The organism is Thermococcus alcaliphilus, from assembly GCF_024054535.1.
Taxonomy (GTDB): domain Archaea; phylum Methanobacteriota_B; class Thermococci; order Thermococcales; family Thermococcaceae; genus Thermococcus_A; species Thermococcus_A alcaliphilus.
In genome coordinates this window covers 55,453-113,123 of the sequence record NZ_JAMXLV010000019.1, presented here as the reverse complement: position 1 = coordinate 113,123, position 57,671 = coordinate 55,453, and the positions used below count along the sequence as shown (strand labels likewise).

Here is a 57,671-nt window from a genome sequence, read left to right as displayed (position 1 = left end):
AACTTCCTTTGAATATTTGATTCTTCATTAACTTTTTTAACCTTAGGTTTACAACCCTTCTTTGGTGATAAATATGAAAAAGACAGTTGTTATCATAGGTGGCGGAGCTGCTGGAATGAGCACTGCATCAAGAGTGAAGAGACTGAAACCTGAATGGGATGTAAAGGTGTTTGAAGCGACTGAATGGGTCAGTCATGCCCCCTGTGGAGTGCCTTATGTCGTTGAAGGAATTTCTCCAAAGGAGAAACTTATGCACTATCCACCCGAGTTTTTCATCAAAAAGAGAGGAATTGACCTGCACTTGAATGCAGAAGTGATAGAAGTTGAGCAAGGAAGTGTGAGAGTAAGGGAGAATGGTGAAGAGAAAACCTACGAGTGGGACTACTTGGTTTTTGCAAACGGCGCCTCCCCCCAAGTACCGCCAATAGAGGGTGTAGATTTGAGGGGAGTTTTTACAGCAGACCTGCCTCCAGATGCGGTTGCAATAAAAGAATATGTGGAGAAAAATGATGTAAGGAACGTTGTGGTGATTGGAACTGGCTATATAGCACTTGAGATGGCCGAAGCATTTGTGGTTCAGGGAAAGAATGTAACACTAATCGGCAGAAGCGAGAGGGTCTTAAGAAAAACCTTTGACAAGGAAATCACCGATATAGTAGAGGCAAAACTCAGAGAACACCTAAACCTCCGTCTGGAAGAAGTAACCCTTAGGATTGAAGGAGAAGAGAAGGTAGAGAAGGTAGTCACTGATGCAGGGGAGTATAAAGCCGATCTAGTCATCATAGCCACTGGAATCAAGCCAAACACAGAGCTTGCACGACAACTAGGGGTTAGGATAGGGGAAACTGGAGCAATATGGACAAACGAGAGAATGCAAACGAGCATTGAAAACGTCTATGCTGCTGGAGACGTTGCCGAGACAAAGCATTTGATCACTGGCAGAAGGGTATGGGTGCCATTGGCTCCACCGGGTAACAAGATGGGCTACGTAGCGGGAAGCAACATAGCGGGTGTTGACATAACATTTCCAGGAGTTCTTGGAACGGCCATAACCAAATTCATGGATCTCGAAATTGGGAAAACCGGGCTAACAGAAGGAGAAGCCCTAAAAGAAGGATATGATGTTAAGACGGCATTCATAGAGGCAAGAACAAAACCCCATTATTATCCGGGCGGAAAGAAGATATGGCTCAAAGCAATAGCGGACAAAGAGAACGGAAGGCTCTTAGGCTTACAGGCAGTTGGAGCAGAGATACTTCCAAGAGTGGATGCTTTTGCAGTAGCTTTACAAGCAGGATTTACAACAAAAGACCTCTTCTTTGCCGATTTAGCCTATGCACCACCGTTTGCCCCGGTTTGGGATCCACTGGTAGTTCTAGCAAGGGTCTTGAAGTTCTGATCCCCTCTTTAATTTTAAATTTCTCCAAAAAACCTTATTTAGGTTAAGTCTCAAGTAAAAACCATGAAAGCAATAAACAAAGCCCCCTGTTTATACCTGGCGTATCTCTCAATAGCGATACCCTTAATATCAATTGCAATAGCAATACTTCTCTCAGATTGGTTCAATATCACAAACAACGCCCTAAGCGATCTTGGACATGCCACAAGAAGCTCCGTTGCACCGATATTTAACTTTGGCTTGAGTCTCGGAGGGGCTCTTATCATATACGTTTCAGCACTGTGCATATACAAAACCAGCAAAGCTTTCTCTGCTGTGGGGTTCTTAGTCGGGTTTACGCTAATTCTGGTGGCTGTTTTTGATGAAATCTACAGGGGACTGCACTTCAAAGTCTCGGTGGCGTTCTTTCTCTCTCTTGCAGTATTCCTAGTTGCCTATGGGGTCTACTTTAGAAGTTATTTACCTATTCCTGCTCTAACAGTTGCGATACTAGCGTGGCTCATTCATTTTGCATACAATGTTCCAAAGGGAGTAGCAATCCCAGAGCTCGTCTCTGTATTTGCAACAGCCCCGTTTTACATTGATACGATAAAAAGGTTTCAAGTAAACTCATAATTTCGAATTTTGAGCTTGGTCTTTAAAGTGGCTTTTCTCCTTTTAGGATATTCTAAGAGAAAAGAGATAGAAAAAGAACTCACTCCACAAATATTGCAGGCTTCATCGGCATTGCCTGCTTCTTCTTTCCGCCCTTGTCCTCCTCTGGGTTTATGATGATTTCTAGCCCCGTTTCGCGTTCTATGAAGTCCTTTGCCTGTCTTAAGGCCTTCTCCTCATCGATGCGCTTGAGTTCAAAAGCTCTCTCCTTGACAAGCTTTTGAATCAGCTTTGAAACTTCCTTGCCACGCTTTCTCATCTCTGGATCTTTCATTACTTCACTCATAGCTGCCTTGAAGTCCTTCTTCTCCGCGACTATCTCCGCTACTCTCCACTTCCACTCTTCAGCTGTGTAGATGTAGGCTCTCTTTGCATTTTCGAGCTTTGCAACGGTGATAATTTCCTTTATATCATCGATTAGTGCTTTGATGTAGTCCTCTTCAAGTTCTATTGTTTCGTTCCACCACTCTTCAACAGGCTCTGGCCACTTGGCAAGGCTTACAAAGCCCTCTCCACCAAGCTTTGTCCAGAGTTCCTCAGCTATGTGTGGTGTAAACGGAGCCATCAAGCGAACCCAGATATCAGCAACTCTCCTCAAAGTAACCTTTTTCGCTTCATCGTCCCTTCCTTCTGTTCTCCTCATGTACCATCTTAGGTCGTTCAGTATGCTGTAGAAAGCCCATTGAACAGCCGTCCTTGTTCTAAATTCCTCCAGAGCCTCAGTGGCACCTTTTATGGCTTTGTTAACTCTGTGCAAGAGCCATTTGTCAATGTCCATTAGCTCAACGTCTTTGTCCTCATAAGCTGCAAATTCCATTATAAGCTCATAGAATCTCTCTATTTGCTTTCTTAATTTGCCCACTTCACTCCTCTTCCAGTCAAAGTCGCTGTCGTGCTCTGCTAGACTCATGATGTAAAGTCTAACCACATCTGCCCCGTTCTCTTCAATGGCATCGATAAAGTTGAGCACGTTCCCCTTGCTCTTGCTCATTTTCTGTCCTTCAAGAGTTCCAAAGCCGTTAACCGCTATTCCTTTCGGCCAGTGCTCTTTTCTGAATATGGCAACGTGATTGAAGATAAAGAACGTTAAGTGGTTTGGAATTAAGTCCTTAGCCGAGCATCTCCAGTCCAGCGGATACCAGTATTCAAATTCTTCCTTCATTTCTCTTATAACTTCTTTTGGAATGCCCGTTTTTTCGCTTAGCTGCTTTTCTTTCTCCTCGCTAAAGTCCTCAAGGAATATGTAGTCAAAAACTTCTGGGATTAGCTGTTCTCCTTTAATGCCATACTTATTTACGGCTCTGCTTATGGTGTAGTAAGCCATGTAAATTGTTGAGTCGCTCAGACTTTCGATCACCCACTCCGGATCCCACGGCAAAGGAGTTCCAAGGCCAACTTTTCTCGCACAGGCCTTCTTGTCGAGCCACTCTATTATGGCTTCAAACTGTGCCCTTCTTGACTCCGGCAGGATTTTCATTTCTGCTAAAGCTTCTCTCGCCTTTGCCTTCCATTCTGGGTTTCCGTAGTCGATAAACCATTGATCGTGGATTATTTTTATAACCGCTCTGTTTCCAAACCTTGAGATGACGTTTTTGTCCGAGAATTCATACATCCTGTCAGCTATTCCTTTTTCGAGCATCTCCTTAGCTACTAGCTCCTTTACCTCGTTAACGGGTTTTCCTTTGTAGGGCTCAATCTTGAAGACACCCTTGTGGTATTCAGCTTTGTAGATGTTTTTTGTGGCCTGTTCAAGTTTTTCCACATCTTTTTGGCTTTTTACTCCAAGCTTTTCACTCTCTTCAACAGCCGGGAATTCACCATAGCCCTCCAACTCAATCAGGGAGATGTAGCTTATGTTTTCAACGATCCTTGGATCAATATCATACCTCAACAGGATTTCTGTGTTCTTCTTTATGTCCTCCAAGGCGGCATGATCGAAGGGTGCATGTGCAGGAACGCTCATGACTACTCCGGTAGCGTTATCTGGATCAACGAACTCAGCAGGCAAAATAATTACCTCATCTCCAGTTACCGGGTTCTTGACCCACTTTCCAATTAACTTCTCTCCCTTGAACTCTTCCAGAACTTCAATATCCTTATCTTGGAAGCTCAACTTGTAAGCGGCTTCCTTGCTTATTATCCATTTCTCTTCCTTGTCTCCGCTCTTAACTCTGGCTTTCACGTAAGTTGCCTCGGGATTTAACCACATGTTGGTTACTCCGTAAACGGTTTCGGGCCTTAGGGTTGCCGCAGGTAGATAGTAAACTTCGCCTTTCTCTTCAAGAACGAACTTTATCAGAATGTAATCCAGTATCTGTACATCTTCTCCCTCAATTAGGTCGTGATCTCCCAAGGGGGTTCCAACAACTGGATCCCATCTGACGTAGTGGGTTCCCTTAACGATCAGCCCTTTTTCTTTTAATCTCAAGAACTGCCACTCGATAAACTTACTGAACGGCGGAAAGAGCGATGTCGTGTGGAATTCTCTGCTCCAGTCAACACTAAAACCCGCTCTGATAAAAGTCTCCCTTGCGGCCTTCATGAAGTACTTTACTATATTCACTGGATCTTCAAATGTCCACAAAATGTCCTCCGGAACTTTGTAGACATCCCTATAAACGTAGATTGTCTGGGGATCCCTGTGCTTTATTCTTTCCGCTATCCCGACTATTGGAGAGCCGGTTATATGCCACGCCATTGGGAACAAGACATTGTATCCCTGCATTCTCTTGAACCTTGCAATAACGTCCGGTATTGTATAGGTTCTAGCATGTCCCACGTGCAAGTGGCCTGACAAGTAGGGGAATGCAACCGTTATGTAGAACTTTGGCTTCTTTTCATCTATCTGAGGTTCGAATACCTTCTCTTCCAGCCACTTCTGCTGCCATTTTTCTTCAATAGCCTTGAAATCTACCATATCCTAACCTCCCTGATGTTGTTAAAAACGTCTTTTAAAAGAGTTTGCACCGAGGAAAAAGACTTGGATTTACGTCTAGGGGGATAGCTAAGTTGATCAGCATAAGAGGAATGCCAACTCGTGGAGAACTCGATCCCCCCTCATAAGCATCGCCCTTTATCTTGGCATTAGGATATTTAAATCTTTTGGATATGATGAAGAGTTAAAGCATTGCTTCCATTTCAGCTTCCTTCTTCCTACTTTCAAATTCTATAAAAACAGCTTTTGAGTATTTTGTCACAAATAGCAAAACTAAGAAAAGTACCAGTACTGCTAAACTAAGAGCAATTAAATGGGCAGGAGTCTTATCGAGGAGTATGCCAACGACACCATAGCCTATGGGAATTATTCCCTGACTCATAACTTCCAAAACCGAAAAACACCCTCGCCCTATATTCCGTTGGAACAAGTTGCTGGAATTCCACGTTTAGTGGAGTGTTCACGAAGGCATTTGAAACCCCCATTAAAACCGATACCAAAGCGATTGCACCAAACATTCTCCAGCTGGGTCCCAAAAAGAATGCAATGCTTTGTGGGAGCATTAAAACGGCAAAAATCAACAGTAGAATTGTTTCAACTATCAAACCTTTAACTAAAAGGTTCTCAGCCTTTTTCTTTGCAAACAGTGCACCGATTAAGATGTTTCCGAGAAGTATACCCCCCATAAACGAAGTCTCTAAAAGACCGTACTGCTCTGCAGTGAATTTAATAACTATCCTCATCACATAAGGGTAAAGAACCGCAAATATTGGAGCCGCAAAAAAGTTAATCACCAAAGCAAAGCCCATCAAAATTAATATTCCTCTTCGGACTCTTATGTAGTTTAAGCCATCTCTTAAACCCTCAAAAACTTCGCCAATGTTTTTTATCTTCTCTACTTTTTGTTCATATCTTATAAAAAGCTCACTAACACCTGAAGCTATAAACGACACACCATTGATAAGAAACGCTATCATTATTCCTCCCATCCCATAAATTATCCCACCAAGGGCTGGGCCTACTATATAAGCTGTGCTGTTGAGGCTCATCAAAATTGAATTTGCTCTCATTAACTCCTCTTTTTCTACTATATCCGGCAGCATAGCACTGGTTGCCGGCCCAAACAGGGCGTTCATGATCGACACAACGAACTGCGCCCCAAAGAGGATAGGTATTGTTATTAAATTTTTTGACGCCAAAAGAGCCAGAAGTAGAATAACTACTCCCCTCCCAAAGTCCATCCAGACCATTATCCACTTTCTGTTGATTCTATCTCCCAAAACGCCAGCTATTGGGTATAGGAGTAATCGAGGAAGCATTGAAATTATCATAAAAGTTCCCATTATCGTGCCAGAGCCTGTTAAATCTAGAATGAACAAGGGCAAAGCCACATCTTGTACTCCACTTCCCACGAGAGATACGAAACGTCCCATGGCAAAGAGCCAAAAATTTCGATTGTCTCTCATTTACTCTCCCTCAAAAGCTAATTTATGTGGTCAATTCAATAATACATTTTGCTCAAAAGTGATCACAATTAGGAAAAGCTTTAAATGTTTTTTAGCTATAAAAGGCTATGGTGATTGCTATGATTGAGGTTGGAGAATACAAGATTAAAGAAGGACTATACTACACCAAGGACCACGAATGGGCTCAAGTGCTTGAGGATGGCACGGTTTTAGTGGGAATAACCGACTATGCACAAAAGGAGCTTGGTGACCTCGCTTATGTAGAGCTTCCAGAGGTTGGGAAAGAGGTGGCAAAAGGAGATGTACTCTGCGAAGTAGAAAGCGTAAAAGCCGTAAGCGAAGTTTACGCACCAGTTAGCGGTGAGGTAATTGAAGTTAACGAAGAACTTGAAGACGCTCCAGAAAAAATCAACGAAGACCCATATGGAGCTTGGATTGCTAAGATAAAGCCAAGCAATCTTGAAGAGGAATTGAAAGAGCTTATGGATGCTAACGCTTATGCTGAATACTTGAAATCACTCTGATTTCTTCTTCTTTCAAATTAATTCTCCTGAAAGCAAAACATCTTCTACAGGCCTTGCTTCATATCCCAATCCTCTCAAAATCCTTGCAAATTCCCTATTATAGCCGTATCGTGTGTAAATTTTTTCAGGCTTAACCCTCTCAATTATTCTTATAAGCTCCCAGAAGTCTGCATGGTTGCTGAACTTTAGGTTCCCAAACCCAGAAACAAACAGCTCAGAAGGATGGATGCCGTTAATAGGCTTTTGAGTTCTAAAACCCCTAATAACAACCTCCCCATCATTTGAAATGTTGTTAAACTTAATTCCAAATTTTTCGTAGATCTTGGCGACTTTTCTTATATCACTTGGAACTCTCGCAGAATAGCCATGAACGTCCAGAATTTTAAGCAGTTCCTGAGCCTTTCCCATTTGATTTGCATAGAGCGTTGGAACCTTTTTTCTGTCTAATGCTTCCTCTACAAAGGCTATGAGCTTCTTTTCAGCTTCTCTGGGAGTCGGAAAGTTGTACATTGGAAGGCCGTAGGTGGCTTCAATAACCAAGATATCAGCCTTTCTGAATTTGCTTTTTTCGGCCGTTCTAAGCTTAAACCACTTTACATCCCCTGTGTAAAGGAGTGAAAACTCATCAAATTTGATGTATATTTGAGCAGAGCCCAGCATGTGACCTGCTGGATAGAGCTTTGCTTTATAATCACCTATGTAAAAGCTCTCTCCAAATCGGTAGGTCTTGTAGAATCCACCTTTTTTGAGATGGCTGAGGAACTTCGTGGGTTTTGTGGATATTATAAACTCTCCACTAACAAAATGATCAGTGTGAGCATGACTTTGAAAGGCAATTTTTGATGAAGAATCCAACCCAATACCTTTGATTATCATCATCCATAGTTTATGCCGGAAGTTTTTGAAGTTTATCTTGGCTAATGTTTATTAATTTTGAATGCATACCAACACTGGAGGTGATAAGCTATGAAGGAAAGCCTTAAAGATAGGATAAGATTGTGGAAAAGGCTGTATGTAAACGCCTTTGAGAATGCTCTAAACGCTATCCCAAACGTTAAGGGTGTTCTTCTGGCATATAACACCAACATTGATGCCATAAAATATTTAGACAAGGAAGATCTAGAAAAAAGAATAACCGAAATAGGGAGAGACAAGGTTTTTGAAATTATTGAAAATCCACCTGAAAAGATCTCCTCCATTGAAGAGCTTCTTGGTGGAATATTGAGGAGCATAAAACTTGGCAAGGCTATGGAGTGGTTTGTAGAGAGTGAGGAAGTGAGGAGATACTTAAGGGAATGGGGATGGGATGAGCTGAGAATAGGAGGGCAAGCCGGAATAATGGCGAACCTTCTTGGGGGAGTGTATAGGATTCCGACGATTGTTCATGTTCCTCAGAATCCAAAGCTTCAGGCGGAGTTGTTTGTAGATGGTCCTATTTATGTCCCCGTCTTTGAAGGAAATGAGTTGAAGCTAGTTCACCCTAAAGATGCCATTGCAGAGGAAGAAGAGTTAATCCACTACATATATGAATTTCCCAGAGGTTTTCAGGTTTTTGATGTTCAAGCACCAAGAGAGAATAGATTCATAGCCAATGCCGATGACTACAACGCGAGGGTCTACATGAGAAGGGAATTCAGAGAAGGCTTTGAGGAAATTACCAAAAATGTTGAGCTAGCGATAATAAGCGGGCTGCAGGTTTTAAAGGAATACTATCCCGACGGAACAACATACAGAGATGTTCTTGATAGAGTTGAAAGTCATTTGAATATCCTCAACCGCTACAACGTGAAGAGCCACTTTGAATTTGCATATACTGCAAACAGAAGGGTTAGAGAGGCACTTATAGAGCTTCTACCGAAGTTCACAAGTGTCGGCCTTAATGAAGTAGAACTTGCCTCAATAATGGAGATAATAGGAGATGAAGAACTGGCAAAAGAAGTTCTGGAGGGACATATCTTCTCAGTCATAGATGCGATGAATGTTTTAATGGACGAGACAGGAATTGAGAGAATTCACTTCCACACCTACGGCTACTACCTCGCCCTAACTCAATACAGAGGAGAAGAGGTAAGAGATGCTCTGCTCTTTGCATCCCTCGCTGCAGCTGCTAAAGCCATGAAAGGAAACCTTGAAAGAATAGAGCAGATTAGAGATGCCCTAAGTGTACCAACAAATGAAAGGGCAATAGTGCTTGAAGAAGAACTTGAAAAGGAGTTCACAGAATTTGAGAACGGCCTTATTGATATGGTGGACAGACAACTTGCTTTTGTGCCAACAAAGATTGTAGCATCTCCCAAGAGCACCGTTGGAATTGGAGATACCATTTCAAGCTCTGCTTTTGTCAGTGAATTTGGCATGAGGAAAAGGTAACCTTCTTTATTTTTTTAACCTAGGGTAAAATTTATATATAGGAAAAAATAAAAAGTATCTGGCAGAGTGTTTTCATTATTCTGCTTGCTCTAATCACTTGGGAGGTGATAATATGCTTTTAGAAGCTCCGGTTTATAAAGAAATCTTTGGAGCTGTGAAGATTTACGAACTACAAAAAGTCATCAAGATGGACACGGAAACTGAAGATGTTCCTATGTTCACTGTTCAAAATATTCCAAGGGAGGATATCTACAAAACCATTGGAGAAATGGCAATAGTCGTGCCGATGAAAAACGAAAAGCTACACTTAGTTGATGGAGTTCTTAAAGCAATACCCCACAAATCGCCAATCATAATAGTCTCTAACAGCAAAAGAAAGGGGCCCAACAGATTCAAGCAGGAGGTAGATTTAGTAAAACACTTCTGCAATTTGACACACTCGAAAGTTATTATGATCCACCAGAGAGATCCCGGGCTAGCGGAGGCGTTTAGAGAGACAGGGTACGAGGACATCTTAGACGAAAAAGGACTTGTGAGAAGTGGAAAAGGAGAGGGCATGCTCATAGGAATAATGCTTGCTAGGGCAATAGGAGCCAAATACGTAGGATTCGTTGATGCAGACAACTACATACCCGGAGCGGTTAATGAATATGTCAAGGACTATGCCGCTGGATTCTTGATGAGTGAAAGTGAATACACGATGGTAAGGCTCCACTGGAGGCACAAGCCTAAAGTTAGCAGAGGAACGCTTTATTTCAAGAAGTGGGGAAGGGTGAGTGAAATAACTAATCGCTATCTGAATCAGCTGATAAGTGAGAAGACTGCATTTGAAACCACGATAATGGTAACCGGCAATGCTGGAGAACACGCAATGACAATGAAGCTTGCAGAAATTCTACCGTTTTCAACGGGCTATTCAATAGAGCCCTATGAGATAGTGTATCTTCTTGAGCGCTTTGGTAGTTGGGAAAATGTGGAAGAGTTCCAAGATGTTTTTGATCAAGGGATAGAAATATTCCAGATAGAAACGTTAAATCCCCACTTCCACGAGGATAAGGGGCAGGAACATGTAAAGGAGATGGTGCTGCTGTCTTTAACCACAATATACCACTCCAAACTTGCATCAGAGCGGTTGAAAAGGCAGATTTTAGAAGACCTCAGAATGCATGGAATAATAAAAGAGGATGAAGAACCGCCAAAACCAAGGGTCATGAGACCAATAAAGAACATAGACATCAAAAAGTGGATGAAAACCCTCGAATCAAACCAAGAAACTCTCCTGAGGTTCGATTTATGAAGGTAATCTTCCTGGATCTGGATAAAACCCTTATTGGAGAGGATTACTCTCCAGAGCCAGCGAAGGAGATAGTGAGTTTCCTGAAGGAAAAAGGGTTCAAAATAGTCTTTAACTCTTCAAAGACAAAGGCAGAGCAGGAGTATTACAGAAAAGCACTCAAAGTCTCGGATCCCTTCATAGTTGAGAATGGGAGCGCAATTTACATTCCAAGAGGGTATTTCAGCTTTGAATTCCCATACAGCCGGGAAAATGAGGGTTACTATGTCATCGAACTCGGCACAAAGTATGATATCATAAAAAAAGCTTTAGATGAAATAAGCAGCCGCTTTGGGCTAAAATACTATGGGAATTCAACAATTGAAGAGATTATCGAATTTACTGGTCTCCCAAAGGAACTTGCAGAACTCGCTGTGAAGAGAGAATATTCAGAGACAATTTTCAAATGGGCAAAAGAGGGATTCCAAAAAGAGATAGAGCAGAGAGGGCTTAAGATCACCAGAGGCAGCAGATTTTACACTGTTACCGGAGACACTGATAAGGGGAAAGCCGCAAAAATGCTTATAGGTTTATACTCAAAGATTGGAAAAGTAGAAAGCTACGCCGTGGGGGATGGAGAAAACGATATTCCGATGCTTGAGGTTGTTGATCACCCATTTGCCTTAAACATTCCACACAAAAGAGCTAAGAACATAAGGACAATAAAAGAACTTATGGAGGTGATAGAATGAAAACACTTATCCTTGCTGGAGGAAAAGGGACTAGATTATGGCCATTGAGTAGAGAGTTAATGCCAAAGCAGTTTATAAGAATTTTCGACAGTGCATCCCTCTTCCAAAAGACCGTTGAAAGAGCGTTAAAATTCTCGAAACCCAAAGAGATATTCATCGTCACAAACAAGGAATACAAGTTTAGGGTTCTAGATGACTTGAAGGAGCTTGGTATAGAAGTTCCAGAGGAGAATATTCTTCTTGAACCTGTTGGAAAAAATACTTTGCCCGCAATTTTCTGGGGAATGAGGGTTATAGAAGAGAACTACGGGAAGTCAAAAGTTGCTGTTCTACCATCAGATCATCTAATAAGGGTTAACGAAGACTATGTAAGGGCGTTTGAAAATGCCGAAAAACTTGCAGATAACTATTTCATAACATTCGGCATTAAGCCAACAAAGCCCCACACCGGCTATGGCTACATAAAACCAGGAGAGAAACTTGAAGGGGGATACAAAGTTGAGGAGTTCAAAGAAAAGCCGGATTACGAAACCGCAAAGCGCTATGTGGAAGAGGGCTACTACTGGAACAGCGGTATGTTCCTTTTCGATAGCTCACTGTTCATTGAAGAGGTAAAGACTCTCGCTCCAGAGGTCTACAACGCCTTTGAAGAGGCGAAAAGCATAGAAGAAGCATATGAAAAGGTTCCGGAAATTTCCGTAGACTACGGCATCATGGAAAAGACTGACAAAGCAGCTGTAGTGCCACTAAACACTTACTGGAATGACTTAGGAAGCTTTGATGCAATATACGAGGCCTTTGAAAAAGATGAAAACGGAAATGCCATCAGAATAAGTGGATTTAAGGGGGACTATATAAACGTAGATTCAAAGGACAACCTAATAATAACGGAGAGGCTAACTGCAACAGTGGGAGTAGAAGACCTAGTGATAATAGACACCGGAGATGCCCTGCTCGTAGCTAAGAAGGGCGAAACCCAAAAGGTCAAAGAGGTCTACAAAAAGCTAGTAGAAAAAGGAGATGAGAGAGCCCTAGTACACAGGACTGCATACAGACCCTGGGGAGCCTATACAGTTCTTGAAGAGGGAGAGAGGTACAAAATAAAGCGCTTAACGGTCTTACCTGGCAAAAGACTATCCCTCCAAAGACATTATCATCGTTCAGAGCATTGGGTTGTTGTGAGGGGAACTGCAAAGGTAAAAATCGGAGAGAAGGAGCTACTGCTAAGGCCGGGAGAGAGCACATTCATTCCCGCAGGGGTTGTCCACAGGCTCGAAAATCCGGGAAAAGTGATCCTTGAGGTCATAGAGACTCAGATCGGGGAATATCTAGGGGAAGATGACATTGAAAGGTTCCAGGATGACTTCGGGAGAGACTAAAAATGGGGAAAGAAAGCTGCAAAGACAGATGGGAAAGACTCAGCGAAACGCTCTCCTCCCTTTCAATTAGCCTACTCGGCACTATACTCTTCGTACTTGTGATAAGCTACTTTACTCTAAAGGGACTTGGGAATGCTAAGATCACCGTCCCCATTCAAGGAGTTAATGTAGAGATAACCTACCCAGAGATGAAGCTTCCGATAGACTTCGACGCATTGTATAGGGTTATAATACTCCTCTTTGGTACAGTGTTAATTGGAATCCCTATACCCCTCCTACCTGAAAACATGAAGGCACTAAAGGGAGGAGTTGCACTAATTCAGGTTGCAGTCTTTACCTATGCATTCTATTCCTTCATAGCAATCATCCTTGAGCTTATAAAAGCACTTACGTGAGGTGATGATGATGGGCAAGATATTTGGGACGTTTGGAGTTAGAGGAATCGCAAATGAAAAGATAACCCCAGAATTTGCACTCAAAATGGGAATGGCATTTGGAACGCTCTTAAAAAGGGAACAGCCTGACAAGGAGCTCTGGGTTGTCGTAGGAAGGGACACAAGAGTTAGCGGAGAGATGCTCAAAAATGCCTTGATAAGCGGTCTTCTAAGCGTTGGAGTCAACGTCATAGATGTGGGCATAGCACCAACTCCAGCGATTCAGTTCGCATGCAAGTACTTCAAAGTCGATGGAGGGGCTGTAATAACTGCAAGCCACAATCCACCTGAATATAATGGGATAAAACTCCTTGAGCCAAATGGTCTAGGCCTCAAAAAAGAAAGAGAAGCAATTGTAGAGGAGTTATTCTTCAAAGAAGACTTTTACAGAGCTAAGTGGGACGAGATAGGTCAGCTGGTTGAGAGGGACATAATAAGGCCTTACATAGACGCAATAAAGGCGAGGGTGGATGTGGAGGCAATAAGAAAGAGAAGACCCTTTGTCGTGGTGGATACTTCGAATGGCGCAGGATCCTTAGTGCTCCCTTATCTCTTGAGAGAGCTCGGCTGTAAAGTTGTTAGCGTAAACGCCCATCCCGACGGACACTTCCCGGCAAGAAATCCAGAACCCAATGAAGAGAATCTCCAAGGATTTATGAAGATCGTGAAAGCACTTGGAGCGGACTTTGGAATAGCCCAAGATGGCGATGCAGACCGATCAGTCTTCATAGACGAGAACGGAAACTTCATACAAGGAGATAAAACCTTCGCATTAGTTGTGAAAGCAATGCTCGAAGAGAACAAGGGAGGTTTGGTCGTAACAACCGTGGCAACATCCCACATAATAGACGAGCTTGCCAAAATCTACGGAGGAAAAGTTCTGAAGACAAAAGTTGGAGATCTAATAGTTTCGAGGGCACTGCTTGAGCACAACGGTTTAGTGGGGGGAGAGGAAAACGGAGGAGTTATCTTTCCAGATCACGTTTTGGGCAGAGATGGAGCTATGACCGCTGCAAAGATAGTTGAAATCTTTGCAAAAAGCGGTAAAAAGTTCAGTGAGCTTATAGACGAGCTTCCAAAGTTCTACCAAGTAAAGACCAAAAGACACGTCGAGGGGGATAGAAAAGCAATAGTGGCAAAGGTTGCGGAGATTGCAGAGAAAGAAGGGCTAAAAATTGACACTACCGATGGAACAAAGGTTCTTTTCGAAGATGGATGGGTGCTCGTAAGGGCAAGCGGAACAGAGCCAATAATAAGAATCTTTGCAGAGGCAAGAAGTGAAGAAAAGGCAAGAGAATACCTCAACGTAGGACTAAAGCTGCTGGAGGAAGCCTTAAAGGCTTAACTTTTTAAACTTTAATATGCCCACCTTTGGTTTCTTCAATCTTTAAATACCCCTAGAGATTATTCCTAAGTCGATGAGAAGAGAAGAGTATGTAAAGAAGTGGTCAACTATTCTTTTCCTCTCTATACTCACAGGGGTAGTCGGTGGATTGGGGGCGGTTGTTTTCAGAAAGCTAATATTTCTCACGAGATTGCTGTTTTTTGAGATTTTACTCCCCCACATCTCCTTCTATTACCACGGTTACAACTTCGGATATATTTTGCTTCCAGCAATAGGGAGCCTCATAGTCGCACCAATAATCAAAAATTATCCCGAATTAAAGGGAAACGGCATACCCGAGGTTATAGAGGCGGTTATATTCAAAAGAGGAGAAATAAAGGGAATACTGGCAATTTTGAAGGCACTGGTAACTTCAATTACCATCGGAAGCGGAGGAAGTGTTGGTAGAGAAGGCCCCATAGGCTTCATCGGAGCTTCATTAGCCTCAGCCTTAACGCAGACTTTTAAACTCTCCTCGGAAATGAAAAAGCTCCTAACCACATGCGGTTTAGCTGCAGGAATAGCTGGGACTTTTAATACTCCATTTGCCGGAGCGATGTTCGCCCTTGAAGTCGTTTACATGGGGATATTTTCAATAAACCTCGTCCCGATATTCCTATCTGCCGTGGTCGGCAATACCGTGACGTTGCTGTTCTTAGGGGAGGCTTTTGAAGTCAATATTCCCATTCAGATTGCCCATGAACACATTGAACTTTTCTTTCTGTTCCTTATGGGTTTACTGTTTGGGATTTTAGCTGCATATTGGGCAAAGTTTCTGTTTTGGCTCACCGATAGATTTGAAGGTATTAAAACTCCACTGTGGACAAAGCTTTTTATCGGAGGGCTAAGTGTTGGCGTTATCGGAATGTTCTTCCCCCAATACGGAATACTTGGGGTTGGCTATGAAGGGATGGAGCTTGCCATTGCAGGATTGCTCCCCCTTGCAGTCCTTATCCTTTTAGGAATTGGAAAGATGGTGGCAACATCCGTGATGATATCCTCCGGGCACAGCGGCGGCATCTTCGCTCCCAGCCTTTATATTGGTGCTCTACTTGGAGCTGCGTATGGAACAATTTTAAAACTTCTTTTCCCCACCATTGGTATCAATCCAGCCGTTTATGCCCTAGCAGGCATGGCAGCGTTCTTTAGCGGACTAACTCAAGCACCAATAAACCAGATACTCATGGTGGCAGAGCTCACTAGAGGATACGCTCTTCTTCCAGGAGTTATAACCTCTGCAACAACGAGCTTTTTAACAGCCAGGTTTATTCTCAAAGGCTCTTCGGTATATACCCTAAAGCTTGAGCGGAGGGGAATTCGCATAAAAACAGGTCGCCCCGTTGTTTTAGAGACAATCCCCGTTAGAGAGATAATGACTGTAAAGCCCATCTTTGTTTACAAATGGAATACCCTAAGGGATGTGGAGGAGCTCGTTGCAAAGACCGGCCACGACTGCTTTCCGGTTGTTGATGAAAAAATGAACGTATTGGGAATAGTGGGTATAAAAGACTTCCTAAACCTCTCCCAAAGAATAAAAACGTTACCAATAGAGAGGTTTTTGCGCAAGGAATACGGTGTTGGATATTTAAATGAAACAGCTCAGGATGCCTTTGAAAAACTAATGAAATACGACCAAAACCTTCTTCCCATTGTTGAAAGTCCAGAAAACAGAAGGCTTATTGGTGTTGTAACAAAGAGGGACATTTACAAGGCATATTATAGGGCATTAAAAGAAATGTACATAGAAGAGTGAATCATTTTGAAAGCATTCCAATCATGTAAAAGAGGAGTTTTGCGGCAGTTAAGGCTGTAATATCTCCAAGCTCCATTCCCGCCACTTCCATTATATCAAAACCAATGACCTCTTTGTTCTTCACCAACCATTCCAGCGCCTCTAAAACCTCCCAAAACCTTAATCCACCAGCTTCTGGAGTCCCAGTTGAAGGAACCATTGAAAGATCAAAGACATCTATGTCCACAGATACATACACCGGCTCTGGGAGGTCTTTTACGACCTCTATGAACTTTTCAAGATTGTACTCCCTTGCATGAACCCAAGGTATGCCAGCCTTTTTGGCATATTCTACCTCTTCTTTTGTGCCACTTCTTATTCCAAACTCGGCAACCTTAACCCCCAATTCTGAAATCCTTCTGGCGACACATGCGTGATTCCAGGGGTTATCTTCATAGCTCTCTCTTAAATCAAGGTGGGCATCGAATACCACGTAGCTTTTCGGCTTCAATGCCTTCACTGGGGCAAAAGTCATTGAGTGTTCACCACCCAAGACTATAGGCACTGCCTTAGGGTTTATTTTTTTGATTTCTTCTATTGTCTCAATGCCTCTTTTTATTGTTTCAAGCGGATTACCTGCGACGATTGCTAAATCGCCAACGTCAGCTATCTTTACCTCTGCAAGGTCAATATCGTAATCTAAAATATAGCTCTCCAAATTAAGCGTGGCTTGTCTTATTAACGTAGGCCCGAACCTTGTTCCAGGTTTGTAGGAGGTTGTTCCGTCAAAGGGAATGCCGAGGATTACAAAGTCAGCCTCCTCAACATCGCTCATTGGGAACTCAAGCTTTAGCGTCTCATAAGTATAGAGGAGTTCCATCATCCTTCACCCGGAGAGGGTTTAGAATAGGGGTTAAAAAGTTTTGCAAGATTAAAAGCTAAAGAGGAACGACAATTTTCTCATTGGGTCTTAGAGAAACTTCTTTGCCAGCTATGCTAAGCTTAATGACCTCCTTGCCCTCGTCACTCTTCACAATGACTTCTTTTAGACTGACCCCTCCCCGGCCTGAAGGGCGAAGCTTTCGGAAAGGAAAAGTAATTGCACTTGATGAAAAAGAAAACATCATCTCAGTACCCGCCGAAAAACGAGAGTTGTAGAACTCACGGGTGCTGGAGACTCACTCTTCGGAACAATAATGGCAGGCATCTCCCAAAGAGATTCTTTAAAAGAAGCAATAGAGCGAGGAATTAAAACTGCAAGTAAAGTTGTTGGAAGCCCTAGGAATCCCATAAAAATTTAAGAAAAGAGTCACTCGCCTTCCCCTTTGAGCTTCATTATCTTTATTCTGCCAAGGGTCTCCCAGTATTCAACGTTAATGCCCTCTCTGAGCTTATCCTTGATTTCGTCATCAACGCCCGTTGCTATCGGGACATCAAAGATTTCGTATGTCTCCATGTCCATAAGTTGGACTGTGTCTGGTGTGAGGGCTATTATCTGACCCGTTCTCTTGTCGATAATTGGGACATCAACTTCAGCGCTTGTTGGCTTCACAATACTCCTAACCTTGCCGTCAAATATTCCAACAGCCTCAATTCTTGCCTTTGCTGAACCGTGCTTTCCTGGGGATGAAACCGCAATGTTAGCTATTTTGCACGGCTCGTCATCAATAAGGATGTATCTTCCGGGTTTGAGCTTACTAACCTGAACTTTGGTTTTGTCTCCCATCTTCCCTACCTCCCACAAACGTTCTTGATGTGGTTTATTTTAAGCATTTAAAAAATTTTTGAAGAAGATTCTACCAAAGTAAACTTCCCTCATAGTTTATCAAAACCTCATTGACAACACTCCATGCCATTAAAGGCTCCTTGTAAATGCTAATCCTTTCTCCCTTTACTTCACTCAAAAAGTCCCCATGGGGGAATCCGCCAACGATAACAGCCGGCGAGGCGTAATTAACCAATTTTTCTCCGAATTCCTTTGGAGTTAATAAATTCCCATTTTCGTGCATTATGAAAATCCCATCTGGGCCTATCTCCTCAAGGAGTTCTGAAAGCGTTCCCTTCCTCATTTTCAGAAGTTCAAGATCTTTGGGAACGGCTTTGTTTTTGAATAAGCTTTCCATCAGCCCCACAAAGCGATTGTAGTTTCGAGGAAGCCTGGTCTCGGGTTTAATATAAATAACTTCGTTGTTTCTTGTGTGTACATAAACCCTAAGCTCCCCCTCTTTGTTTAATATACTCTCAAGGGCGTTTATAAGGCACAGGTGGACTATATCCGGCCTTCCCCTCCTCTCTCCATCCTCCAGCAGTTTAAGGGCTGAATGATGATAGGTGGAATCAAGAAGCACTTCATCTGGCTTCTTTCCCCTCTTCCTTGCATAGTTGACAACCGAAGGGTGGTCTCTTATCTTCTCCGGCACAAGCTCAAGTTCACTATCGGCTATTACTAAATGGAGCATCTTCCACTACCTCCACATGGATGTCTCTCTCCCTTATCTCTTTCATTATTTTTGAATACGTGTCAGCCCTCATCCCTAAAATCTCTGGAGGAATTACTCCATATGCGCACTCTCCATTCATAACGATCCTAGAAACTATAGCGGCCGTGAATCCCGTCACCCTTGCCATAGAAGTAAAACCATCCTTTGCTTCATCATATAAGAAGTACCTGATTTCCCTCTCTTTTTCATTCTTAAAGCCCCTACCATAAACTTCCATTATCGAAAAGTCCTCGCTCTCATAGCTCATTAACGGGGCAATGACTTTGAGGGTAAATTCAACGTTTTCTTCTTCAAAAAATCCTAGCTCTTTCAGGACTTTCATTTTCTCCAGATGCCCCGGCCACCTAAGGGTTCTCTCCTCGAGGTGATTTGCGTTTATTGTTTCAATAAGGGTTCTCAGCCCATCACTTACAAACTCTTCAAATTCGAAGTCTTTGAGCTTTACTTTCCAAATTTTTTCCAGTGGATCCACTTCTCTAACTTCGCCATCTTTCACAATCCTTGCCTTCCTTGTGTATTCTTCTATCAGATCATACGGCGACCAAGTGATTTTGTAGTAAAGGGGTGGCTTTGGGATCTTCGGAAGCCCGCCCACACGGATTATTCCCTCTTCAAGAGGGCTCATTTCTTGATAAATTCTTCCTAAGAAGATATTGCTAAGCCCTGGGGCAAAACCCGCATCAACGATAGCCGTTATATTTGCTTTTATGGCCTCTTCCCTAAGCGCTAACGGATTTTCTGGCATAAAAGAAACATCCACAATATCCACCCCAGCTTCTACAGCCGCTTTTAGAGTTCTAAATCCAAACCTTCCGGGAAGAGCTCCCACAACAAGATCAAAGCCCTTCATCTTCTCCACTAAAGAACTAAAATCAGAGGCATCTACTTTTATCGGATTCGCATAATTCTTCACATCTTCCAATCGATTTAAGTCTCTATCTCCTGCCCACACTTCAAAATCCTTACTAAGATCATAAGCTATAGCCCTTCCAACGTTACCAGCCCCAAGTACTAAGATTCTCATACACTCCACCTCCTTAGAAGTAGAACCAAAGGTATATAAAATGTTGTTCTGGAATTATTGTGATGAGGTTAAACTTACCCAGCTTTTTAAGAAGAAGAGGGCTTCCAAAAGAATTACTGGAGAGTAAAGAGGCCAAGATAATGCACATAAGCGACACTCCGGACAATATATATCCTTTCATCTTAAACCTAATAGAAAAAAGCAGACCGGAGTATATTGTTCATACTGGAGACCTTGTGGACAACATAAAACTTGAAAGAAAGCCCGAATTAAAGGAAAGGTATGCAGAAAGGGTAAAAGAGCTATTAGATATACTTGAGAATTCCGGAGCTGAGGTATACATTGTTCCGGGAAATGAGGATAGTGAGGAAGTACTCAAAAAACTCGTCAGAAAAGCTCGAATAGTAAAGCCCGGAGAGGTCGTTAAGGTAGATGAAGTAAAGCTTGCCTTAGCACATGATCTCAGTCAGCTAAATCCTCCCAAAGATGTTGATTTCATTCTCTACGGACATAACTTCAGGAATATCAAGCATGGATTGAATGGACTTTTAAATGTGAACTTCATCCTTTTGGGGAGTAAGAAAGTTGTTAGGGTCAAATATCCCGATGGGACAAATTTTGAAAGGGGATATAAGTTAATGAGGGGATTGTGATGAGATTAATGCGTTTTGGTCCTTCAATGCTCTTTTTGAGGACATCAGATGTTGAAGGTGGCGAAAGTTTCCTAAAAAATCTTTTTGGAGTAGAAGAACTCTCAGTTGACGAGGCATGGAATCAAAGTGGAGAACTTGATACAATAATCTTTGTAACCCCTGCAGAAGAATGGAAGACAGTATTAAATCTAAAAAGGGGAGCTTTTTTGGTCAAAATGCGGAGTGACAGCGTTTTAAAGGAACTTCTAAATGCAAAAGCCCCTTTTGACAGAGCAAACCTTGGGCCCCAGATAATTCTTCTGAGAGTGCCAAAAGAAGCTGAAAAAACTTCCGAAATAATTCCCAAAAGATATGGAGGGATAGAGACAAGCTTCGCCAGGGGTATTAACGAGGGCGAAGAGAGAGACACCCTTCTCTTGGTGACGGACAAGAAATTAAGCGAGCCTTTGAGCATAAGAGATATAAAAGAAGCGTTTTTGATCAGAAAAAATTTCATAGAAGTCTACAGAACCTTAAGAACTGACTTGCCAATTATACTCTTTAAACTGCTCCCGGAAGGTTGGAAAGAGATCACTATAAGAATCTATGACACCGAAAAGAGATACGAAGAGAACATAGAAAGGGTACTTCTAGTTCTTGAAGATCTCGATCTCGGCTATGTCGTAAGTGAAGGGTGGGACTGGGATTACCCAAGACCATTCATGAGGATCAAGGTTTACAAAATAAAGCTAATAACGTGGGAAGACCCCCTTAGAATAAAGTTCCTTCTCAAAGGATTAGAGTACAGAGACTATCAGAGATTTGCAGATATAGATGTATTTGTCGAGGAAAAGAAAATTCCATGGGTAGAAGTGTCCAAGGAGTACGCATCTAAATTTGAACTCGCGAAGGCAGCAAGAGAAGAGCTCGAAAGCCTGTTAAGCGAGGATACGAAGAAAAGACTGCACGAGATTGAAGATAGACTCTTAGAAGGGAAAAACCCCAATGAATAATTTTAGCTTTTCTTCCTTATTTTTGCAACGAAAAATCCACTTGTATTATGCCTATCTGGATAGAACCTTCTCGCCTTGCTGAGCTCCTCACTAAGCTCTATCCCAAATGGTGCCGTTAAGGCAGGTTCGCCATGTCTAAGAGGGAGAAGCTCAATGTCAAAGTTGTCCAGAGCCCACTGAATAACAAATTCATTCTCTTCCGGCTCTAAAGAACAGGTGGAATAAACCAAAATGCCCCCTTCCTTGAGATTCTCCAAAGCAACTCTTACCATTTGCATTTGGAGATTCTGACAGAATTTTACATCTTCTAGCGTTCTGTTCGCCTTTCTCTCTGGATTTTTGTGAATTGTTCCTGAACCCGTGCAGGGAGCATCAAGGAGAATTTTATCAAACTTAATTCCCAATTCTCCCATATAAAGGGAGCTTTTGTGGAAGAGAATTGTGTTTGTAACTCCAAGCCGAGAGAGATTTAGCCTTGTTTCCTTGAGCCTCTCCTCTCCAACATCGAATGCATATATAATTCCTTCATTTTTCATGAGCTGGGCGAGGTAGGAGGTTTTACCACCCGGAGCAGCTGCCATATCCGCAACAACTTCTCCCGGTTTTGGGTCTAAGGCTATTGGAGGATACATAGAAGACGCCTCTTGGATATAAAGCAGACCACCAAGATATTCCGGAGTAGAAGTTATGGAAAAAGGCTCCCTTGTTAGGCAGAAGCCTTCTTTTGCCCAGGGAACACGCTTAAATTGAAAACCCTTCTTGTTCAGCATTTTGGTAAGTCTCGGAACCTCAATACGAAGGGTATTGACTCTAAAACATCTAGGCAGGGGTTTTTCCATGGCTTCAGCTATTTTTAAAGCCCTCTCACCCCATAATTCAAAATATCTCTCCGCAAACTCCTTTGAATATCCAAGGCTGAAAAGTCTCTCTATCATGGAGAAAAATTTAGAAGAGGGATTTATTAGATTTTCCCTACCGCTCAAAGGGGTTTTCTTTTATGCTTTCGTTAACAAACCGCACTATGTGCCTTACATCCTGCTCTATTGTCTCTATCTCTGGCTTCATGAAAACATAAAGTACGTTTGTCTTTGGAGTCAGTGAAATGTGCTTAACGTTTTCGACTTTTGAAAATCCTTGGAGAAATTCCTTCAGCATTTCAACGTCTCGTCTCTTTTCAAAAAGAGCTTCATACTGCTTTCCATTTACCTCTACTATTTCCCTCTGCAAAAGTTCTTCATCCTCAATCTTCGGCTTAAAGCGATAGTAGCCTTTTTGTATTAAATGAGCCTCACGCCTGATTGCTGCATAGGGCTTTACCACAAAGTATATCTTGTCATGTCTGTTTATCAGCTTCGAGATAGGGAAATATAAAATGCTCTGCCTTGGCAAAAGGGTTAATGTGTATTCAAACTTGTCAATATTGCCTTCATTTACTTTATAAAACGCCCTGAATCCAACGTATCCACCTATCCACACGTAGTCCTTGTCCTTGGGCTTTACAACTCTCTCTATAGTTCTTAGGTAGTAGTCCATTATAGTCAAATTGAGCTTCCTTCCCTTGTAAAACTGCAAAGTGGCGATGGCACCCAATGCCATTATCAAAAGCAACAATTCCGGTGTAACCTTCATGATTAAACCTCCTCTATTGGGTAATACCTTTGAAACGTCATGTCATCGATTATCTCAAAGTTTACTTTTCCCTCTAAAACCTTTACTATATCCTTAACTATCCTTGCATGAACTGCCCAATTAACCGCCATCTCAAACGGATGCCTAGGTGTTCTTCTCGCCAATCCAAGGAAGATTATTATTTTGTTGTCTTCTTTCCTTATCAGACTCACAATTCCCAGACTAACTATATCCTCCCCGCTTATAGGTTCCTTCACCTTCCTGAGCTCCTCATAAATTTCCTCAATCTCCAACTATTAACCCTCCAACTTTCTCAAGCCAGTTTAACCCTCTCGGCTCTTCTTCAAACATGGGTACTGTAACGATATCTATTCCCCTGAATTTTTCTCCTATTTCTCCAAGCACTTTTCTTTGAGCCTCCATCTTCACCCTTATCCTTGGAACTTCTTCCTCAAGCTCAATGACTTTGTTGACAACAACCAGATTAAAGGGAATTTTGAACTTTCTTAAAGCCTCGTAAGCCCTCTCCGTCTCATACAACGGTAGCATTTCGGGATTCATCACCGCTATAACACTGGTCTTTTTTGGATTTGTAACAACATTTCGAACAAAACTTATCTCAGCTTTATATTGCTTAAGCTCCTTCATCACGGGATCTTCTTCCTCCCTACTTGGAAGCTTATACTCTTCACCTTCAATCACGAACTTCCTCTCTCCCTGTATGTTCTCAATTGCCCTCCTCTTTTCTAAAATCTTTTTTCTTATCTCTATGAGCTTCTCTGTCCAGATGAGAGCAATTTCAGGAAGGGCTAACACCCTCAAAGTTAATCCAGTTGGAGGTGTATCAAATACTATGACATCCCATTCATTCCCTTTTTGCAGTATCTCTCTGATAGCCTCAAGGGTAGCGTATTCTTCTATACCCGGAGAAAAACTGAGCACCTCAAAATACTTCTCAAGGTTTATGACGGTAAGATACCTATACATATGCTTTAAATTCTCCTCAAGATGCTTTAAATAGGCTTTAATGAGCTTTTCCATGTCGAGTTCCATTGCATAAAGGTTCTCAGCTATTTCCTTCGGCTTGTCGTTTAGCTTTACCTCAAACACATCACCCAAGTTGTGGGCCGGGTCTATTGAGACTATCAGAGTTTTGTATCCTTTTTTTGCAAGGGCAAGCGATACTGCAGCTGAGCTGGTTGTTTTTCCAACCCCTCCCTTTCCAATGAAGAATAAGACCCTGAATCCTTCTTTTGGAATCAAATAGTCTCTCATCGTTATCACCTCACGTTATTTCAAACATTGCAGCGATTTCACCAAATATATCGTCCATTTCTCCCGCTCTTCTCTGCATTACGTAGATTTCCCTCACCATATGGGGCATTAACCTCATGACAAGTGTCGTCGGCGGGGAAGGGATGCCTACAAACGATCCCATGAGCACAAGTGCAAACACATTTTCAAGCTCCCTTTCCTCAAACTCAAGATATTCTGTAGAGCGTGCCTTAAATGCACTAAAAAATCCCCTAAAAAATGCCTTTAGATTTTCAAACATTTAACCACCCCGTTTTCATCGTTAATGGATTAAGGGATTTCTCCTGCATAACATACATCTCCCTGATCATGTGAGGAAGAAGCCTATAGCTAAGATCCACAGGAGGGTTTGGAAGCCCAATATAGCTTCCCAGAATGAGAAGGGCAAAAATATTCTCAAGTTCTTCTTCCTCCCACTGCAGCCCTCTAAGATAATAAAGCCTAAATCCCTTGTTGAATTCCCATAAAACCCGAATAGGCATAGAGATCCAGTAAAAGGCCCTTTTTAAGAAAGTTTTCATCAAATCACCTCAACAAAATTAAAATAATGTTAAAAAAGGAAAAAACTTTCACGCTGGAGCCGCCTCGTATTCTTCGGCTGGTCTCTTCCAGGCAAGGTAGAAGTCATACGCTAGGAGGAAGTTAAGCACTAGACCTACTAGAAGTGAACCCTTCACAGCTATTAAGGTGCTTCCTTTGAGTGGAACTACTGCTATGTACCATATAAGACCTGCCGTAACTGTTATCCATAAGAAGAGTGCTGGAATTAAGACGGCATAGCTCCAGCTTCCTGCTTTTTGTATCTTGTAAGCCCATAGAGCGGCTGTCATCATTGCAATTGAAGCTAATAGCTGGTTCATACCGGCAAATGCTGGCCAAAGCACCTTGTATCCAGCACCCCATGCCATCCAAGTTCCAAGTACCGCGATTACTATCGAAGCAACCCACTTGTTTGTGATGGTCTTCCATATTCCTTGGCTTGTATCGGTTACCATTCCAAAGACTTCTTGCCATGCAAACCTTCCAAGCCTTGTGGCAGTGTCAAGAGAGGTCAATGTGAACGCTGAAACCCAAAGGGTCGCAAATGTCTTTCCAAGTGTGACGTCTATTCCGTACATGTCGGCAAGTCCTTGAGCATAACCTCCGATGAAAGTGCCAAGTCCACCCTTGGCTATGTATTGGGTTCCCCATTCTACTGCATTTGCGCTTAGTCCGGTGAGCTTAACACCGTAAACAGCTATAGCTGTAATGACTATCGTTGAAAGGAATCCCTCAGTGAACATTCCACCGTAGCCAACGAGTAATCCATGAATCTCTTTGTCAAGCTGCTTCGATGATGTTCCAGAACCAACTATGGAGTGGAAACCGCTCAAAGCACCACATGCAATGACCAATGGAACCGTAGGCCAGAACGGTGATGGCTGTCCACCGACAACGTTCGCTGAGAACATTGTAAATCCTGGAGCTTCAAATGGCTTTGCAAGGGCTATGAATGCTATACCTCCGATTAGGAGTCCGAACCAGAGGATATAAGCGTTTAAGTAATCTCTGGGCTGGAGGAGCACCCATACCGGCAGTGAAGATGCCACAATGATGTAAATCATCAATATAATGTTCCAGTAGTGGTATGCTTGAGTGTAAGCAGCACTTGTTGCGTCTGTCTGTCCTGGGACGAGAATTAATGGGTTCTTAAAGCCAATCCATACTGCAACAACAAGGAGTATTAAGCCTATAACCGTCGCAACATAGAAGTTCACGTTCATCTTGTACATCATCCATCCTAGAATGATTGCCACTAGGAGGAACAACAGTGTTGCTGTTGCGGCTTGTGGAGTCAAGACCAACAGTCTTGCTGTAACAGCTACAAACGCTGCAACCACTAAGAGCAGGGCAAACCATATGTAAACTTCAAATGCGATTCCAGTTCTCTTGCTCATTATCTTTCCAGCAATCCACTGTATTGACTTACCATCGTATCTCACTGAAGCCATCAAAGCTAAGTAATCGTGCACTGCTCCAATGAAGACGTTTCCAAACCATACCCAAAGCAACGATGGTATCCATCCCCACGCCATTGCCACAGCTGGACCAACTATTGGCCCTGCTCCAGCAATACTTGCGAAGTGGTGCCCATAAAGAACTACTGGGTGTGCTGGAACGTAGTCGACACCGTCATAAAGCTTGTGTGCTGGTGTTGGCCTGTTTGGGTCTGCTTTGACAACTTTGCTTTGTAGGCTCTTTCCATAAGTAAAATACATGGCCACATATATAATTGCGGCCGCCAGTATAATAACTGCCGAGTTCATTTAAAGCACCTCCCAATGGAAATTCATCATGATTTTATAGTCATGTAATATATATGTCTTTCGGAAATTTGGGCATTTTTATGAACAAATTTTGATAAGTGTACCAAAAATTAGCAAAAACACTCAAATTCCCCACTGTTTAAAGTAAAAACTAAAAAATGGAGAGTAATTTAAGTGAGTTCTATTAGTGGTTGGCCGGTGTCGACGGTGTCTCCTTCCTTAACAAGAATTCTCTTCACAACACCATCCCTAGGCGAAGGAATCTCATTCTCCATCTTCATAGCCTCTAAAATAAGCAACCCCTGACCAACCCTAACCTGATCACCCTCCCTAACCAAAACCCTAAGAATCTTACCAGGCATAGGCGCAGAAACCACATTCTCACCAACGGCTGCTGGAGCTGAAGGAACCCCAACCGAAGCAGAAGGAGCCGATACCGGAGCAGAAGCTGTTGCTGGAGCTGGTGCTGAAGGAGCCTGAGCAAGAGTAGGAGCTTCAGAAGGGACATAAGCCGAAATAAACAACCCCTCAAGATTTACCCCTTCAACTCCAACTTCATATTCTCTTCCACCCACATAGACCTTTATCACTTTACCCTTGGGCTTCTCTTCTACTGGCTTGAGCTTCCCTTGCTTTCTAAGTTCAAAGAACTCCAAAGCTACCTGTGGGAAGAGGCAGTAAGTCACCACATCTTCTTCCTTCTCAAGGTAACCCTTTTCCTCAAGTTCTTTTCTCGCTTTCTCAAGCATCGGTTCAAGTAAATCGGCAGGTCTAACAGTTATCGGCTCTTCATCTCCAAGGATAAGCTTCTTAATTTCCTCTTTTATTGGAGCAGGGGGTCTGCCGTAGAGACCTTTTACGTAGTTCTTTGTTTCCTCGGTTATCATCTTATACCTTCCAAACAGAACGTTGAACACTGCCTGAGTGCCAACTATCTGAGAAGTTGGCGTTACTAAAGGTGGATAGCCGAGTTCCTCCCTAACTCTCGGTACTTCCTCTAGAACTTCATCAAGCTTATCGAGAGCCTTCATTTCTCTGAGCTGGGAGATAAGGTTTGAATACATACCGCCGGGAATTTGGTGAATTAGAACGTTTGGATCTCCATGGAGAGCCCTCTTGTTCATTAGGTGCTCATATTTTTCTTCAAGAATCCTCCGCAGATACTTAGAGATTTCAAAAATCAGCTTCATATCAACTTTAGGCTTGTCTTCGCTTTTTAAAGAGTAATAGATGCTCTGAATTGCAGGCTGAGCTGTACCATTCGCTAAAGGATAAATTGCCGTGTCTATAAAATCTGCTCCAGCCTCAACTGCTTTTAAGTAGGTTGCTGAGGCTAGACCGCTTGTTGCGTGAGTGTGAACATTGACCTTTACCCCATAGCGGTCTTTGATCTCCTTCACAAGTTCATAGGCCATTTGGGGATCCAAAAGAGCAGCCATATCCTTGATTGTGATATAATCAACATCCAGCTCAATTAGCTCATCAACTTTCTGGAGGTAATACTCTAAAGTGAATATCTTCCCGGTAGTGTAACTTATTGCTCCTTGAACTTCAGCCCCCACTTCCTTGGCCTTTTTGATTGCGGTTTTCATATTCCTAACGTCATTTAAGGCATCAAAGACCCTAAAGATGTCAATTCCATTTTTGTAAGCAAGTTCAACGAATTTTTCCACTACATCATCTGGATAATGCCTGTAGCCAACAACGTTTTGTCCTCTAAGCAGCATTTGAAGTTTTGTTCTCTTTATGTGCTCCCTTAAAAGCTTTAATCTCTCCCAAGGGTCTTCTCTTAGGAACCTTAGAGCTGCATCAAAAGTTGCTCCGCCCCATACTTCCATAGAGTAAAAGCCGACTTTGTCCATTTTTTCGGCTATTGGAAGCATATCCCTTGTTGATAGTCTTGTAGCAATAAGTGACTGGTGAGCATCCCTAAATGTGGTATCAATTATCTCAACCATTCCCACCACCCAATAGATGTTTAGAAAGGGGGTTTAAAAATCACACTGGACAAATTTGAATAAAAAAGGCAAGAAAAGTCAAATTAACCCTTCAGCCTTTGCGGCCTCTTCTGGATCTTCATTTCTGTGGATTACCCTCAACAGTGCTCTAATCATCGGCTCCGGATTTTCTCTCTGAAATATATTTCTTCCAACAACTGCTCCGCTTCCTCCAGCTTCAATAACTTCCCAGACGAGCTTTAAGAAATCCAGAGGATTATCTGTCTTCGCTCCACCACTTAAGAGAACCGGAACGCCTGAAGCGGCGTCAACAACTTTGGCAAATGTTTCCCTTGACCCAGTCCAGTAAGTTTTAATCATATCTGCTCCCATCTCTGCAGCAGCCCTTGCTCCATACATAACAACTCTATAGTCCTCTTTCTTGCCGTATTTTTCATTAATGTATGGTCCCCTAGGATAGGCAAACTGCACAACGGGGTAACCTAAATCGTGAGCGTAGCTTGCTATCTCCGCAAACTGTCTCATCATTGCTCCCTCATATGGACTTCCCCAGTAAACCGTTGCTGCTACGGCATCGGCTCCAAGTTTAATCGCATCTTCAACAAACCCGAGCTGATCTTGCATAAGCCACTCTTCCTTTGGTCTGAGCTCTGTTTTGCTGGTAAGTTTTACCATCAAACCGACATCCTTACCAACAAGCTCTTCTCCAGATATTCTCGCTATTCCTGGGAGCATCATTACTCCATCTATCCCAGCTCTGACAACTTTTCGAATTATGATTTTTGGATTGATGTGTTCCCAGTTTTCTTCAAAATCAGTTGGCCCATGTTCAAATCCATGATCCATTGCAAAAATCAAAGCCCTCCCATCCCTTCTAAAAAACCTCCTAAGTCTCCTCCTAATCCCAATGTTGTTGTATGCTTCCATACTATTCACCTCTGGTGATACATAGGGAAGAGGAAATTTAAACCTATCGTTAACTAAATAATCCCGCATGTCAAAATATATTATGGTGAAACAAATGCTCGGCCTTAACACTAAAAACATTGGAAAGAAAGTGATATACTTTCAGGAAATAGATTCAACCAACGAATATGCTAAGAGAATAGCCCTTGATGAAGAGGAAGGAACCATAATAGTGGCTGATACTCAAAAAAGTGGCTATGGTAGGAAGTTTAGGATGTGGGCATCTCCCAGGGGCGGGCTGTGGATGAGTGTGATATTAAAACCAAAAACTACCCCTGATCATATAGTTAAAATAGTTTTTCTTGGAGCAATAGCCGTTGTTGAAACCCTAGAAAGATTTGGAATAGATGCTAGGATAAAATGGCCCAATGATGTCCTTGTAAATGAAAAAAAGATATGTGGTATCTTAGCAGAGGGGAGTTTTTCAGAAAGGGAGGTTTACTACATAGTACTAGGCATTGGGCTAAACGTCAATAACCCAATTCCGGAAGAACTCTTAAGCACCTCAACATCAATAAGTAATGTTCTAGGAGTGCAAATTCCCACAGAGGAGATATTTAAAACCATTGTAGACCGGTTGGAGTACTGGTACGAGGAGTTTCTACGTGGGAATGACGAGAAAATACTGCAAAAGTGGAGAGAGAAAGCACTTCTAAACAGAGATGTCAAAGTAATAAGAGAAGAGGGCGAGATTAGGGGGAAAGCTTTAGACATTGATGATCTTGGCGCGTTAATCTTGGAGCTTGAGGACGGAAGAAAAGAAAAAATTCTTTATGGGGATGTCTCATTAAGGTTCGAATAACCCCCTATATTTTGTATTTTTTTGGAAAAAGTTATATACTACAAAGTACAAAATTCTCCCGCCATAGACTGCTATATAACACCAATGTTCGGAGGTGAGCCCAATGGGGCTCCTAAAAAGCTATCTTGAATACCCAATTTTGAGAAAAATATTTATCGGACTGATTTTAGGTGCAGTGTACGGGTTGATAGTAGGAGCCATTGGACACCCAGGAGCAGCAACTGCAATAAAACCTCTCGGAGACCTCTTTGTTAGGCTCTTAAAGATGTTAGTGATGCCAATAGTTCTAGCTTCACTGGTCGTCGGTGCAGCAAGCATAAGTCCAGCAAGACTCGGAAGAGTGGGTGTAAAGATAGTGGTCTACTACTTGGTAACATCAGCCTTTGCAGTGTTCATAGGACTTATAATGGCCAACCTCTTCAAGCCCGGCCTTGGACTACAACTCGGAGCAGGAGAAGGAAAGGCAATACAGGCACAGGCACCTTCTCTTGTGCAGACCCTCCTAAACATCGTGCCCACAAATCCCTTTGCATCCCTTGCAAGTGGTGCAGTCTTACCAACGATATTCTTCGCCATTGTCTTGGGAATAGCCCTTAGCTATCTCATGAACAGCGAAAATGAGAGAATTAAAAATTCAGCAACAACACTCTACAATGCTTTTGATGGATTAGCGGAAGCGATGTACAAGATCGTTAGAGGAGTTATGCAGTACGCCCCAATAGGTGTATTCGCCTTAATAGCCTACATCATGGCAACCCAAGGGGTAAAAGTCGTCGGACCTCTGGCAAAAGTTACAGTAGCAGTATACCTAGGCTTGACAATTCAGATAGTGGTTGTCTATGGACTCCTCCTTAAGATATTCGGCTTAGACTTAGTCAAGTTCCTCAGCAAGGCTAAGGACGCTATGGTAACAGCATTCGTCACAAGAAGCTCAAGCGGTACCTTACCGGTAACAATGCGTGTTGCAGAAGAGAACATGGGCGTGCCGAGAAGTATTTATTCATTTACCCTCCCACTAGGTGCTACAATTAACATGGACGGAACTGCTCTATACCAAGGTGTTTGTGCAATGTTCATTGCCTACGCAATTGGACAGCCCTTACCATTTAGCCAGCAGTTAGTGATAGTAATCACGGCAGTTCTGGCTTCAATTGGAACCGCTGGTGTGCCTGGAGCTGGAGCAATAATGCTCGCAATGGTCTTGGAGAGCGTCGGACTGCACCTAGAGCCAGGAACTCCCGTTGCCTTGGCTTACGCAATGATACTCGGAATTGATGCTATCCTCGACATGGGCAGAACAATGGTTAACGTTACCGGTGACCTAGCAGGAACAACAATAGTCGCAAAAACTGAGGGAGAACTTGACGAGAGTAAGTGGTGATTTCCTCTTCTTTTTCAATTTATGAGGGATAGAGTTAAATACTCCACCACCATTTGGTTTTTAGAAAAAGAAATTGGGGGATAAAAATGAAAAAGTTAGGAAGTTTTTTAATAATTCTCCTTCTAGGCCTTTCTTTTGTCCAAGCAGAGACTGTGGATTACTATAAAGAAGAATTTACGCTCAAAGTTAAGGTGCTTCAAAACGGGGATGCTCAAATAACTGTAATGACTTCTATCCTAGGGCCTAAGGACAAGATACAAGAAGAGATCGCAAGTATATTAAACCAAACAAACATGAGTGAAGAAGAAGCAATAGCAAAGTTCGAAAAAGAGCAGCTGGACAACTACATTGCCAGTTTAGCAAATGCAGGAATAAGGACTAAAAACCAAACGTTCAAACTGGTTAGCATTAAGGAGGACAACTTCACGGTAGTTTTTACAGCGTATGCAGAGAAGTTTGCCAAGTACTATTCATATGATGACTACTGGGAAATAGTAGTGGATCCAACTAGAGGATATGGAACAATGCCAGTTCCAGACACTGGACTGCCTCAAAAAATAGAACTCCATAACTTATTTATTATAGAGCTTCCGGAAGGAGCAGAGCTGGTTGAATACCCCCAAGCATACACAAAGGAATTTGGACAAAGCAAATTCTACGTAAGGTCAAAAGTTAAAGGGAATAAAATTATCGTAAGCTCCGATATTTACTTGGAAGAAAACCTATCTCCAGACGGATTCAGGGCGCTCTTCGGGGACTACAATGCGTTTTATATTCATTACACAGCCCCCTACAAAGGGGAGGAAACGTATCAACCTGTAAAAACTGAGCAGTATATAAAAGCAGAGATTTCAAAGGATGGAACTACCAACCTTCTTGTAAGGGAAACATACCTTGAGCCAAAGGAGCAAATAGAACTCATGAAGCTTCAAATAAACCTTATGGGAGCCGAGAATGTTACCAACATGATCCTCCAAAACTACCTCCAAGGAATGGCAGCTCAAGGAATAACCGTGGAGGATGCAAATGCAAGCATATTGGGCTTGGATAAAGAGGGACCCTTGACAATAGAAGCCAACTATGTCTTGAAGAACTTCACTAAGTTAGTAAACGGAACCTACGAATATTCCTTTGATCCAACACTTCTGAATCCCTCACAGCTGGGCTACAGAGCCCAAAACGAGATAAATCAGAGCCTAAGAATTGAATTTATTCTTCCACCAGAAGCGGAAATTGTTGAAGTTCCAGAGAATATAAGCAAGGAAGTCAAGGGGAACAGATACACTCTCTTAACAAAAATAGAAGGAAACAAAATTTTGATAACAGCAAACGTTTTCGTCAGATACGGTGCCCCCTTTGAGGACATACAGTCCCTTTTAGGGAACGTTACAAGGGCGTACATCAAGTATAGGCTACCATCAGAAGAAAACAAAATAAACTTAACAACCCCTCAGATAGCCGGAATAGCAGGAGCGGCAGTTTTAATAGGCATTGCCCTTTTCATGTTAAAGAAGAGGTAGCATTAGGTTTTTAATTTCTCTTTAATATTCTTTGATTAGGTGGTATAAATGACGAGAAAACTTTATTATGAGGATGCATACTTGAAGGAAGCCAAGGCAAAGATAGTCCAGATAAAGGAGAATGCCTTGCTTTTAGACCAGACCATATTTTACCCCACTGGAGGGGGGCAACCCCACGATACGGGAACTATAAACGGAGTTAGAGTTCTAGATGTCTACAAAGATGAAGATGGAAATATCTGGCATGTCGTTGAAGATGCGAGTGCCTTCAGCATTGGGGATGAAGTAGAATTAAAACTCGATTGGGAAAGGCGCTATAAGCTCATGAGAATACACACAGCGTTGCACCTCTTAGACCATGTATTTAATGAAGTTCTTGGAAAAGGAAACTGGCAGCTACATGGAAGCGGCATGAGTTCAGAGAAGGGTAGATACGATGTAAGATATCCCGAAAACCTTAACCAATACAAAGAAAAGATAATCGAGCTTTTTAACCGCTACGTTGATGAAGGAGGCGAAGTCAAAATCTGGTGGGAAGGAGAGAAAAGGTTAACCCAAATCAGGGACTTTGAAATCCTGCCTTGTGGAGGAACACATGTAAAAGATATTAGAGAAATCGGCCACATAAAGAAGCTTAAACGCTCAAGTATAGGAAAAGGAGTTCAGAGAATAGAGATATGGCTCGAGGATTAAAACCATATCAATTAGAAAGATTTAAAAGTTCTGCAGAATTCATCTACTAACGCGCGGGGGTTGCCGAGCCTGGCCAAAGGCGCGGGATTCAGGGTCCCGTCCCGTAGGGGTTCCGGGGTTCAAATCCCCGCCCCCGCACCATTCTGTTCAAATTTTAAAAAAGAAAAAAGGATCATCTGGTTATCTGCACTTCTTTCATAAGCTCCAGCGGTTCTGGATGCTTCTCAAAGTATTCCCTAATAGGTTTGAGGAGTTCTATTAGGTAGTCTGCAACGGCATTCTTCAAATCGAGGGGATGTACCTTGCCCTCAGCAAAATCCTTCTTGAGTTCCTCGAATGTTGTATACGTCACATCTCCACCAAACTTTGCTGGCCTGTGAATTGTGAATTCCGTTGGCTCTTCCCTAAAGATTATATGTTCAGCCCAGTCAAGCACTGGGTTGTAGTTAACCTCCTTTGCTGGACAGAAAGCCTTTCTAAGCTTTTGCTTTATCTCTTCTGGACTGTCATGGATGAAGACAGCTGAATAGGGCTTGCTCTTGCTCATTTTCATTGCTGCCTTGATCTCTTTGAATTCCTCTTCGCTTTCAATTGGCCATTTTGGAGGCTCTTGGAGACCTAAGAGGAGGTGGTGGTGAACAGCAACGGGTTTTACCTTTTCCCCTTCCCAAACGAGGGGATGGTATCTCAACTTTGGAGCAACCTCAATAGCAATGACGTGGGCTTTTCTTTGATCCATTCCAGCATGTGCTATATTGACTCCTTGGTAAAAGATATCTGCAACCTGCATGGCTGGATAGATGAGCTTCGCAAAATCAATTGCTTCTCCCATCTGTCTTCCCATAATCGTTATAGATCGCATCATTCTTGCCAGGGTGACGTTTTTTGAAATATCAATAACAGTCCTCCAGTAATCGCCTTTCTCTAGAATCTCACTAGCCAGAACGAATTCTACTTTATCTGGATCCCCGCCCATGACTTTAATGCTTTGCTTCATGCCCTCCTTAAAATAAGTTAGGGCAACTTTCTGTATAACCTCAAGATCCCCACCGAGCTTATCGTTAATCCAGCTGTGCCAGTCCGCAAGGAATATCCTCGTTTTTATCCCCGCTTTTTGGAAGTCGGCTATTTTTGCACCAGCCATTAATCCAGTGCCAAGATGAATGTAACCGCTTATTTCAAATCCAATGTAATGTTGCAAGGGCATTCCAATTTCCAGCAAATGTCTAAGATTCTCAAGTGTCAGCACTTCCTCAGTAGGTTTTTTCGTTATCAAGCTTATTTTCTCTTCAATATCCATTTACACCACCTACCTTCACCTACGAAATGACTCTTTTAAGCATTTCTTTGAAACACGCACCACAGTCAAAAATCTTATAACTTTCAAGTTTTATAAAATACTTTGGTGAACGCCATGAGGAAGCTTTCAATACTAATCTCAGTTTTTGTGTTGTTTGGTCTTTTTGGTATGGCTTTTGCTAGTGCAGCAACAGTTGCGGTAGATTTAGCCCACGGAGAAAACGAGAAGTACCTCGCAGAGGACGTCCTTGAATACGGAACCAACAAAACTCTCGCCCACGGAATTGTAAAAACTATTACTGATGTCGAATGGGGCTACTTCGGCGATCCAATGGCCGCAGATACTCTAGGCATTAAGCACCTGGGAGAAAAGATAACCGCCGATGCCCTTGCAAACGTTGACATGCTTATCCTCGGCCAACCAACAAGCCCATTCCAACCAGATGAAATCCAAGCCATTGCAGAGTGGTTTAAGCAAGGTGGAAAAGTTCTTTGGGTTGCCGCCGATAGTGACTATGGTAGCGGTCCCCAAGCCCAAGACATCGCAAACTCCGTTCTTGAACAACTCGGTGTTGGACACTTAAGAATTGATCTCTGTTCTGTTGAAGACCCAACAAGCAACGCCGGAGCATCTTATAGAGTTGTTGGTCTCGTGCAGCCAGATGACAACACCCCAGACAAAGAAAAGCTCACACAAAACTTCCAACATGGAGGAAAAGTCCTCTACCACGGCCCGGCAGTAGTTGCATGGGTTGATGATAATGGAAACTGGCAAAAACTCGTTGATGGAAACATTCCAGAGAACGTTTATAGGATTGTAAAGACTTCACAAGACGGTACTATTGTGGAGAACAACGACCCACCGGCAAATGCCTATACAGCTGGAGAAACTGGAGTATTCCCACTCTTGGCAGTTGAGATAATTAAATTCGACAATGGAAAGCAAAGCGTTCTCATAGTAAGCGGTGAAAGCCCATACGGTGACTACACCCCAACATGGGAGGCAAAGTACCACGGTGTTGACTTAGATGGCCCAGCGTTCGTCACAAACATTATCCACTGGTCATTAGAACAAGCAGCAAAAACAGAAACCCAAACCGGTGGCGGTGGAGGAGGAGTTTGCGGCCCAGCAGCTTTAGTAGGCCTAATCCTAATCCCACTGGTCTTTAGAAGAAAGAAGTAGTCTTGTATCTTTCCCTTCTTTTAAACTTTTAACATTTTTATGACAAAATTTAAAAATAGGCACCTGAACTTCAAAAGGGGTGAGCATTGATGAAAAAATTTGCGAGCCTTTCGGTTTTGTTCATCGTGTTGTTCAGTGTAGTTGCCGCAGGATGTATCGGAGGAGAAACCAAAACAGGAACACAGACAGAAGGAAAAGGAATAACCCTTGTCGTTTTAACGAGACATGACGTGACAATACAAGTGATGGCAAAGAAGATGTTCCTCCAAAGCGACATAGCAAAACAATACAATATTAAGGATATAAAGTTCATAAAGGCTCCTGAGTCATTATGGCCAACTTACATAGAAAAAGGAGCCGATATTGGATGGGGAGGAGGCCCAACACTCTTTGACGATCTTTTCAAGAACAATTACCTTGCTCCTATAGATGATCAAAAAGTTCTGGGGCTTATTGGCACCCAGATTCAAGAAACAATTGCTGGAATGCCCATGGTAAGAAAAGGAAATGATGGGAAAATATACTGGATTGCAGCTGCTTTATCTTCATTTGGATTTACCGTGAATCATGACGTTCTTAAGAGATGGAACCTTCCTGTTCCCCAGAGATGGGAAGAAATAGCAAGCGAGACCTTTGCAATGGATCCACCCCAAGTGGGAATTGCCGATCCTACAAGAAGTACTTCAAACACAAGGATTTACCAGATAATTCTTCAGGCTTTTGGATGGGACGAGGGATGGAAGATTCTCACACTAATTGCTGCAAATTCAAAGATCTATGATGCCAGTGACGCCGTTAGAGAAGCCGTAATTGCCGGAGACATAGCCGTTGGAAACACAATTGACTTTTATGGATACACCGCAATGAAGCTGAATCCAGCTTGTGAATACATCATTCCAAAGGGACAGAGTATTATAAACGGTGATCCTATAGCCCTTCTTGTAAACTCCCAAAACAAAGAAGCTGCACAGGCATTTATCTATTGGGTTCTAACAGAGGGACAGAAGATATGGCTTGATGAGGAGATAAACAGACTGCCAGTCAATCCAAGTGTCTTTGATACTCCTGAAGGACAAAAGAGACCCGACCTAAAGAAGGCCTATGAGAGTGCCTTAAAGACACAGGGAATAGAATTCGATGACAATGAAGCCCTAGCAACGGTGAACTCAATGCAACTCTACTTCAAAGCTACATTAGTCGATGCAAACCAAGAACTCCACAGAGCATGGGTTTCATTAGTAAAAGCCTACAAGGAAGGGAAGATAAGTGAGGACAAGTACAAAGAGCTGAAAGCTAAGCTCCTTGAGCCTGTAAAGTTCAAAGATCCAGATACTGGAGAAACTGTAACCTTAACAGAAGAATATGCAAAGAAGATCAACGACAGGCTTGCAAAGGATTCTTCATTTAGAGACACCCTAATGCAAGAATGGAGAGACGCTGCAAGAGAAAAATACCAAAGTGTCCTCGCGGAGGTGCAAGGATGAAGGTTAGCAAATGGAGTGAAAGACTGTTTGGGACTCCGTTGTTTGAGCCCCTTGTCGCTTTCTCTTACATTTTTCCCCTCTTGTATCTGATAGTGTTCTTGATAGTTCCCGTTTTGTCTATGCTGCTCATTGCCTTTACATATGATGGAAATATCTCCCTCCACTGGTTTAAGAGCATATTGATGGATTCTTACTATATCCAACTCCCTCCACAAGGAGAGTTCGCTCAAAAGTTAACAACCTCAACTGGTGAGAGCTTATATTTAATCAGGGGTTTGGATTTTGGAGTTGTGCTAAACTCTCTTGTTGTTGCCGCATTAGTAACGCTCTTTACGGCAATTTTGGGAACCGTCTTTGCCTTTGTAATGGCGAGATACAACTTCAAAGGGAAGAACTTCTTTAGGATTGCCCTCTTTATCCCATTGTTGGTAACTCCTTTTGTGAATGCTTATGTCATAAAGCAGATGTTTAGCGAATTTGGGCTCATAAACTACATCTTCCACGAAGTCCTCCACATCCTTCCGTTTAGAATTAAAATAGATGGTTTAGCCGGTGTAGTTTTAGCCCAATCTATGGCTTATTACCCAATCGTTTACTTGAATGCCTATGCGAGCTTTATCAACATAGATCCAACCCTTGAGGAGCAGGCAGAAAACCTTGGAAGCAGGGGATTTCACCTCTTCAGAACGGTAACATTCCCCCTCGCTCTCCCTGGAATTGCTGCAGGGGCAACCCTAGTCTTTATATTCAGCCTTGAAGACTTAGCAGCACCAATCGTCTTCCACGGAGACCCATTGGCCAAGAAACTTATGTCATACCAGATATTCAGCAAGTTCATCTATGGCCTCGGAGAAAGAAGCCCCGAAATAGCGGCTCTTTCAATAATAATGCTTACCCTAGCAATAATTGCTTTCCTCGGCATAAGAAAGTACGTAAGCTTGAGACAATATGCGATGCTAAGTAAAGGTGGAAGGTGGAAGCCGAGAATAAGCGATCCAAAACCATGGCAAGCTCTCTTAATATACTTGGTCCTCCTCCCAGCATTGTTAATTACAATCTTTCCGCAATTGGGTGTGATCATGCTTGCCTTTTCTGAGAGATGGACTACAACAGTCCTTCCACAAGGCTTTACAATTGACTATATCAAGGAGATGATATTGAACCCTGACGTCAGAAGGTTCATCGTAAACAGCCTTACATATTCCGGAGCTGCTGTAATCCTCATAGTGCTCCTTTCAATAACCTCTTCCTATGCCACAAGCAGATTCAAAGGTGTTCTAAGTCCTATACTGGAGAGTATAGTGATACTCCCGATTGCAGTACCGGGAATTGTAGTTGCAATGGGATACTTCTATTTCTTCTCAGCGGTAACTCCAGAGAATTCACCGCTAAATCCAACATCACTTTATGGATTTAATCCGGCGTTGGTGCTGATACTTGCTTACTCCATAAGAAGGCTCCCATTTGCAGCAAGATCTGTTTATGCGGGCCTGCAGCAAGTTCATGTATCCCTAGAGGAATCATCCATAAACCTCGGCGCTTCAAGATGGAAAACGATAACAGGAATTTTAATGCCGCTAATATCTTTGAACGTCTTTGGTGGGGCAATGCTGAGCTTTGTCTATTCAATGAGCGAAACAAGCGTTGGAATAACCCTCGGTTCAATAAACATGGCACAAGCTCCGATAACAGCATTCATGAAAGAAGTCTTGATGTCTGCAGCGGGTAGCATAAACATAGCAGCAGCATTGGGAGTCTTGCTTATAGTGGTTCAGATAACCGCGATTGTGGTGGTTAATGTTATCACAAAGCAAAGGTACTCATTCATTGGATTAACATGAGGTGAGAATATGGTTGAAGTCAAGCTTGAGGGCATAGTGAAAACTTTCGGTGAAACCGTTGCCCTGAAAGGTATCGATCTTCACATAAAACACGGAGAACTGTTCACATTACTCGGGCCTAGTGGGTGTGGAAAATCGACCACATTGAGGATAATCGCCGGCTTAGATTTCCCCGACGAAGGACATCTGTACTTCGACGATGAAGAGGTAACTTACAAAAGCTCAAGTGAAAGGGGAGCCGTCCTAGTTTTCCAAAACTACGCATTATGGCCCCACATGACAGTTTACGACAACATTGCTTACGGACTCAAAATAAGAAAGCTCCCCAAACAAGAAATCGAAAAAAGAGTAAAGTGGGCCCTTGAATTAGTTAAACTCCAAGGATATGAAGATAGATACCCCACACAGCTCAGTGGTGGTCAGCAGCAGAGAGTTGCGATAGCAAGAGCCCTAGTAGTAGAGCCAAAGCTACTTCTGCTTGACGAGCCCCTCTCAAACCTAGATGCAAAACTTAGGCTGGAGATGAGATCGGAAATAAGAAGAATACAAAGGGAGCTTGGAATCACAGTTCTTTATGTCACTCACGACCAGGAAGAGGCAATGGCGATAAGCGATAGGATAGCCGTGATGAACATAGGACAGATAGAACAAGTGGGCACACCAAAGGAAATCTACGAAGAGCCAAAAACCGAGTTTGTCGCATCGTTTATGGGAAAAACCAATGTAATTCCAGCTGAAGTTGTGGAAAGAGAGGGAGATAAAGTAACGGTTGAATTTGAAAACTTCAGACTTGATGGGCTTACATACAAAGACAAAAACGATAAAGTTGTCATAGTGATAAGACCAGAGCGCATCAGCTTACATCCTATTGAAAATGCCGTGGCAATAACGGGCAAAGTTGACCTTATAGAGTACTACGGATTTTTCATTGAAGTCGTTGGACTGTTTGGAGAAAAGAGGATAATCGCCAGAACAATAAACGATAAAGACGTTGCCCATCTAAGACCCCAAGGGGAAGTGACCTTCTACATAGACAGAAACGATGTCCTTGTGCTTCCCAAACAAAGTCTCTAATTCTCTTTTTTCCTTTGGGGGTTGAGCAATGGAAATTTTAAAAGAGGGAAAGATCTACGAAGTCCTCCTTACAACGAAGTCAAATATAACCCCAGTAGGGATTACTAGAAAGGACAACAGATTGAATTTCAGGCTTTTTGAGGGTAAGAGCGCCAATGATATAAAAGAGCATCCTTATGGAGTCCTCCACATAACGTGGGACGTCGAGCTATTGGTAAAAGCCGCTCTTAACCTACCAGTTGAAGTAGAATTTGAAAATGCGAAATCGATCCCTATCAAGAAGATAAAGGGCCTTCCCAGTATAGAAGGGAGAATAGAATTCGTTGAAAGGGAAATAGAGGACGAATTGGGAAAAGCACGTGTTTTAGAGTGTTCACTGGTTCCAACATATGAAGATATACACCCATTATTCTTCCCTCCTCTCAGCCGGGCTGACTTCTACTTGCTGGAGATGGCTATACACCTCACAAGATTGTATGTGGCAACTAGATCATTAAACGTAAAGGAAGCTCAAAAGCTCTATTCCAAGATTTGGGAAGGCTATAGGCTTTACAAAAAGCTTGGAGGGGAGAGTGAACTCGCAGAGAAGATTATGGGGTTTGCAGTTGCAACGTTAAGATGGAACCCTTGAGAAGAGCGGCAACTTTTTTAACGTTTGAGTTCTCTACTATTTTGGTGATACCATGAGGCGAACACTTGCATTTTTGCTGGCGTTTCTGACTTTGTCCTTGATTAATGTAAACTCAGCAAGTGCAGAAGCACTCCCGGGAGATGTCCTAAAGATGCCAATGCCCGGAGCTCCTGCTATAACACTTCCAGGAGAGACAATAGAAATACAGCCTCAAGAAGGCGTTGATATTACAGAGCTTACAATTGTTTCAGTTATGAACGGCCCATATAAGCTTGAAATTTTAGAAAAAGGAAATATAATAAAAGCCAAAATACCCGAAAATGTCGTTCCAGATGTTTACTTCCTTCAAGTTAAGTCGAACAAAGGAGAGGTAGTTATACCCAATGGTGTATGGGTTCTTAAAGAATATCCGAAGGTGCTTAGAATAGCACACGTAAGCGATACCCACGTTACCAGCGGGACTAAGTTCGGTTACGTATGCGGAGAATACTTCCAAAGGGATATTAAGAAAATACAAGAACTTTGTGATGGAGGTCTGATCGTTCCACTCCACAGCTACGTTGCCACAGACAGTGCATACACCTACTGGAGCATGGACAACAGAGTTGATGTTATAATAAACACGGGAGACGTTGTTGATACCGCGGGAGATAGCAAAGGATACAAAATGCTCTTTGACATAATTTCTAGGGCAGCCGCAACTGGAAGACCAACGATAATAGTCAAAGGAAACCACGATGATCCACCAAATTATTATCCCAAGCTAATAGGCCCAACAGACTATTACCTCACCATAGGAAAGTTCCTCATTATAGCCCTAGACTCCCACGGAGACGAAGCCCATCCTTATATGAACCAGCTCGAATGGATGGAGAAAGTCCTTGAGGAACACCCAGACAAGATCCCAATAGTGATTGTCCATCACCCATACTGGTACTCCGCTCCCCAAGGGTGGATTGGAGGAAGAATTGAAGGATTCACTGCATTTGACGACAAAGATTGGGCAAACCTAACTCAGTATGTGAGCTACTACTGGATCGGTGGGCCAGAGAAAACAACGGAAGATATAGCAAGGAGATTCCTCCAAGATGTCGAGAAGTACAACATAAAGCTCGTGTTGAGCGGGCACATTCACCACGACAAGCTTCACATCTATGTAGATAAGAATGGCAATGAGCACTGGTTCGTAACATCAACATCAACAGGAGCACCAGACAAAGAGACAAACCCTCCAAGACCCAACAGGAGCCCAACATGGTATGGCTCAAAAATAGTTGAAATAGATGAAAACGGCAACGTTAGACTACCAGAGATTGAAGAGATGTTCGGAACACTTTTCAATGACTTCATCTCACTGCCAGTCCCGCAGGAGTTCATAACATTTAGGTGGACGACAGATTTTGGAAGTGCCGTCAAGTTCATAAACTTACTCGGAGAAGAGAGCGGAAAGTTTGCGATAGAAGTCCCAGAAGGAGCACAAGTTGATGCAAGTGTTACAAACGTCACTTACAAGCTTCTTGGAGAAAGAAAGATTGGAGATAAGACCTACGAACTGTTTGAAATAGTCGTTCCAGAAGGAGTATCACAGCTCGTAATAAGCAAAGGCAAGGACACAGAAAAACCTGAAATAAGCATTCCATACTTGACTCCTTCAAAACCAATGAAAGGAAAGCCATTTAAGGTTTACATAAGTGCCAAAGACAACCTTGGAATTAGAGACATCTACGTGGAAATAGAAGCCAACGGAAAAGTCACAAAATATCCAGCAGTGCAGTCAAGCGGGGGGCAAGCAGACTACTTTATGGCAGAAATTCCAGGGGTTGATGCAGATGAATACACCATAAGAGCAGTAGCTGTGGACTTCTATGGAAACAAAGCAACATTCGAAAAGACGATAGGAGGAGCACAAACTACAAGCAAAACAACATCTCCAACAGAGAGCAAATCAACATGTGGGCCTGCAGCACTTTTAGCATTCTCTCTGATCCCGCTTGCCCTACTTAGGAGAAGGAAATGATTGCTCTCTTTTTTATTATTTTCATTGATCCCATATAGAAGAGTTTTTAAACCCACTTGCCTTCCCCATTCTAGGTGATGCCCTTTGAAATTTAAGGGGAAAGCTTTTGGCAATTTAGTTAGAATCGAATTTGAGATACTCAGCCTTAGCGAGCTTAAGATTGAAGACTTAAAAGATTTTGACATAGAGAACCTAAAAATTGAGCTTAAACCAACTTCTTCTGGGATAAAGATAGTCGGAATATGGGAAGGTGAGGTAGAAAAAGCTGGTGAGGGCATAAAGAAAGCCCTCGAAGAGAGTTATAAATTGAGAGATAAGATACTAAACAGGATGAAGGCAAAGATTGAGAGAATAAGGGGAGTTATGAAAAAGCTTGGGTTTACTGAAGAGGTTTTAGGTTATGGAAACCTTATCAAGTTCACAAAAAGAATTGGTGATTACGAAATAGCAGTTGTTGCTTCATCCAAAGATGACCTTATTAGAGTGGAAGTTTACGGAAATGACAAGAAGGTAATAGGGCCAGAGATCGAGAACTTCTTTGAAGACGTAGACGTAGAGGAGCTCGAGGTTTACGGGTTAGATGAGGAAGCACAAGAAGAGAGACTCGTAATAAACCTTGAACTGCCAGAGGAAGAAGTACCAGAAACAAAAATAGTAGAGGCAATAAAATTAATTGAAAGCCTCTTGATGACCTGATTATTTATATTTTGCCTCTAATTGGATTTTCTTTATCTTTGCCATCAAACCTTTCTTGGGCAACGTGTCTTCCTCCAAAATCTTGCCACTTCTCAGATCTATCTTTGCATAGTAAATCGACTTATCGCCTACTAGTTTTATCACTGCATATCCCTTTTCCTTGTAAACAACTATCCTTTCCGTATTGAGGTTCTTTTCATTGAACTTTTCCAGTATATACCTCTTGTAGCTCTCCTCAATCACTATCTCAGTCAGGAAAACGTCGCTCTTTAGTATTTCCCCAGAACTTCTACCTATCAGAAGCTCTCCCACTCTTTCTTCTCCGACAAATTTAACTTTCCAGTTCTCATTAAGTTTTATCTCCTTTATGGTTGCAGGTATTCCTTTCTCTTCCAAGAATTTCTCCGCTATCTCCCTTACCACCTCAATTTTCAGCTGTCTATCTAATTCGTTCAAAATTTTTCCATCTTTGCTAAGGGATATTCTTAGAATAGATTTGTCATTCTCAAGCTCAGCCTTGTAAACTTCATTCTCTTTCTCCAGCTTCTTTATTTCCCATCCCTTATATTTTTGGAGGATTATCTCTCTGGCTTTCTGAGGACTTATCTCAACGAAATAATCTATTATGTCTCCCGTTTTTCCATCGGCATTTACCTTAATCTTCCCGTCAACACTCTCAAGGAGTAGCTCTAAATGGGTTGCATCGTAGAATTTGAAGTCAACAAGCTCAAGCCCCTTTATGTCAAAATTCTTTTCAATAAGGTTCTTGGCAGAATTTGCAATCTGATAAGGATGAAGGAGGTTTGCAATTACTTTATGCTCCCCATTTTCCAAGTTGAATTCAAGAACCACGACTCCTTTTGGAGTCATCACGTCTACTATTGCTCTATTTTCTTTTTCATCAAAGAATATCACTTCTCCATCAGGATACAGTTTGGCAATCTCAGAGAATATTGCCTCCCGTTTCATTTTTGACTTTCTTTTCATAATCCTACCACTGTAGACGTGCAAAGCAATCCCAAAAACAAACCGTTTAGTTTGTCCACTTATAATAGCTACGGAATCTTTTTCCTCTACAGAAATTTCTTCTGAGTTCTCTCCGAGAGATTTTTTGCACTCTTCTCTGGCTATTTCAATGAGCTTTTCCTTTGGAAGAGGGGTTATGTCTACTTTGATGTCATTCGTTTTAAGATCGACTTCAGCCTTGGCAGAATTTATGCCCACTTTGAGTGTCAATAGAGCTCTATTCGGGACATAAACCTTCCTTCTAGAACTTAGATAGATATTCGTTTGGGGAATCTCAAGTTCATCTGCAAGTTTTAATTTGAGAGCTATCACCGCCTCATTTTGAGAAATGGGGGATGTTATTTCAACTTCACTAGCTTTTATTGCAGACTCGCTTTCCAAGAGGGCTCTTGATACTTTTCTTTCCAATTCAACGTCTCTGCTTACAAAAGGGATTACTTCTTCCTTTGACAAAATTACTGCTTTGTCTTTTACCTCCTCTGTGTCTTTTTTAGCAGACCACAGAATTATATAGCCGGTAGAAAGCTCAACTACCAGCTCTTCTAGGAAAATGTCCTCTCGTTTGATTTTATACCGAGATTCCATAAGCGACATGACCATTTCAAGAACTTTATTGGGTGAAAACGAGTATAACAATGGTGCATCCAAACGTATAACCTTCAACATGCCCCTTCTTTTGGCCTCTTCTTCTTTCTCCATCCGTTCCCTTTTGAGCCTTTCAACTAACTCATGGGGTACTGGAATTTCCCTGTCATTTAATTCCTTAACGAGCCTCTCTCCATCCCAAGGGATTATTTTCCCCTTGTATTCTCTCCCCAGGAGCACTTTTGCATCTTTTGTGAATCCACTAACAGAAAGAAAAATCCCTCTATCTGCTTTAGCTTTTATGATGGCCTCTGCAAATTCTTCAACTTCCTTAGAAGATGCTAACCCTTTTGTTTTTACCTTTATTGCATACTTCTCAAGCCCAGATATTGGATCCTCACGTAAGGCTATGAAGTCGATTTTCCACTCTTCAGCTCTTATTCTCTCGGCTTCTTTAAACCCCAAGGATTCAATGAGTCGTTGAACGATACGAATTATATCCTCATCAGAGGCAGAGTTCAATATTTCCAACGTCCATCCCATAGTATCACGCTCACATAATAAAATAGGGATTTTTCATATAAATTAGTTTTGCATAATACGCCTATCACCATTGGTGTTTAAAATAATCTTTTAACCATTTCTCATTTACATTCTTTCAGGTGAGAAAATGTTTAAGCTGACAGAATTTAACTATCACGAGAAAACAGTCTTTTTTAGGGCGGATTTAAATTCACCCGTCAAAAATGGAAAGATAATCAGTGATGCCCGATTTAGGGCTGTTTTACCCACCGTAAGGTACCTACTCGAACACAACGCAAAGGTTGTTGTTGGAACTCATCAGAGCAAGCCCTATGAAGAAGACTACCTAACCACGGAACAGCATGCCGAAATACTAAGCTCCCTGCTCGGTATCGAAGTAAAATATGTGGAAGATGTCTTCGGAAAATGTGCAAGGGAAGCGATAGCCTCTTTAAAACCCGGTGAAATACTTATGTTGGAGAACCTCAGATTTGCGGCAGAGGAAACCAAACAAGCACCCATAGAAAAGTGTGAGAATACGTATTTCGTTAGGAAGCTTAGCCCCCTGATAGATTACGTAGTTACAGACGCATTCGCCGCAGCTCATCGATCACAGCCCTCTTTAGTTGGTTTTGCAAGGTTAAAACCAATGATACCCGGATTTTTAATGGAGAGAGAACTAAAAGCATTGAATAAGGCATATGAAAGCGAGGAAAAACCCAAAATCTATGTATTAGGTGGAGCAAAAGTTGAGGACTCACTTAGAGTTGCAGAGAATGTTTTGAGGAACGGAAAAGCCGACTTGATTTTAACAGGCGGTTTGGTCAGCCAAATCTTCACTCTGGCAAAGGGGTTCGATCTTGGGGATGCGAACATAAGCTTTCTTGAGAAAAGAGGATTAATAAAACTCATAGATTGGGCGGAAAAGATATTGAATGAATTTTATCCTTACGTAAGAACTCCAATAGACTTTGCAGTTGAATACAAAGGTGAGAGAGTCGAAGTAGATTTGTTGAGCGATAAAAAATGGATTTTTGACGAGAGACCGATCATGGACATAGGAAGTAGGACAATAGAAAAGTATCGAGAAATACTTCAGGAGGCTGCTATAATAGTTGCAAATGGTCCTATGGGAGTCTTTGAGATAGAAGAGTTTGCAAAGGGTACTGTGGAGGTCTTTAAGGCTATAGGAGAGAGTGAGGCATTCTCAGTTGTTGGTGGGGGACATTCAATAGCAAGCATATACAAGTACAACATAAAGGGAATCTCCCATATAAGCACGGGCGGTGGAGCAATGTTAGCCTTTTTTGCTGGAGAAAAACTTCCTCTTGTTGAGGCACTTAAAATAAGCTATGAAAAATTTAAAGATATAGGAAAAAGCTAAAATCAACCTATTGTAGCTTTTTCAAATTCAGCCATGGCTACTCCCACAAGGAAAAGAGCCAGCAACGCTAGTACTCCAACGTCAGTTGTTAGGGCAAATTTTGTTACGTTTTCTCCAACAAGGAAATGTCTTGCTCCATCAACTGCGTAGGTTAAGGGGTTGATGTAAGCTAAGGCTCTCATCCATGAGGGCATTGTGTCTATTGGGTACATTGCACCACTGAGAAAGATTAACGGCAGCATGAGAACCATCATTATCATCTGAAACCCTTCCATGCTCTCCATCCTCAAGGCTAAGCTAACTCCAAATCCTGAAAACGCAACCGCGAGGAGAAATCCAACTCCCAAAGCCGACAAAATACCACTAATTTTAAGGTTCTCCGCTAAGAGGAACGTCAAGAGGAGAATTATCGTCCCCTGTGTCAAGGTTACCAAGGAATCACCAAGGATTCTGCCCAGTATCCCTTCCTTTCTGGAAGCCGGAGCTACCAAAACTTCCTTGAGAAAGCCAAACTGCTTGTCCCATATGACGCTGACTCCACCTATAAAGCTCTGATTGAAGATCGTCATTGCAAATATACCCGGAGCGAGGAACGTTAGGTAGTCAACGCCTCCAAATATTGCCCTAGCCATTGGATTGTCGAAAACCTTACTCCATCCAAGCCCGAAGAACACGAGCCATATTAATGGGTTAACTATCATTCCCACAACTCTTGAGCGTGCCCGTGTAAATCGCTTGATCTGTCTGTATGCCATTGTTGTTAAAGCCCTCATTTACTTCACCTCCTCATTCTCATCCTTATCATTGACGCCAAAGTATTTGTCTCCCCTTCATCCCTAATCTCCCTTCCCGTCAGGTACAGAAAGACGTCGTTAAGCGTTGGTCTGTGGTAAGTTACCTCGACAATTTTCACATTTCGCTCCTTAGCAAGATCAAATATCTTAGGCAAAGCTTCTGCGGCGTTTACAACTTCAAGTCTAACCCTTCCATCCGATAAAAGTTTGCATCCTCTAATGAATTCAGCCTTGAGACATTTGAGGTCTTCTGGAGCCTCAAGTTTGAGATATATAACATCATTGCCGACAAGCTTTTTGAGCTCCTCTGCTGTTCCTTCAGCAATTATCTTGCCATGATCCATAATCGCTATCCTATCCGCTAACTGCTCCGCTTCATCCATATAATGGGTGGTTAGGAAGATCGTCATGTTGTGCTCTTCCTTCATGGCTTTGATGTAGTCCCAGATGTGGGCTCTTGTTTGAGGGTCAAGTCCTATTGTCGGCTCATCCAAAAATAACACTTCAGGCTCGTGAAGAAGAGCCCTTGCAATTTCAAGTCTTCTCTGCATACCACCTGAGAAATATTTTACAGGCTTATCTCTAAACTCCCAAAGCTCCACAAACTTCAAAAGCCCCTCTATTTTGTTTTTAAGCTCATTCCCTCCCAATCCATATATCCTCCCGTGAATATACATGTTTTCATAAGCAGTCAGCTCCCTATCAAGGCTTGGATCTTGAAACACTATTCCTATCCTCTTTCTCACTTCCATTGGTTCCTTAACCACGTCATGTCCGGCTACAATGGCCTTTCCCGAGGTCAATTTTAGGAGAGTAGTTAGAACGTGAACCGTAGTTGTTTTACCTGCACCATTCGGTCCTAAAAAGGCAAATATTTCTCCTCTTTTAACCTTAAAGGAAATCCCCTTTACAGCCTCAAAGTCACCATATTTCTTGACGAGATTCTCAACCTCAATGGCATACACTCTACTCACCTCCGAGAAGTATCAGCTTTATTCTCTTCGTAAATTTCTCAATTTCTTTCGAGATTTCAGCCTTTTGAGACTCCGAAAGCGAGGGCAAAACTTCCATAATTTCTCTTATTGTTTTAAACAACTCCCTGCCTCCAAGTCTAGAAAATTCTCTAAAACGATCAACCTTCTCAAGAGCCTCCTTCAGCTCATTTTGATGCTCTTGAAGATAACTCCTTCCCTTCTCCGTAATCCTATAGAGTTTTTTCTCTCTTTTTTCTGTCTCAACAACCTCAATAAGCTTGTTTTTCTTTAAATTAGCCAGCAAAGGATAAATTGCTCCAGCACTTGGGCTCGGTATTTCGTACCTTTTCTCAAGCTCCGCCATTATACCATAGCCGTGTAGAGGTTTTTCTTCAAGCAAATGAAGGATAAGAAGTTTCAAATATCCCCTATATTTTGGCCTTTCCATTATATCACCAGATATATCAAAAGATATATTTTTATAAACTTTGTCCCTAAAAACCCTTAATTAGTTCACGAAGTACAACTACTGGGGTGGGAATCGTGAAACTCATATTAAAACCCCTGTTCGAGGCACCTCTAACTCCCGATTTCATTGAGGTCATAAAAACAAAGCTCAAGGGAAAAGAAGTCAGAGAAGGTGATGTTCTGGAAATAGACCTGCTGGGAAAGCCTCTCAAGTTCAAGGTCATATATGCAGAGCCAGAAGTCATTAAGGTCACTGACTTAACGGCAATAGAGCTAAGCAAAGAAGAGATATTCTCCACAACACTTGAATTTGAAAAGGAAATTAAAGATTTGCTTCTCGGAAAAAGCATTATTGCAGTTGTCTTTGACGATGAGGTTTTAATTTTAAACCAAAGAGGGCACAAGATTTTTAACCAGAAATTCGAGAAACTTAAAGAAGTTAGGGTTGCAAAAAATACCGTATTGGTGGTTCATAATGAAAACAAACTTACAATCATCCAAGTCTGATGGATTTACATTTAACGAGAGCTGGGAGGAAAAGAAAAAACGTGCCCAAGAGATAGTCAAAAAACTCATAGAGACCTATCCTAGAGAAAAAATCCTCATTGGGGATCCTTACAAAACGCTGATCCACTGCATAATCTCCCAAAGGATGAGGGATGAAGTGACTTACAAAGTGTGGAGGGAGTTGTTTAAAAAGTACAAGAACATCGAGACAATAGCGAACACACCCATTGAAGAGATGCAAGAGTTTCTGAGGAAGAACGGTGTTGGCCTCTGGAAAACGAAAGGCGAATGGATAGTAAGGGCTTCTCAAATAATTCTCGAAGAATATGGTGGTAAAGTTCCAGATAAAATTGAAGAACTAATGAAGCTCCCGGGTATAGGGAGAAAATGTGCAAACATAGTTTTAGCATACGGGTTTGGAAAGCAGACGATTCCAGTGGATACCCACGTAAACAGAATCAGCAAAAGGCTCGGCTTAGCTCCTCCGAAGGTTTCACCGGAGAAAGTCGAGGAATACCTCAAACAATTAATACCCACGGATCTATGGATATATGTGAATCATGCAATGGTTGACCATGGAAAACGAATATGCAAGCCTATAAACCCAAAATGCAACGAGTGTCCCCTGCAGGATCTCTGCCCCTACGCAAAAGGTCAAATAGAGAAGAGAGAAATAAGATAAAAGGGCTTATATACCCAAATCACCAAATTTCTTTTGGTGTTATAAATGAGATACGAGATTATTCAAAGACCAAGTTTTAGCTTGGTTGAGGTAGAATTGGAGGATGGGGAAGCCATTAAGGCAGAACCCGGAGCAATGGTTCATATGAGCCCAAATGTAGAAATAGAAACAAAGACAGGCGGAGTTTTTAAAGCCCTAAAAAGGTCAATGCTTGGAGGAGAAAGCATATTCATAAACACCTTTAGAGCCAGAGGGGGTAAAGGAAATATTGGCCTAGCCCCGCCGTATATGGGAGACATAGAGGCATTGGAGTTAAGAGGAACCCTATATGCCCAGAGTGGAGCATTTTTAGCTAGTTCTGAGAATATAGAGATAGACACTAAATTCGGTGGTGCAAAGACCTTTTTCTCAAGAGAAGGGCTTTTTCTGCTTAAACTAACCGGGGATGGAACAGTATTCCTTTCAAGCTTTGGAGCAATATATAAAAAGGAGCTTAGAGATGAGCGCTTCATAATAGACACCGGCCATTTAGTGGCCTTTACAGAGGGTCTCGATTTTAAGGTAAGAAGGGTTGGGGGAATAAAAAGCACTATCTTTGGTGGCGAAGGACTTGTAGCGGAGTTCTATGGCACCGGGACATTATACATACAAACAAGAAGCATAGATAGCTTTTTAAGCTGGCTTATTCCCTTCCTGCCAAAGTCTCAAGGATGATATTTTTATACCCTCTTCTTTATACCTCTCCGGTGAGAAAAAGTGATAGGAGTGTCAACTCAGTGTCTATTTGATAAAAGCTTAAGCCTCGCCCTCCACAAAATTAAGAATCTCAACGTTGATTTTGTTGAGATCGTCAATGAAGGGTATCACGAGCTTAACAGGTACAACTATAAGATGCACAAGGAGTTTTTAGAAAACAACGGTTTAAAAAGCGTTATCCACGCTCCATTCAGCGATATAAACATAGGATCGTTAAACGAAAAAATAAGGAGAGTCTCTCTCAACATTATCTTTGAGACTCTGGAGGTAGCACATAGAATGGAATCCTTGCTTGTGGTAATTCATCCAGCACACAAGTCCCCACTAAGTGGAAAGTTTCCCAAAGCTTACGAAAAAGTCCAAAAACGCTCTCTAGAAGAAATAGACAGAGTAGGAGAAAAGATAGGTGTGAAGGTTGCTTTAGAGAATATGCCCTCCTTCTGGATACTTGATGGCCAAACTCCAGAGAGGATAGCAGAACTCGTTGATGGAACCAACATAGGCGTGACATTTGATGTGGGACACTTAAACACAACAATTGGAAACTTTGACGAGTTTATTGAACTCTTAAGAGACAGAATAGTGTACGTACACTTAAGCGACAATGACGGCACAAAAGACTCTCATTTGGCTCTAGGAGAAGGCACGGTCCCTTGGAGGGAGGTAATGAAAAAACTACCCAAAGTTCCCATGTCTTTAGAGGTAAAAACCTTCGACGATGCTATTAAAAGTCTCAAATTTTTGAGTGAACTTCACAGCAATATTTGATATTCTTTCAATTTTTGGGCAATAATGCCTTTATTGATTCATCAGGGAGCTTATTTTACCTACATAAAACTTTTATACACAAGAAGATAAAGTTCAAGTGGAACTTTATTCATAAAATTTTAGAGGTGATACCATGAAAAGCCCAAAAATTGTCGAAGAACTCAAACCCTTCTTCGAACCCAAGGCCGTCGCAATCATAGGAGCCACAAACAAAAAAGGAAAAGTTGGAAACGTTATTTTTGAGAACTTCAAAAGGAACAAAGAGCAGGGCATTTTTAAGGGCAACATTTACCCCGTAAACCCCAAGCTTGATGAAATCGAGGGGTATAAAGTATACAAGAGCGTCAAAGAACTCCCAGATGACACTGATTTAGCAGTAATATCAATTCCAGCTCCCTTTGTGCCAAACACAATGAGAGAAATTGCAGAAAAGGGAATAAAGGCAGTAGTAATTATTACTGGTGGTTTTGGAGAGCTCGGCGAAGAAGGAAAGAAAATGGAAGAGGAAATCCTTCAAATAGCAAGGGAAAACGGGATAAGGGTCATAGGACCCAACTGTGTTGGAGTTTACGTACCCGATACAGGTGTTGACACGGTTTTCCTACCTGAGGAAAAAATGGACAGACCTAAGAGCGGTCCAATAGCTTTCGTTTCTCAAAGTGGTGCTTTTGCCGCAGCAATGCTTGACTGGGCAGCTTTAGCTGGGATAGGAATCGGAAAGATGGTAAGCTATGGTAACAAAATAGACGTAGACGATGCTGATCTAATGGATTATTTCATTTACGATGACTCCATAAGGGTCGTCACCTTCTACATAGAGGGAGTGAAAGATGGCAGAAAATTCATCGAAGCTGCGAAAAGGATAACAAAGGTAAAGCCTGTTATAGCCCTTAAGAGTGGAAGGACAGAATATGGTGCAAAGGCTGCATCTTCCCACACCGGAAGCCTAGCGGGGGCTGATGTGATTTATGATGCAGTGTTCAAGCAGACGGGGATTTTAAGGGCAGAAGACTTTGAGCACATGTTTGACGTAGCAAAGGCATTTGCAAAGTGCAAGCTTCCAAAAGGAGACAGAGTTGGAATAATTACAGACGGTGGTGGAGCGGGAGTTATGGCAAGTGATGCCGTTGCCAAATTTGGTCTTAAAATGGCTGAACTTAGCGAAGAGACCATCAAATATCTAAAGGAACACTTCCCACCACATGCAGTTGCAGGAAATCCGACTGATGTCGTTGGAGATACCGACGCCCAGAGATACAAGTATGCAATTGAAGCTTTTGTAAACGATCCAAACGTTGATGCAATAGTGGTAATCGTTCTCTTCCAAGTGCCGCTCTTAGATGAGGAGGAAATAATAGAAATCTTAGCGGACTACGCAAAGAAGAGTGAAAAACCAATAGTTGCGGTTGCCATGGGCGGTAAAAAGACAGAGTATTATGCAAAGATACTTGAAGAAAAAGGAGTTCCCGTCTATCCTACACCAGAAAGAGGAGTTAGAGCATTAGCTGGCTTAGTACAATACTCCAAATATCTTGAAAAGTTAAAGGAGGAGTGATCCATTCCTTATTTCCTTATTATGGGGGGGTAATTATGAAAGATGAAGCTTTGAAAGTGATTGAAGAGGTTTTGGCCCAAGGTAGGAAGGCTTTGGTTGAATACGAAGCAAAGCAGGTTTTAAAAGCTTATGGCTTGCCACTTCCAGAGGAAAAGCTTGCGAAAACCCTCGATGAGGCCATAAAATACGCAAACGAAATAGGATATCCAGTCGTTATGAAACTCATGTCTCCACAGATTCTCCACAAAAGCGATGCAAAAGTCGTTATGCTTAACATAAAAAACGATGAAGAACTCAAACAGAAATGGGATGAAATTCACGAAAATGCAAGGAAATACCGGCCAGATGCGGAAATTTTGGGTGTATTGATAGCCCCAATGCTCAAGCCTGGAAGAGAGATCATTATCGGTGTCACAGAGGATCCACAGTTTGGCCACGCAATAATGTTTGGTCTCGGTGGAATCTTCGTGGAGATTCTCAAAGACGTAACCTTCAGGATAATCCCAATTGAAGAAAAAGATGCTTGGGCGATGATAAAGAGCATCAAAGGATATCCAATCCTAGCTGGGGCAAGGGGGGAGCCTCCAGCAGACATGAAGGCCATCGTAGATATGATGCTAAAAGTTTCACAGCTCGTTGATGACCTCAAGGATTACATCAAAGAGATGGACTTAAACCCAGTCTTCGTTTATCCCGAGGGAGAAGGAGCAGTTATAGTAGACGCAAGAATAATTTTGAAGTAGTCTCTGCAGAAAAATAATCCAACCCTTATTTTATTTTTCTTCCACAATTCGATATTTGAAGTTCTGTTTTGTAAGGTGGGAGTTTACATAAAACTTTGTTTAAAGTTTTGTTTGAATTTGTCAAAATGCTCTAATTCTTTGTAAACATCATCATTACTACATTCCCACATAATACAAAAGTATATATTACCTAAATCCTATTCATAGTAATAAGTTGAGTTTTTTGAGTGCCTGGTACCTTACCAAAAGGCTATCAAAAGGCTGCTTCTCAAATAACTCACATACACAGCGTAAGAGGGGGTGAAAATAGATGAGCATAGAAAGAAAAAGAATTCTCCAAACGATAATCGACGAAATCTGGAACAAAGGAAATGTAGAAGTAATAGACAAGTTTTACACACCAAATTTCAAAAATCACCATCCCAATATTCCTGAGGTCTCAGACTTTGCCTCATTTAAAAAATGGGTAGTTGAAGTTCACAAGACGCTTCCAGATTTTCACGCAACTATCGAAGACATGATAGCTGAGGAAGATAAAATTGCGGTACGGTGGACAGTAACTGGAACCCAAAAGGGCGAGTTTATGGGAATTCCACCTACTGGAAAAAAGGTCCGCTTTGAAGGCATGACTGTATACCGCTTCGAAGGAGATAAAGTTGCAGAAATGTGGTGGGTAAGCAACGAGATTGCTATTTTACGACAGCTTGGTGTTTTTCCACCAAAAAGATGACATTATTTGCATTCTCTGAACTGATCTCCTTTTTTTATTTTTTAAGAGTGACTTCCAGAACTTTTGGTTCCCTTCCCAAGAACTCGGCGGCCGTTAAAACACTTTTGTTGAGCTTTTCTCCAACTTCCCACACCTCCCTTGTATGTTCCTTAAAATGACGCTCTCGCGGGAGGTGGTGGTCGTAGATAATAGTCTCTGCATCTGTCTCTTTCACAATCCTAACCGCATTTTCAATTGCTCTTCTTAAGTTGATTTTATTGAGGAGGTAACCAAGCATATAGGTCATAGGGCCGTCTAAGACTAAAATATCTGGATTTTCTCTAATTATCCACTCCGCATAGTCTTTTATTATAGGGCCATTTAAATCACTTGAATAGATTAACTTTTCTTCTTCATGCTCAATAACAGTTGAAATCACCCAACCCACTCTTGAAAACTCTATTCCATGAAAGAGAGGTTTCGTAAATTTGACTTTTGTGTCTCCAAACTGAAATTCTCTCCCATCGGCAAACACAACTCGAAGATTCTTGAAACTCATCTCAGGAATTTTTGGGTTTCGATTCCATTTATTGATCCTATTTCTGAACCACTTAAGGCCTTTTTCAAGGAGTTGTTTCCTTCGCTTGTTGTAATCTCCGAAATCCTTGGAGAATGCTATTGGTAGCTCTTCCATTGGATTTGGATATTCTCGCGATTCTGGTTCTTTCCAGATATCCTCCAACTTTAGGTCTCCATAATACCTGTAGAGATTGGAATAAAAATACTCGGCCCGTTCTCTCTGGGAATCGTTTATATAGCCATTTGGATCCTTAACTAGGAGGAGCTTATCCTCATACACATATAAATCGCTTGGGAAGTAGTGATCGTAGTGATAGTGAGAAATTACAATAATATCTGCCTTTTCACTGGCCTTTTTTATTGCCTTCTCCCCCTCAATAAGCCATTCGATCTTCTCTTCTTCAGTGGCTGGAAAACTCGGCTGCATAATAGCGATACCCGGATCTATTAAGATCGAGATGTCAGGTGTTTTAACGAAGACACACGAACTCTTGGCTCCCAAGGAATCAAACCACACAGGTTCAAATGAAAGCGTCATGTTCATCCCTCAATTTTCATCCCTTTAAACATCAACATAAATATTCCCAATATCACCATCCCAAAGATTCCAACAAAAGCAAAGCCGAACCTAAAACCTAAAAATCCAACCAAGATTGGGCCCAAAGCTTGGCCTATGTCTTTTATACTCTCCAAAAAACCTAACGCTGTCCCTCTAAGCTTTGAAATTTCTGTTGCCAAAGGCTTAGTTGAAGCTTCACTTACTGAAGCGCCGAGGGAAAATAAAACTGCTCCCCCGATTATTAGTGAGAGGGAATTTGAGAGGGCAAAGATGAGCATGGCAAGACTTACCATGCCCATTCCCACAATTATTGGCTTTATTCTCCCAATCTTGTCACTTAAGTAACCAGCGTAGGGTTTCACAATTGCCATTAGCGAAATCTCAATTGCAAGGATTAATCCCGAAAGCCAAGCTTTGTCTTCAAGAAAGTAGAAAAGAGGTAAAAATGTTTCAATACTTTGATAAGCCATATAAACAGCTGCATCCAACAGACCAAGAAGAAAGAGGGTGGAACTAAATGAAAACTCAAACTTCTCTAATTCTCCTTCTGCTTCAGGTAACATAAAAGTTATTGCAAAGGTTGTAAATCCAAAGAAAGAACACAAAATAAAAACAATCCAAAATCCTGCGAAATATATTAAGCTTCCTGCCAATAACGGAGCAATGGCTCTCCCCACGAGAGTTGCAGAACTTAAAATCCCCATAAAAGTACCTTTCTTTTCAGAATATAAGTCACTGATTAAAGCAAGGGAAACAGGAACAAATATAGCAGTTGCTATCCCATAGTAGGCCCT

The 57,671-nt window shown here is 42.1% G+C and carries 55 protein-coding genes, 1 tRNA gene and 1 pseudogene (2 of these 57 only partly in view); 34 read left to right on the top strand and 23 right to left on the bottom strand.

What is annotated here, in order from left to right:
* The 3 genes from NF859_RS04350 to NF859_RS04340 all read left to right on the top strand — a co-directional run.
* Positions 1–20, top strand: the 3' end of a protein-coding gene (locus tag NF859_RS04350) for a DUF1464 family protein (protein ID WP_252743179.1). It extends 1,048 nt beyond the left edge of the window; the window shows 20 of its 1,068 coding nt (coding positions 1,049–1,068); its start codon lies beyond the left edge, outside the window; its stop codon occupies positions 18–20.
* Between the two features lie 53 nt (positions 21–73).
* Positions 74–1,399 carry a CoA-disulfide reductase gene (gene cdr / locus NF859_RS04345; RefSeq protein WP_252743178.1) on the top strand — a complete coding sequence of 442 codons (1,326 nt, stop codon included), beginning with the start codon at positions 74–76 and terminating at the stop codon, positions 1,397–1,399.
* A gap of 63 nt (positions 1,400–1,462) precedes the next feature.
* A complete protein-coding gene (locus NF859_RS04340; protein ID WP_252743177.1) occupies positions 1,463–2,014 on the top strand; it encodes a DUF998 domain-containing protein in 552 nt (183 codons plus the stop codon).
* Positions 2,015–2,093: 79 nt separating this feature from the next.
* Here NF859_RS04340 and leuS read toward each other — a convergent pair whose 3' ends face one another.
* On the bottom strand, positions 2,094–4,970 hold the full coding sequence (gene leuS, locus NF859_RS04335) for a leucine--tRNA ligase (protein ID WP_252743176.1): 2,877 nt from the start codon (positions 4,968–4,970) through the stop codon (positions 2,094–2,096).
* Positions 4,971–5,314: 344 nt separating this feature from the next.
* The gene (locus NF859_RS04330; protein WP_252743175.1) at positions 5,315–6,454 is read right to left on the bottom strand and encodes an MFS transporter; all 1,140 of its coding nucleotides are present in this window, start codon (positions 6,452–6,454) and stop codon (positions 5,315–5,317) included.
* 119 nt (positions 6,455–6,573) lie between these two features.
* On the opposite strand from NF859_RS04330, the gene gcvH reads away from it, so the two are divergent.
* Positions 6,574–6,978 (top strand): glycine cleavage system protein GcvH, encoded by a 405-nt coding sequence (gene gcvH / locus NF859_RS04325; protein ID WP_087035486.1) that lies wholly within the window; start codon positions 6,574–6,576, stop codon positions 6,976–6,978.
* 12 nt (positions 6,979–6,990) lie between these two features.
* Here gcvH and NF859_RS04320 read toward each other — a convergent pair whose 3' ends face one another.
* Positions 6,991–7,854 (bottom strand): MBL fold metallo-hydrolase, encoded by an 864-nt coding sequence (locus NF859_RS04320; protein ID WP_252743174.1) that lies wholly within the window; start codon positions 7,852–7,854, stop codon positions 6,991–6,993.
* Between the two features lie 114 nt (positions 7,855–7,968).
* Between NF859_RS04320 and NF859_RS04315 the strand changes: the two genes are divergently transcribed.
* From NF859_RS04315 to NF859_RS04285, 7 genes are all read left to right on the top strand, one after another.
* Positions 7,969–9,348 (top strand): ADP-specific glucokinase, encoded by a 1,380-nt coding sequence (locus NF859_RS04315; RefSeq protein WP_252743221.1) that lies wholly within the window; start codon positions 7,969–7,971, stop codon positions 9,346–9,348.
* Positions 9,349–9,460: 112 nt separating this feature from the next.
* Positions 9,461–10,645 carry a mannosyl-3-phosphoglycerate synthase gene (gene mpgS, locus NF859_RS04310; RefSeq protein ID WP_252743173.1) on the top strand — a complete coding sequence of 395 codons (1,185 nt, stop codon included), beginning with the start codon at positions 9,461–9,463 and terminating at the stop codon, positions 10,643–10,645.
* The gene (gene mpgP / locus NF859_RS04305) at positions 10,642–11,373 is read left to right on the top strand and encodes a mannosyl-3-phosphoglycerate phosphatase (protein ID WP_252743172.1); all 732 of its coding nucleotides are present in this window, start codon (positions 10,642–10,644) and stop codon (positions 11,371–11,373) included. Before mpgS ends, mpgP begins: the two co-directional genes overlap by 4 nt.
* Entirely contained in the window at positions 11,370–12,752 is a 1,383-nt protein-coding gene (locus NF859_RS04300) for a mannose-1-phosphate guanylyltransferase/mannose-6-phosphate isomerase (protein ID WP_252743171.1), read from the top strand. Before mpgP ends, NF859_RS04300 begins: the two co-directional genes overlap by 4 nt.
* Positions 12,753–12,754: 2 nt before the next feature.
* Positions 12,755–13,147 carry a hypothetical protein gene (locus tag NF859_RS04295; RefSeq protein ID WP_087035498.1) on the top strand — a complete coding sequence of 131 codons (393 nt, stop codon included), beginning with the start codon at positions 12,755–12,757 and terminating at the stop codon, positions 13,145–13,147.
* A gap of 10 nt (positions 13,148–13,157) precedes the next feature.
* On the top strand, positions 13,158–14,531 hold the full coding sequence (glmM, locus tag NF859_RS04290; protein ID WP_252743170.1) for a phosphoglucosamine mutase: 1,374 nt from the start codon (positions 13,158–13,160) through the stop codon (positions 14,529–14,531).
* A gap of 73 nt (positions 14,532–14,604) precedes the next feature.
* Positions 14,605–16,323: a chloride channel protein gene (locus NF859_RS04285; protein WP_252743169.1), complete on the top strand. Its 1,719-nt coding sequence runs from the start codon at positions 14,605–14,607 to the stop codon at positions 16,321–16,323.
* Position 16,324: 1 nt separating this feature from the next.
* Here NF859_RS04285 and speB read toward each other — a convergent pair whose 3' ends face one another.
* Entirely contained in the window at positions 16,325–17,182 is an 858-nt protein-coding gene (speB, locus tag NF859_RS04280; protein WP_252743168.1) for an agmatinase, read from the bottom strand.
* Between the two features lie 250 nt (positions 17,183–17,432).
* On the opposite strand from speB, the pseudogene NF859_RS10700 reads away from it, so the two are divergent.
* Positions 17,433–17,603: pseudogene (locus tag NF859_RS10700) on the top strand (PfkB family carbohydrate kinase); the annotation flags it as partial.
* An 8-nt stretch (positions 17,604–17,611) separates the two neighbouring features.
* Here the strand turns inward: NF859_RS10700 and NF859_RS04275 are convergent.
* From NF859_RS04275 to NF859_RS04265, 3 genes are all read right to left on the bottom strand, one after another.
* Complete coding sequence (locus tag NF859_RS04275) at positions 17,612–18,028, bottom strand: translation initiation factor IF-5A (RefSeq protein WP_252743167.1); 417 nt, start codon at positions 18,026–18,028, stop codon at positions 17,612–17,614.
* Positions 18,029–18,098: 70 nt separating this feature from the next.
* Positions 18,099–18,761, bottom strand: coding sequence for a 16S rRNA methyltransferase (locus tag NF859_RS04270; RefSeq protein WP_252743166.1), 663 nt, complete (start codon positions 18,759–18,761; stop codon positions 18,099–18,101).
* Complete coding sequence (locus NF859_RS04265) at positions 18,736–19,869, bottom strand: saccharopine dehydrogenase family protein (protein ID WP_353936092.1); 1,134 nt, start codon at positions 19,867–19,869, stop codon at positions 18,736–18,738. The genes NF859_RS04270 and NF859_RS04265 overlap by 26 nt, the downstream gene beginning before the upstream one ends.
* 20 nt (positions 19,870–19,889) lie before the next feature.
* Between NF859_RS04265 and NF859_RS04260 the strand changes: the two genes are divergently transcribed.
* Together NF859_RS04260 and NF859_RS04255 are read left to right on the top strand one after the other, a co-directional pair.
* A complete protein-coding gene (locus NF859_RS04260; RefSeq protein WP_252743164.1) occupies positions 19,890–20,480 on the top strand; it encodes a metallophosphoesterase family protein in 591 nt (196 codons plus the stop codon).
* The gene (locus tag NF859_RS04255) at positions 20,480–21,472 is read left to right on the top strand and encodes a hypothetical protein (protein ID WP_252743163.1); all 993 of its coding nucleotides are present in this window, start codon (positions 20,480–20,482) and stop codon (positions 21,470–21,472) included. The genes NF859_RS04260 and NF859_RS04255 overlap by 1 nt, the downstream gene beginning before the upstream one ends.
* A 2-nt stretch (positions 21,473–21,474) precedes the next feature.
* On the opposite strand, the gene NF859_RS04250 is transcribed toward NF859_RS04255, so the two are convergent.
* The 9 genes from NF859_RS04250 to fba form a co-directional block, all read right to left on the bottom strand.
* Positions 21,475–22,407: an NOL1/NOP2/sun family putative RNA methylase gene (locus NF859_RS04250; protein WP_252743162.1), complete on the bottom strand. Its 933-nt coding sequence runs from the start codon at positions 22,405–22,407 to the stop codon at positions 21,475–21,477.
* A 37-nt stretch (positions 22,408–22,444) separates the two neighbouring features.
* On the bottom strand, positions 22,445–23,101 hold the full coding sequence (locus tag NF859_RS04245; RefSeq protein WP_004069833.1) for a hypothetical protein: 657 nt from the start codon (positions 23,099–23,101) through the stop codon (positions 22,445–22,447).
* Positions 23,102–23,103: 2 nt separating this feature from the next.
* Positions 23,104–23,394 (bottom strand): iron-sulfur cluster assembly protein, encoded by a 291-nt coding sequence (locus tag NF859_RS04240; protein ID WP_252743161.1) that lies wholly within the window; start codon positions 23,392–23,394, stop codon positions 23,104–23,106.
* Positions 23,384–24,376 carry an ArsA family ATPase gene (locus tag NF859_RS04235; protein WP_252743160.1) on the bottom strand — a complete coding sequence of 331 codons (993 nt, stop codon included), beginning with the start codon at positions 24,374–24,376 and terminating at the stop codon, positions 23,384–23,386. The genes NF859_RS04240 and NF859_RS04235 overlap by 11 nt, the downstream gene beginning before the upstream one ends.
* A 10-nt stretch (positions 24,377–24,386) precedes the next feature.
* Positions 24,387–24,656, bottom strand: coding sequence for a DUF7990 family protein (locus NF859_RS04230; RefSeq protein WP_004069831.1), 270 nt, complete (start codon positions 24,654–24,656; stop codon positions 24,387–24,389).
* The gene (locus NF859_RS04225; RefSeq protein ID WP_252743159.1) at positions 24,649–24,936 is read right to left on the bottom strand and encodes a DUF7990 family protein; all 288 of its coding nucleotides are present in this window, start codon (positions 24,934–24,936) and stop codon (positions 24,649–24,651) included. The genes NF859_RS04230 and NF859_RS04225 overlap by 8 nt, the downstream gene beginning before the upstream one ends.
* Positions 24,937–24,984: 48 nt before the next feature.
* Positions 24,985–26,721 (bottom strand): carbon starvation CstA family protein, encoded by a 1,737-nt coding sequence (locus tag NF859_RS04220; RefSeq protein ID WP_252743158.1) that lies wholly within the window; start codon positions 26,719–26,721, stop codon positions 24,985–24,987.
* Positions 26,722–26,891: 170 nt separating this feature from the next.
* Positions 26,892–28,679, bottom strand: coding sequence for a sodium-extruding oxaloacetate decarboxylase subunit alpha (gene oadA / locus NF859_RS04215; protein WP_252743157.1), 1,788 nt, complete (start codon positions 28,677–28,679; stop codon positions 26,892–26,894).
* A gap of 78 nt (positions 28,680–28,757) precedes the next feature.
* Positions 28,758–29,606: a class I fructose-bisphosphate aldolase gene (fba, locus tag NF859_RS04210; RefSeq protein WP_252743156.1), complete on the bottom strand. Its 849-nt coding sequence runs from the start codon at positions 29,604–29,606 to the stop codon at positions 28,758–28,760.
* Positions 29,607–29,700: 94 nt separating this feature from the next.
* Here fba and NF859_RS04205 point away from each other — a divergent pair, with 94 nt between their 5' ends.
* From NF859_RS04205 to NF859_RS04185, 5 genes are all read left to right on the top strand, one after another.
* Complete coding sequence (locus NF859_RS04205; protein WP_252743155.1) at positions 29,701–30,447, top strand: biotin--[acetyl-CoA-carboxylase] ligase; 747 nt, start codon at positions 29,701–29,703, stop codon at positions 30,445–30,447.
* A 103-nt stretch (positions 30,448–30,550) separates the two neighbouring features.
* Positions 30,551–31,828, top strand: coding sequence for a dicarboxylate/amino acid:cation symporter (locus NF859_RS04200; RefSeq protein WP_087035689.1), 1,278 nt, complete (start codon positions 30,551–30,553; stop codon positions 31,826–31,828).
* 86 nt (positions 31,829–31,914) lie between these two features.
* Complete coding sequence (locus NF859_RS04195; protein ID WP_252743154.1) at positions 31,915–33,348, top strand: exodeoxyribonuclease VII small subunit; 1,434 nt, start codon at positions 31,915–31,917, stop codon at positions 33,346–33,348.
* Positions 33,349–33,396: 48 nt separating this feature from the next.
* Positions 33,397–34,041 carry an alanyl-tRNA editing protein gene (locus tag NF859_RS04190; RefSeq protein WP_252743153.1) on the top strand — a complete coding sequence of 215 codons (645 nt, stop codon included), beginning with the start codon at positions 33,397–33,399 and terminating at the stop codon, positions 34,039–34,041.
* Between the two features lie 53 nt (positions 34,042–34,094).
* Positions 34,095–34,182 (top strand) — tRNA-Leu (locus NF859_RS04185).
* Between the two features lie 31 nt (positions 34,183–34,213).
* Here the strand turns inward: NF859_RS04185 and NF859_RS04180 are convergent.
* Positions 34,214–35,341 carry a tyrosine--tRNA ligase gene (locus tag NF859_RS04180; protein ID WP_087035701.1) on the bottom strand — a complete coding sequence of 376 codons (1,128 nt, stop codon included), beginning with the start codon at positions 35,339–35,341 and terminating at the stop codon, positions 34,214–34,216.
* 114 nt (positions 35,342–35,455) lie between these two features.
* Here NF859_RS04180 and NF859_RS04175 point away from each other — a divergent pair, with 114 nt between their 5' ends.
* The 7 genes from NF859_RS04175 to NF859_RS04145 all read left to right on the top strand — a co-directional run bounded on the left by NF859_RS04175 (position 35,456) and on the right by NF859_RS04145 (position 44,266).
* The gene (locus NF859_RS04175; protein WP_004069812.1) at positions 35,456–36,523 is read left to right on the top strand and encodes a CGP-CTERM sorting domain-containing protein; all 1,068 of its coding nucleotides are present in this window, start codon (positions 35,456–35,458) and stop codon (positions 36,521–36,523) included.
* Positions 36,524–36,612: 89 nt separating this feature from the next.
* Positions 36,613–38,007, top strand: a complete 1,395-nt coding sequence (locus NF859_RS04170; protein WP_252743152.1) for an ABC transporter substrate-binding protein — start codon at positions 36,613–36,615, stop codon at positions 38,005–38,007.
* Entirely contained in the window at positions 38,004–39,848 is a 1,845-nt protein-coding gene (locus tag NF859_RS04165) for an ABC transporter permease (RefSeq protein WP_004069808.1), read from the top strand. The genes NF859_RS04170 and NF859_RS04165 overlap by 4 nt, the downstream gene beginning before the upstream one ends.
* A 9-nt stretch (positions 39,849–39,857) precedes the next feature.
* On the top strand, positions 39,858–40,922 hold the full coding sequence (locus NF859_RS04160; protein WP_252743151.1) for an ABC transporter ATP-binding protein: 1,065 nt from the start codon (positions 39,858–39,860) through the stop codon (positions 40,920–40,922).
* Positions 40,923–40,950: 28 nt separating this feature from the next.
* Positions 40,951–41,553, top strand: a complete 603-nt coding sequence (locus NF859_RS04155; protein WP_252743150.1) for a DUF447 domain-containing protein — start codon at positions 40,951–40,953, stop codon at positions 41,551–41,553.
* Positions 41,554–41,605: 52 nt separating this feature from the next.
* Positions 41,606–43,570: a metallophosphoesterase gene (locus NF859_RS04150; protein WP_252743149.1), complete on the top strand. Its 1,965-nt coding sequence runs from the start codon at positions 41,606–41,608 to the stop codon at positions 43,568–43,570.
* Positions 43,571–43,654: 84 nt separating this feature from the next.
* Entirely contained in the window at positions 43,655–44,266 is a 612-nt protein-coding gene (locus NF859_RS04145) for a hypothetical protein (RefSeq protein WP_252743148.1), read from the top strand.
* Here the strand turns inward: NF859_RS04145 and NF859_RS04140 are convergent, their stop codons facing one another.
* Positions 44,267–46,420: a restriction endonuclease gene (locus NF859_RS04140; protein WP_252743147.1), complete on the bottom strand. Its 2,154-nt coding sequence runs from the start codon at positions 46,418–46,420 to the stop codon at positions 44,267–44,269.
* A 127-nt stretch (positions 46,421–46,547) separates the two neighbouring features.
* On the opposite strand from NF859_RS04140, the gene NF859_RS04135 reads away from it, so the two are divergent.
* The gene (locus NF859_RS04135) at positions 46,548–47,783 is read left to right on the top strand and encodes a phosphoglycerate kinase (RefSeq protein WP_252743146.1); all 1,236 of its coding nucleotides are present in this window, start codon (positions 46,548–46,550) and stop codon (positions 47,781–47,783) included.
* Between the two features lie 2 nt (positions 47,784–47,785).
* Here NF859_RS04135 and NF859_RS04130 read toward each other — a convergent pair whose 3' ends face one another.
* Genes NF859_RS04130 through NF859_RS04120 form a run of 3 tightly spaced genes read right to left on the bottom strand, consistent with a single transcriptional unit; the run spans position 47,786 to position 49,999 of the window.
* A complete protein-coding gene (locus tag NF859_RS04130) occupies positions 47,786–48,556 on the bottom strand; it encodes an ABC transporter permease (protein ID WP_252743145.1) in 771 nt (256 codons plus the stop codon).
* 5 nt (positions 48,557–48,561) lie between these two features.
* Positions 48,562–49,542 (bottom strand): ATP-binding cassette domain-containing protein, encoded by a 981-nt coding sequence (locus tag NF859_RS04125; RefSeq protein ID WP_252743144.1) that lies wholly within the window; start codon positions 49,540–49,542, stop codon positions 48,562–48,564.
* 1 nt (position 49,543) lies between these two features.
* Positions 49,544–49,999 (bottom strand): PadR family transcriptional regulator, encoded by a 456-nt coding sequence (locus NF859_RS04120; RefSeq protein WP_252743143.1) that lies wholly within the window; start codon positions 49,997–49,999, stop codon positions 49,544–49,546.
* A 95-nt stretch (positions 50,000–50,094) separates the two neighbouring features.
* Between NF859_RS04120 and NF859_RS04115 the strand changes: the two genes are divergently transcribed.
* The 7 genes from NF859_RS04115 (at position 50,095) to NF859_RS04085 (ending at position 55,760) form a co-directional block, all read left to right on the top strand.
* Positions 50,095–50,526, top strand: a complete 432-nt coding sequence (locus NF859_RS04115; RefSeq protein WP_252743142.1) for a DUF6849 domain-containing protein — start codon at positions 50,095–50,097, stop codon at positions 50,524–50,526.
* The gene (locus NF859_RS04110) at positions 50,495–51,208 is read left to right on the top strand and encodes an endonuclease III domain-containing protein (RefSeq protein ID WP_252743141.1); all 714 of its coding nucleotides are present in this window, start codon (positions 50,495–50,497) and stop codon (positions 51,206–51,208) included. The genes NF859_RS04115 and NF859_RS04110 overlap by 32 nt, the downstream gene beginning before the upstream one ends.
* 45 nt (positions 51,209–51,253) lie before the next feature.
* Positions 51,254–51,922, top strand: a complete 669-nt coding sequence (locus NF859_RS04105; protein WP_252743140.1) for a TIGR00266 family protein — start codon at positions 51,254–51,256, stop codon at positions 51,920–51,922.
* A gap of 42 nt (positions 51,923–51,964) precedes the next feature.
* Positions 51,965–52,732, top strand: a complete 768-nt coding sequence (locus NF859_RS04100; RefSeq protein WP_252743139.1) for a sugar phosphate isomerase/epimerase family protein — start codon at positions 51,965–51,967, stop codon at positions 52,730–52,732.
* A 133-nt stretch (positions 52,733–52,865) separates the two neighbouring features.
* On the top strand, positions 52,866–54,287 hold the full coding sequence (locus NF859_RS04095; protein ID WP_252743138.1) for an acetate--CoA ligase family protein: 1,422 nt from the start codon (positions 52,866–52,868) through the stop codon (positions 54,285–54,287).
* A gap of 35 nt (positions 54,288–54,322) precedes the next feature.
* A complete protein-coding gene (locus NF859_RS04090) occupies positions 54,323–55,030 on the top strand; it encodes an acetate--CoA ligase family protein (RefSeq protein ID WP_252743137.1) in 708 nt (235 codons plus the stop codon).
* A 310-nt stretch (positions 55,031–55,340) separates the two neighbouring features.
* On the top strand, positions 55,341–55,760 hold the full coding sequence (locus NF859_RS04085) for an ester cyclase (RefSeq protein ID WP_252743136.1): 420 nt from the start codon (positions 55,341–55,343) through the stop codon (positions 55,758–55,760).
* A 34-nt stretch (positions 55,761–55,794) separates the two neighbouring features.
* Here NF859_RS04085 and NF859_RS04080 read toward each other — a convergent pair whose 3' ends face one another.
* Together NF859_RS04080 and NF859_RS04075 are read right to left on the bottom strand one after the other, a co-directional pair.
* Positions 55,795–56,856 (bottom strand): MBL fold metallo-hydrolase, encoded by a 1,062-nt coding sequence (locus NF859_RS04080; protein WP_252743135.1) that lies wholly within the window; start codon positions 56,854–56,856, stop codon positions 55,795–55,797.
* 2 nt (positions 56,857–56,858) lie between these two features.
* Positions 56,859–57,671: the 3' portion of an MFS transporter gene (locus NF859_RS04075; protein WP_252743134.1), read on the bottom strand. It continues 294 nt past the right edge of the window; the window shows 813 of its 1,107 coding nt (coding positions 295–1,107); its start codon lies off the right edge, out of view; it ends in the stop codon at positions 56,859–56,861.

Bases quoted from the DNA above. Each gene is read 5' to 3' on its own strand.
- NF859_RS04110 (WP_252743141.1), top strand. From the start codon at position 50,495: ATGAAAACAAACTTACAATCATCCAAGTCTGATGGATTTACATTTAAC.
- NF859_RS04090 (WP_252743137.1), top strand. From the start codon at position 54,323: ATGAAAGATGAAGCTTTGAAAGTGATTGAAGAGGTTTTGGCCCAAGGT.
- NF859_RS04095 (WP_252743138.1), top strand. From the start codon at position 52,866: ATGAAAAGCCCAAAAATTGTCGAAGAACTCAAACCCTTCTTCGAACCC.
- NF859_RS04295 (WP_087035498.1), top strand. From the start codon at position 12,755: ATGGGGAAAGAAAGCTGCAAAGACAGATGGGAAAGACTCAGCGAAACG.
- NF859_RS04105 (WP_252743140.1), top strand. From the start codon at position 51,254: ATGAGATACGAGATTATTCAAAGACCAAGTTTTAGCTTGGTTGAGGTA.
- NF859_RS04260 (WP_252743164.1), top strand. From the start codon at position 19,890: ATGAGGTTAAACTTACCCAGCTTTTTAAGAAGAAGAGGGCTTCCAAAA.
- NF859_RS04200 (WP_087035689.1), top strand. From the start codon at position 30,551: ATGGGGCTCCTAAAAAGCTATCTTGAATACCCAATTTTGAGAAAAATA.
- NF859_RS04230 (WP_004069831.1), bottom strand. From the start codon at position 24,656: ATGTTTGAAAATCTAAAGGCATTTTTTAGGGGATTTTTTAGTGCATTT.
- NF859_RS04170 (WP_252743152.1), top strand. From the start codon at position 36,613: ATGAAAAAATTTGCGAGCCTTTCGGTTTTGTTCATCGTGTTGTTCAGT.
- NF859_RS04225 (WP_252743159.1), bottom strand. From the start codon at position 24,936: ATGAAAACTTTCTTAAAAAGGGCCTTTTACTGGATCTCTATGCCTATT.
- NF859_RS04340 (WP_252743177.1), top strand. From the start codon at position 1,463: ATGAAAGCAATAAACAAAGCCCCCTGTTTATACCTGGCGTATCTCTCA.
- NF859_RS04270 (WP_252743166.1), bottom strand. From the start codon at position 18,761: ATGCTCCATTTAGTAATAGCCGATAGTGAACTTGAGCTTGTGCCGGAG.
- cdr (WP_252743178.1), top strand. From the start codon at position 74: ATGAAAAAGACAGTTGTTATCATAGGTGGCGGAGCTGCTGGAATGAGC.
- NF859_RS04150 (WP_252743149.1), top strand. From the start codon at position 41,606: ATGAGGCGAACACTTGCATTTTTGCTGGCGTTTCTGACTTTGTCCTTG.
- gcvH (WP_087035486.1), top strand. From the start codon at position 6,574: ATGATTGAGGTTGGAGAATACAAGATTAAAGAAGGACTATACTACACC.
- NF859_RS04080 (WP_252743135.1), bottom strand. From the start codon at position 56,856: ATGACGCTTTCATTTGAACCTGTGTGGTTTGATTCCTTGGGAGCCAAG.
- NF859_RS04175 (WP_004069812.1), top strand. From the start codon at position 35,456: ATGAGGAAGCTTTCAATACTAATCTCAGTTTTTGTGTTGTTTGGTCTT.
- fba (WP_252743156.1), bottom strand. From the start codon at position 29,606: ATGGAAGCATACAACAACATTGGGATTAGGAGGAGACTTAGGAGGTTT.
- oadA (WP_252743157.1), bottom strand. From the start codon at position 28,679: ATGGTTGAGATAATTGATACCACATTTAGGGATGCTCACCAGTCACTT.
- NF859_RS04285 (WP_252743169.1), top strand. From the start codon at position 14,605: ATGAGAAGAGAAGAGTATGTAAAGAAGTGGTCAACTATTCTTTTCCTC.
- NF859_RS04180 (WP_087035701.1), bottom strand. From the start codon at position 35,341: ATGGATATTGAAGAGAAAATAAGCTTGATAACGAAAAAACCTACTGAG.
- NF859_RS04275 (WP_252743167.1), bottom strand. From the start codon at position 18,028: ATGGGAGACAAAACCAAAGTTCAGGTTAGTAAGCTCAAACCCGGAAGA.
- NF859_RS04235 (WP_252743160.1), bottom strand. From the start codon at position 24,376: ATGAGAGACTATTTGATTCCAAAAGAAGGATTCAGGGTCTTATTCTTC.
- NF859_RS04220 (WP_252743158.1), bottom strand. From the start codon at position 26,721: ATGAACTCGGCAGTTATTATACTGGCGGCCGCAATTATATATGTGGCC.
- NF859_RS04300 (WP_252743171.1), top strand. From the start codon at position 11,370: ATGAAAACACTTATCCTTGCTGGAGGAAAAGGGACTAGATTATGGCCA.
- NF859_RS04330 (WP_252743175.1), bottom strand. From the start codon at position 6,454: ATGAGAGACAATCGAAATTTTTGGCTCTTTGCCATGGGACGTTTCGTA.
- NF859_RS04245 (WP_004069833.1), bottom strand. From the start codon at position 23,101: ATGAAGGTTACACCGGAATTGTTGCTTTTGATAATGGCATTGGGTGCC.
- NF859_RS04205 (WP_252743155.1), top strand. From the start codon at position 29,701: ATGCTCGGCCTTAACACTAAAAACATTGGAAAGAAAGTGATATACTTT.
- mpgS (WP_252743173.1), top strand. From the start codon at position 9,461: ATGCTTTTAGAAGCTCCGGTTTATAAAGAAATCTTTGGAGCTGTGAAG.
- NF859_RS04195 (WP_252743154.1), top strand. From the start codon at position 31,915: ATGAAAAAGTTAGGAAGTTTTTTAATAATTCTCCTTCTAGGCCTTTCT.
- NF859_RS04255 (WP_252743163.1), top strand. From the start codon at position 20,480: ATGAGATTAATGCGTTTTGGTCCTTCAATGCTCTTTTTGAGGACATCA.
- NF859_RS04320 (WP_252743174.1), bottom strand. From the start codon at position 7,854: ATGATAATCAAAGGTATTGGGTTGGATTCTTCATCAAAAATTGCCTTT.
- leuS (WP_252743176.1), bottom strand. From the start codon at position 4,970: ATGGTAGATTTCAAGGCTATTGAAGAAAAATGGCAGCAGAAGTGGCTG.
- speB (WP_252743168.1), bottom strand. From the start codon at position 17,182: ATGGAACTCCTCTATACTTATGAGACGCTAAAGCTTGAGTTCCCAATG.
- NF859_RS04135 (WP_252743146.1), top strand. From the start codon at position 46,548: ATGTTTAAGCTGACAGAATTTAACTATCACGAGAAAACAGTCTTTTTT.
- glmM (WP_252743170.1), top strand. From the start codon at position 13,158: ATGGGCAAGATATTTGGGACGTTTGGAGTTAGAGGAATCGCAAATGAA.
- NF859_RS04160 (WP_252743151.1), top strand. From the start codon at position 39,858: ATGGTTGAAGTCAAGCTTGAGGGCATAGTGAAAACTTTCGGTGAAACC.
- NF859_RS04155 (WP_252743150.1), top strand. From the start codon at position 40,951: ATGGAAATTTTAAAAGAGGGAAAGATCTACGAAGTCCTCCTTACAACG.
- NF859_RS04085 (WP_252743136.1), top strand. From the start codon at position 55,341: ATGAGCATAGAAAGAAAAAGAATTCTCCAAACGATAATCGACGAAATC.
- mpgP (WP_252743172.1), top strand. From the start codon at position 10,642: ATGAAGGTAATCTTCCTGGATCTGGATAAAACCCTTATTGGAGAGGAT.
- NF859_RS04120 (WP_252743143.1), bottom strand. From the start codon at position 49,999: ATGGAAAGGCCAAAATATAGGGGATATTTGAAACTTCTTATCCTTCAT.
- NF859_RS04190 (WP_252743153.1), top strand. From the start codon at position 33,397: ATGACGAGAAAACTTTATTATGAGGATGCATACTTGAAGGAAGCCAAG.
- NF859_RS04165 (WP_004069808.1), top strand. From the start codon at position 38,004: ATGAAGGTTAGCAAATGGAGTGAAAGACTGTTTGGGACTCCGTTGTTT.
- NF859_RS04140 (WP_252743147.1), bottom strand. From the start codon at position 46,420: ATGGGATGGACGTTGGAAATATTGAACTCTGCCTCTGATGAGGATATA.
- NF859_RS04130 (WP_252743145.1), bottom strand. From the start codon at position 48,556: ATGAGGGCTTTAACAACAATGGCATACAGACAGATCAAGCGATTTACA.
- NF859_RS04250 (WP_252743162.1), bottom strand. From the start codon at position 22,407: ATGATAGAGAGACTTTTCAGCCTTGGATATTCAAAGGAGTTTGCGGAG.